The sequence below is a fragment of the Candidatus Pantoea symbiotica genome, from assembly GCF_056491525.1.
In genome coordinates, this window is the sequence record NZ_JBSZHR010000002.1 from 2,237,951 (window position 1) to 2,295,621 (window position 57,671).

Here is a 57,671-nt window from a genome sequence, read left to right on the forward strand (position 1 = left end):
CGAGGCGGAAACCGCATCAACACTGAATATCTCGTCTGGCAGCGCAAATCTACGGAGCCGCAGCAGCGCCAGCGGGCCATCGCTCATCTGCGTGCGCAGCACCCATTGCAGGTTGCGTTTATCCGGTGTGGCAAAGTTCAGCATCCACTGGCTGCGATCCAGCCGCTGACGCTTACCTTGCTCTAACCAGCGGATAAAGCCCCAGGTTCCGCTGTAATCACCGTAAATCTGCCCTCCATTACTCACACCTGTCCAGGTGAGCAGCGTGCCGGGTTTTAAGTTCTCGCCTGGCCAGCGCATCGCCTGCCATTCCGCCATCTGGTTAAAATAGCTCAGCATCTGCCCGTCGATTTTCAACTCGGTTTTCACCACATCAGGTGTCGGACGCCCCTGAAGTTCAAAGCTAATCCCCTGCGTGCCGTCGGTGAACAGGATATCCGCCAGTTCACGTAGCTGATTCACCGCTTTAAGGAAGGCCGGGTTAAAGGTTAATCCCTGACTGTGCGCACTGTCCGGCACCCAGCGACTGCCCTCTTTCTGCAGCACACCACCGAGGCGACCGCTAAGGAAGCTGTCGATGCGTCCAGCATCTTTTCGAATGAACTCGGCCAACATGGGTAGTGATGCATCACTATTGCTGGCTGCAAACGGATAGCGTCCGTCAAATGCGGTGCGCCAGTTTTCGACGATCGAACGTTTCCATTGTGCATTGAGGCTGACAGCAGAAGGCTCCAGGATGGTTTCCCACGCCTGGTTCAGCGGCTGGACAAAAAATGTCTGACCAAATCCACTCCACTCTTCGCCCAGACTCGCCGCCATCAGGCTGCCGTACTGCTGCGTATCGGTGAGATCGACGCTTTTGCCCTGGAATACCGTTTGCGCCAGCGTTTGAAGCATCTCCTGAGGGTCTGGCGCAGCCGCAACCTGCTGTAAACGCAGGCGCACGCGAGTTATTCGAGTAAGGAAGGTTTGCAGGCTTAGCGTGCTGTCGGCAGCCATCAACTGTGCACCGCTGCTTTTACCCATCAGTGCCAGCAGTGGGCCAAAAGTGGCATCCAGCGGGCCTTCAGGTCCTGTGACCTGCTGTTCAATTGCCGGTTTCTCTTTCTGGCTAATGAGATCTTTGGCCGAGTTAATCAGCGTATCCGACAGCGCTGCGCGCTTCTGTCCGGTTTGTCCCTGCCAAGCCACCGTGTTCATCAGAGCAATCAGCGGCGACTGACGCACATCGCTGAGCAGCGTCAGTTGATCGGTAACGTCTGCGATATTGTTCGCCGGATTGAGGCGCAGGCTATTGAGGAAATTCAGCCAGCTGGCAGCGAAATCGGTGAAGTAGCGTTGCGTCAGACGCGCCTGAAGTGCTTCCGGGGAAACATCCTGAGAAACCGCACTGCGGCTGTCACTCAGCACCCAGTCAATCTGATCACGCCGCGCACTCGCCGCCTTCTCAATTTCCTGACGTACGCCGCCTTCCCACGCCTGGCGGGTGAACATGCCCGGCACCGTTTCATCGCTGGTAAACAGGCGACGCGGATCGGTGCCGGGTGCCATATCTTCCAGTGAAACATCCGCATAGTTGCGGCGCACGGCCTGCAGAACGTTCTGATATAGCGTGCTTTCGGCGTTGCGTTGACCAATCTGTTGCAGCAGCACCTGACGCACCTGAGCCAGTAAAGCCGCATCGGCCTTGATGCCCCACGTTGGTTGCTGAGAAAGATTCGCGGCGTAAAAGAACCACAAATCCGGTGACAGACTCTGCCACAACGCCGTAGAAATGCCGTTACGCTCCGGCTGCACTGCCTTCATGGTTTGAACAAAGAAATCGGGCTCGGAACGGTTTGGGCGCGACATCATCAGCCAGGCTTTGAGCTGGTCATAACCCGGTTGTGCCAGCGTGGCGCGCAGCGGGCTGGCGGGCGGTAGATCAGCCAGCCGCGTCAGTTTCGCTTCAAGTGCTGCTCGCGCGGGATCGCGAATTAAGCGGTTGCCCGCCACGGCATACCACGGTAACAACGCGGCATGCAGTTCCTGCGTGTGGCTCAGCCCAAATCGCTGATACCACGGCGAGCGGTGCGCCAGCCAATATTGCTGCAGGCCAAGATCGTTGCGCAGGCCGTGCAGGGAAATCAGCTGCTGATCATTAACGGCGGGATTCGACACTAGCGTCTGTGCTTTTTCCGCAGCACTGACAATCTGATAACGGTTGATGCCAAACGACACCATCATTCCTGAGCCCCACAGCAGCATTACCCCCATCAGCGCCCACGCTAGCGTCTGTTCCCAGGGCAAACCGGTGCGCCTGCCGCGCATTTTGTCCTGGCTGATGCCCTGCCACAATGCGCTATCGCTTAGCGCATGTGGATGCACGCTCGCTGAAGCATGCGCTCTCTCCGGCAGACTGAATACCAGCCCGCGCAACGGCATTTTGCGCTGAGATGCAAACCACGGCGCCAGACGCTGCTGCCATTGCTGGTTTTGATCGGCGAGTTGCTGAGACAGGCGCAGCAACCAGTCATGGCTGCGCTGTTGCGAAATCTGCGTCATGCCCTGCTCGCGCAGCAGCGGGATGAGGTTTTCAATCTGTGTGCTTACGTCTTCGGGAATTGAGCGGGCGCTGAAAGTCAGCCCCGGCGCGTTTTGTTCACGTTCGTCCTGCGACCACGCACTTTGGCTGAGTTGCCACAGCCAGATGGGCGCCTGCCAGCGCAATGCAGCACTGATTTTTTCCAGCGAACGGCGATAAACATCACTCTGCTTAGGCGATAGCGTTTCATCCGGCTCTAGCAGATGAACAATGCCATCAAGTGGGCGGCTGCGGCGCAATTTGCGTGTTGCTGCAAGTATTTCGAGATCTGGCTCGCTGCTCAGGCTACCACCGTAAATCAGTACGGTGCGATTACCTTCCAGCCATTGCCGGTTCGATAAGCCGGGAACCAGCGCCTCAACGGCTGCCTCTTCACCGGTCACCAGTAGCACACGAACCTTGCCGCGCCAGAAAAACTGATAGCGGCTACGCAGATGCTGTTTAAGCTCCTTCAGCATGGCTTGCGCAGGAGACGTCGAGGTCGCGTCATTCTTCGGTACGAGAACATCATCACCATTGACGCCTTTCAACTGCGCATCAAAGGCTGATTTTCCGGCCTGACGCATCAGCAGGATACCAATGACAGCAATCAGGAAACAAATCACGGCGAGAGTCAGCGAAGCCGCCATCCAGCGCTGCTGAATTGTACTTTCGTTAACCAGGCTGACGCTTTCTGGATGTTGCCAGCACACAAACCACGCCAGCAAAGCCAGTGCAGAGAGCAACAGCATGATCAGCCCGAACCAGAACTCGGCTGATTTGGGCATTAATTTTGATAAGAAGCGTTTCAAGTATCCCTCTCGTGCGGCGGCGTAACGGGCGAAACCGCCACGCTCCACATGTCATCCGTTGAAGTGTCCCCGGTAATAATCATCTGGGGACGATGGGTCAGTGTTGCGGCCTGGAATGCAGCCGCTATTGCCAGCCAGGGCGCAGCGGCTCCAGCATGGCCGATTGATATATCCGGGGTAATCACGTTTTCCGTTTCCACGGCTTCAACCGGAAACGCCTTCAAAACGCTGAAAGTGGACAGGTATTGCTCTTCCGTCACGCCAGCGATCCACAGATGCTGCACCAGACCACTTTCAAGCGGGACATTGTCCGCCGCCTGTTTCAAACATGTGGCGAGATCGTTATCCGTATTGAGGTCTGGGCGGTGCAGCAGAGCCGCCGGGCTGATCGTGTGTTGCGTCATTCGGTTGCCGAGCAGCAGTGCCACGCCAGCTTCCGCGCTGTCTTTTACCATTGGAGGATCAATCTGTAGGGCGATAACCAGGAGTAGCGCGTCGTCGGTGAATTGTTCATTCAGCCACTGGTTAATTACTGCAACACCCTCTCCGGCAATAAATTCAATTGGGTGAGTTAATTCGGCTTCGTGAAAGACATGAGTGATTTCGTTTTTTACTTCTCGGATGCTGACAGAAGAGGAAATATTCAGCGCTATTTTTATTGTCTTCTTGGTATCCAGCTTTTCAAGTTGCGGAATAATGGAAGACAGCAGGTGATTAATGGTGTGGCACATAACTTCATTCGGCTTATCAGATGCCTGTGAAGCAATCTGACTGTGATTCACACCGCCATTTCCCTTTCTGTCACTTTGCGCTCGCTTTGCACCGCTATTTTCCATAAGCGCTTCCAGTGGCGTGGGATGATAAATATCCGGTGGATGACAGGTCAGATACTCCGCTGCCAGAATTTGCAGCGCTCGACGACTCTTTTGGGTCTCATAAAGCAGCCACCGCTCGCGCTGATTATCCTTCCCATTGGCAATAATATTCCCTGCCAGCCAGACAAGTAGATAGCTGCCAAATATTATTATCCAAAGCGCTATGCCACCGCCGATAGCCAGCCACCACAATATGTGACTCTCGATGGATTGCCCTAATAATCGGGTAGTTACTGTGCTCAAGACCATTAGAATAGCCAGCAGGACCAGCCAGCGCGCGAATTTTATGGATTGAGGCCGAGGTGATATGGGGGGCATTTTTTTTAATGAGTATTTTTTATTTTGCATATGAACGCTCGGCCAGCTGCTTCTCTGTAATCGCTAGTAACGTCGAACAGAAAACGATGGCCATTTATTAAGCATGTAATTCAGGAGTGGTTTGTTATTTCTGAGGTTATAGTCAGGTTTTGGAGGATCTTCACCTCCGTAAGTATTCTCATCTGGTGTAATTATTTTTTCCTCACCTCGTAATGCGTACTTCTTTCCATCCTGATAAGCCAAATATTTAATCTCGCCGGGATCTACTCCACCTACACAAAGTAATCGATATGCAAACAATAAATAATTCCCTCCATGATCTTGTAAATCAATAAACTCAAAGGTCTCGGGATAAATGGTGATATCGTAGTCAACTGGACAGGCTTCTACTGCATCGCGTACTTTCCAGCTTTGCACATCATTTATGATCCCTTCACCAGAAAGATAAATGGAACCAACATCCTCTCCTTTTAGACCATTTCTGACATTAAGATTTACCACGTTGTTGCCATTGCTGTCAGTCCAGGCGGCTTTGAAAGTGCTTTCCTCTGCAGCAGAGTTAAACGCAGGTAATATTAACAAGATTACAGCTGAAATTTTTTTCATTAACACCTCATAAACTTACTTAATAAAAGCACTTCGTTAATAATCCTCTATGTATCATCCATTAATTGACTTATAAAAAGATATTATTCAGGGTTCAGATGGAAGGATTTTACCTTCGATAGACTTACAAATGGCATTCCCCATATCATCGGATGAAATTATTCTTTCTTTTTTTATAATAGTTTTACGAATTTCATTTGGTGATGAAAGATCGAAAGTATAAATTATGACACTCTCATCTTTCAAATCGTATATCATTGCACCATTGAAACCTGACACTCGGTCATCTTGAAAATTGCTGAGTTTCTTAGCCAACTCTTTTCTGGACAAATCAGAATCAATTGCACTATCTATTAGGTTACTATCAATATCTTTTGGAATCGTATTCAAATATACAGTACTAATGTAAGGTACATAGTCATCCGGTGTACATGATGGAGTTTTAGGATTATCAACACCATAATAATTTCTAAAATATCCATCAAATACATACTTTATATTTTTAGCATTTGTTGTAGGCTGTACGAAAAGTGTTATGCCGCCCACCGATCCTGAATAGCTATAACTCGATAAAACAAAAAAACCAAAAAAAAATAATAATATCTTTCATCGTCCACCACCCTCATCATTGTTTGATTTAACTTTGCCACCGAATCCGAATAACTTGTTATTTACTTTATCCATATTTATTTAATATATATAAGATACAGATCTTGAATAATTGAAGGAAACATCCAATTCTTTCATCTTGGCATTTGCCGGCCTAAATTTAACCCCAATCAATAGCCATAGTATTGAAGAGATTATTGACAGCTTTCAAAAAAATAATTTTATTTTTTTCTTTAAACTTCGTGGGTTGAGAACCATATACAGCGGCATAGTTATCCTTCGAGTAAAAGAAAGCATCTTTGATTATACTGACATCATTGTCTTTTTTGTCTTGAAAAATAACATCTGAAATAACCAGCGCTCCGTTAGGCCGAGGATAATAATATATATTTACACTGGGAATCAGATTAGATAGATATTTATACTTTTGTTCTTTATCAGTAATGTTTTGAATGGTCTTTTTAAGTTCATCTTCATCATATCGATAGTTTTTACTCACTTTATCCCAAATCAGGTAACTAGCGCCGCCTGTAGCATAAGCTTTTGGTGTCAGATTAAAATAGTCCTTAAGCCCTTTGAAGTAAATTGGCACTGGATTATCGCGACAATCTGTTTTAAGAGATGCTTTTTTAATTTTTGAATAATCAAATTCAACACTATTGAATTTTATAGTCCAACAATAGTAAATGTCTTTTGCATGCGACAGCGGCGCAGCCATAAAAAGGATAAATGAAAGAGCAAAATACATTCAACAACTTCTTTAAACAATTAGTTGCAGAGATCATTTGTGAACATATTGATTCTATTTTCGAGCTAACTATCATTTTATGAAATCACTCAAACTGCTAACCATTAGCAAGATAAATTTCATTACCGTTTTTTTTAAAAATTCATTTAAGCAACACTTACTCATCCGAAATCAATAAAAAAGGGAGTTACATTTCCTTTGATTATCAATGTCATTTTTGAATATGACTTTAACCTTCTTTTTTATATCCCAAACGCCAGGAAATGAATTCGTTGTACAATCCACATCATATGGTGCCACATACTTCCCATCAAGTGATATTTTCCCAATGTAAATTGATTTACCTGTAGAAAAAGAGTCATCAACATCATGTTCTCCTGACGATAAATCCTGCCAAAAGCCTTTACCTGATAAAATATTTTCTCCCCCATTAAAAGTCGAGATTATTGCTTGATAAGTCCTGAAATGCGCATCAATAACCACTAATGCTAATATTAACTCCTCTTTAAAATTCACATCCACTACAGAAGCGATTTTTGAATCAATAAAAGGGATATCGTAAAATTGTAACGATTTTCCATGGCAGAATTTAATATCATTAACTTTTAAGTATTTATTGCCAGGCGCAATTAGCACTCCAACCTTATCACTTGTCAAAGATATAATACCCGCACCCGAACTCATAGTCTTTTGCCAGTTTTTAATCGCACACGAATACTTTGAATCGTTGATAGTATTTAATACATTCATTACCCCATATTCTTTTCTACTTAACTGTATTTCTAATCCATCGATATTTATTTTATTATAAGACTCTCCCCATGAAGAGAATGAAATAACCAAAAAAAATATAAACATCAACTTAGGATTATTAAAAGTCATCACCAATCAACTCCTTTGCTCTTTTCGTTGCAGTTTTTCGTTGTGCCAACCCCAAATCTGCACCATTTATTAAAGACGTCACACTCAATGCGATAATATCATCATCTGAGTTATTCAACTTATCCGCATCCATTACTTTAATTACACCCTTTTTAAAACAGCAAATAAAAAAACCACCTGTATCAATACAATTGTAAGCATTTTCTGTAATTTTATGGGGTGAATCAATATTTGGTGGTCTTTTTTTCATTTTAGCTTTATTTTTCTTCTTATATTCTGAATCAGTCCACCATGAGCTATCATAATCATCTTTGTTAAGCCAGCCCCGATATACCCAATAGCTTGAGTATGTATCTAAACCAGTTAACATTTTAAAACCCCTGCCACGAAATTTTTGAGCATCAAGATCACCACAGTTACCATTTTTCCAACTATAGGATCCAGCTATATATCCTCCACGAGAGTTATATTTTTTTCCTGAATAATAATTATCTATTTCTGCATCTTCAGAACCATACCAATGACCCAATTCAGAAGTTTCATTTAAGGTAGAATTATCCACTATTCGCCCTCCCTTTTGCACTCCATTATCTAAAATTTGTATTTGACTGACTTCTTGCATAGACAGCAGATATCCGGATTCCACAGCTCCTTGCCCTAGGAAATGGCTAATCCTATTAAGATTAAATAAGTTATACTTCCTCATAATTATATTAATGTCCAAATAATATTCTTCCGTAATCATCTCAATGTCATTTATTGTCACCTTTGATTTTTTGTTAGTATTTGCAGTCATTACTTCTTTAATTAACCTACAATCCATCCACCCACATCGTCTAAAGTGTTCAATAAATGCTTTTGGTTCAAAGCTCCAAACTTTTTCAGATGGATGGCCATTTCCATCAAAGCATAGCGCCTCAACATGATTTTTAAACTCGTCATAATCGCTACTGTTCATTCCAACTCTTTCCTCATTAGCTTTCTTAAGCCATGAAAAACGAGATTCAAAAGTCCCGAACCCCCATTCAAAAGGAAACTTACAAATCACCCCCCCTTTAATTTCGGTATAAAAATCTCCTTCTTGCATTTTTTTTAAAACTTCTGAATTGCACTGACTATTTGTATCACAGTCATCATCAATTAGATTCCATCCCATCCAATGAGGAAAATCAGCATCACTGAATTTTTTGATTGTATCAACAGCAAAATTGACGACACCTTTCCCCCCTGGATAGTTTATCGTCATCCATAAAGGTGCATCTGCCGGAACCAACTTTTCATGATCTACATTTATAACCCTTCCAAATCTTAGTAATTCATAACCTGCACTTGGGCAATTTTTATAACGAGACTTAGCGGTTTTATAAAGATTATATTCATATTCTTTTTCATCAACATCAATAAGCGCTTCACCGACCGTAAAAAAGCGCCCTTCAACATTTTCATCCTCCTGCCTCGTTACCACGGTGCAACTTCCTTTAGCCAGAGTCATGCTGGCATACAAAGGTACCGTACTGGTATGTAATTCACTAAGACCTTCAGTGGCAGTGCTATTGTTCTCGGGTGTTTTATTATAAAATTTTGTCCCGACAGGCAAAACAAAATGAATATCGCCATAAACAGCATCGGTTCGACCATCACGGGTGATATCCAGTTTCTGCGTCTTTCTTCCGGTTAATTTTTCAATGTTGTCATCGTCACAAAATATCTGAAAGTGGAAGGCATTTTCTCCATCCACCATGCCAGATGTTCCTAATGCATCCTTACGATATATCAGAGCATCACTTTTAATGGCTGCGTTAAGTGATTTCAAATGCATATATAACGAGTAAAAAACCACCTTGCCGTTTTCACCACTGCCAATTTCCGTTTCATGTTTCAGCAACACATAACCATTGTCAGTTGCACCATTCAGATTCAATGGCTCAGCACATTTTGCTTCGTCATTGGCAGGAGTGCGAAAAGATACGACCTTGCCATCTGCAATTGCCCTAACTTTTTCTGGGCTACTGCTGTTATCCGTATGTTTAATATGAATTCCGCCATGCCATGAACCGGCTGCACTCACAGGATAACCGCGGTGCGTGTCAGAAGCCATCACGCGACTAATCCATGCGGCATCAGTTTCTGTTGAAGTTCTGGTTTTCAAAATGGGTGGACTGATGATCATTTGGTGACTCCCTGTCAGGAAAAAGTGAATTTGCTCGAAGGCTCTTTTTTTATGACGGCCAGGCTTGGAAAATCTTCCGGTTTGTTCGACTGCTCCAGTCGAACATATTGACCCGCTTGCGTTCGGTAATCTCCTGCAGTAGCTGACTCGATTGCATTAGCATCCAGCGTGATATAACTCCCGCCGCCGTTCAGCGTGATCTTCTTCTTCGCAATGATTTTGATTTCATCCTCAGTGCTTACAATGCTGATTTCCCTGCGCGCCAGCAGCTCCAGCAGATCGTTCTGCGCCTGCAGCTGCACCGGCCCCTGATTCGCAATCAGCCTGATGCCCAGCTTTCGTACGAACACGCTCAGCGCGTTGCCCACACCGATGAACAGGTTTTTCACCACGCTGACGTCGGCATTTTTGCCCGCCGTCGTCATCAGATTCTGCGTTGCGGAGAGCTGCAGATGCCCGCCGCTGGTCAGCGCCATGCCGTCCGGTGCGCTCAGCAGCAGCACCGACTTTTTCAGCGCCTGCACCTGCTGCTCCAGCAACGCTATCTGCGCACGCAGGTCTGCCGGGTTTGCCGTGGCCTTTTGCGCATCGCCGGATATCTCCGCCATCTGCTCGCGCGCCTGGTTCAGGTTGCCCAGCGCCGCCTGCATGTCCTTCTGCTGCCCCTGTGCCGCCGCCTGCCCGTCGGCGCTGATAAACAGCCCTTTGCCAGCCCGGATGGCGCCCCAGCTGTCGGTGCGCAGCTCGAAGCCTTCGCCGCGCGGCTGGCGTTCACCGTCGACCAGATGACCGAGATTCAGCTGGCTCTTGCCGCCATATTCGGTGCTGAGCTTGATGTGTTCCTGGCCGCGCGTGTCGTCGAGGCGCAGCTTGTTGTTAGCAGGCGTGCGTAGCACGTTACGCCTGTAGTTGCGGATGGTGACGTGGTCGGCGCGGGATGAATCGTGCAGCACGCCGGCAATGTAAGGACGGTCCGGATTGCCATGCTCAAAGCCAATCGCCACTTCGGTGCCCGCCAGCAGCGGCAGGTGCAGGCCGTAGGTGTCGCCGGCGAACGGGCGCGACTGGCGCACCCACAGGCTTTCATGCCCGCTTTCCCAGCCCGCACGGTCAAACAGCATGCTGACGCGATAGCGGCCGTCGCGGTCAATGTGCCCATAAGTGTCGTTGGTGGTGGTGCTGGTGATGCGCGCCGGTAAGGTGCCTGCCATCACCGGACGCGGTGCCGGTTCCGGGCGATAGCCGTAGCGGCCTTCCGCCGGGATGCCGTGAAACGCGGTTTCCATGCTGCTGTCGCGCGCCGCGCGGCAGACCAGCGAGGTGATAACCACGCCGATGCGAAACACCTCCGCCGCGTTGCTGCCGCTGGCGCGCACCACCACGCCGGGCATCAGCGAAGCACAGCTGGATTTGGCGCTGAGCCGCGTCTGGCCGTTGAGGTAGCGCTCGTGGCGCAGCCGGGCGTAGAACGCACCGCTTTCTGTGGCGGGAGTCGCGCTGTACGCCTCGCCCGCCTGCAGGTAGTTATCCGCCCAGTGATAGGCTTCGCCACAGGTGGTGTCGTCGCCGCCGGTGACGTCGGCCTGCGCGTTCATGTCGGCAGTGGCGTCGCGGTAGTTGTAGTCGCGGGTGCTGACGGTTTTCTCCACCACCCGGAAGCGGCTTTCCATCTCCCACACCGACTCCACGCCGTTATCGTGCAGGCCGGACGGCGGCACGGCGGGCAGCGTCAGGCCGGTTTCATAGCCCTGCGGGCCGTCGTAAAACTCCACCACGTCGATGTTAAGGCGCGTGTCGGTAGTGAAGCGGAACCAGATGCCCACTTCCGCCAGCAGGCGCGAGACGAAGCGCAGGTCGTCTTCGTCAAACTGCATTACCTGCTCGCGCTTCGGGTAGTCGCGGCTGAGGGCAAACACGAAGTCCTGACCGCGCATGCCGTGGCGGTCGCGCAGGATGGATTCGACAATCTGCGGCACCGACGCATCCTGCCAGATGGCGTTCTGCCGGGTGCGCGCCAGCAGCGCGAGGCGCGGCTGCAGCGTGATGGCGTAGCGCGCCTCATCGGCCGACATGCCGAGCATATCAAAGCCGGTGACCACGCCCTGCACCACGCGCAGCGGATTAGCCTTGCGCAGCAGGTCGGCGAGGCTCTGCGGTGATGGCTGCAGGGTCAGCGAGGCGGTTTTCATCAGCATGGCTTCGCGGCTGATATTTTTATCAACGCTGGTGAAGATGATTTTCCAGCTGAACGGCACACTCAGCGCTTCTGCGCCTTCAAAGCTGAGTACGTCCAGCGGGGAGGCGCTGTCGGTGACCTTCAGTCGGTGATGGCTGTGACTGAAGAAGGGGATGGCCGTTTTGCTCATGGTTAAATCCTTTTAAAATGCCACGTAAGCGGGGCGTCCATTCGCTCAGAATGGTAAAGGTTATGACGCCTTTTACTAAAGCAACTAACCTAAATTTAATGTTTAAAAAAAGTATAATTTCGATTAACAATTACTCCCTTGACCTATCAGCATTTATTAAGAGGGAGTCGAAACCTGATCTTAATTAAACTAATTCGCCACCTTAATTTTATATATTTTTTCAAAACCTTGGCCTGCACCACCTACCAATCCACCTTTCATTTTTATGCAAAATTCCCCTGGGAATTGAGGTTTCCCTTCAATAACAAACTTATTATATAAGTATTTTGTGTAAAATTTCTCAGTATCAAACTTCAATTTCAACCCTGAATTATAAGGGTGAACCTCATAATGGAAGTCGACAATAGGACCAGAGCCACCAGATACATTCACGGGAACATAATACATTTCCCCAACTCGCCCATCTGGCAGTTCATTTGGTTGAAATGAAACTTTCTTTACACAACCTGAAATAAAAAACACATAAATAAAAAAGAAAATTAGCTTATTCATGTTTTTCAAAGCTCGTTGAAGGTATATCAATCCTATTATTGAGAAAAATATAAAGCACATATATCTATTTAATGATTAATTTATACTTCTTATAAAAACCCCTTTCTGACTTCATTGCCCTAGGGTATAACCAGACACAACAATATTATAACTCCCGGACTTACAAGGGGCGCCAACTATTGTTAGCTTATGATAATAAAAATTCACGCAACCTTCACCTCCAATTTTATATTTTATTGTTTCAGGCTCCCACATTTAATAAATTAGTTTGATTCTCAAATGAACTCCATTCAAACCATACACTTATAACTCTTTTCCGATACCACCTTTTGTTTAATTCATAACGAACACTACAAAAAAGATAAATTAAAAAAATTACTTTTTAATTAATCATTAATTACCAGGCGATACTTACGATAAAATCCAATACCTGAATACATTGTTCCAAGAGTATGCCCTGACACAATAACATCAAAATCACCTACTTTACTCGGGGTGCCGTAAATAATTATCTTATGATAATCTTCATTCATTTTCTCTTCTCCTGCAAAAACATACATTGTTGTTTTCGGCTTCCACATCAGGCCAGAATTAGAAGGAGTTATGATTACCGATACACTAGTTTTATTAACTGGACCTCCCTTTATCTCAATTTCATTATGATATTTTACTTTCAGTGTTGCATTCGAAAGTTTCATTACCTCAGGCAACACTTCGGGACTGGCACTACTACATCCAGAAATTATAACAACAACAAGGATAATTAAAAATTTCATTTATTTTAATGGCTTAAAAGCCACCCCTCCAAATATATGTTTACGTACATAGTCCAAGTCTTTATTTATCTTGATTTGCTGACCAACAATCCCCCATGAAAATAAATTCAATTCAACATTATCGCTGGGATTTGAAAACTCAGTAACGTCTTCTCCTTTGTCATTTTTTAAAGTGCCATCCCATACTATCCAATGATTTTTAGATAGAGTTTCTTTTGGCCCAAAACCAGACAACATTCCGGCTGATATAAGACAGACCACTTTACAACCGTTTCTAGCATGTTCGTTTAAATGAGCAAGATCTTTAACATTACTTCTCAATAAACCTACGTTGCTAAACACCTTTACATATCCAGCTTTTTCAAACCACTTAGTGAGCTTATCCCATACAGTTATACCTGCCACTTGGTCATCTACTTCATCATAACTCATAATTAAATTTTCAGAATCTCTAAGGCTAGCTAAAGTTATCCAATCCAGCCCAGAGATCCTTTCTCCACCATAGGAATAAAAACTTCCCTTAGGGTGTCTGCATCCATCACTAGGACTTATTACTAAATCATTTATTTTGGTTTTACCATATAGCCAAAGTTCGTTAGCAGCTTGCTTATAAACATCAGGTCGATCAATCTGTAGACAATAAAAAAATGCAGCAGGTCCACAAAGACTAGTTTCGCCTTGATTAGGATAACTTCTACGATTCAATCTTGATATTATTTCAGTCTCAATTTTCCTTTTTTCAAAAGGATCATCAGGGCCGTTAATAGGGTATTCTTTTGCTATAAATGATCTCTCCATACACGTTATACTTACATTTTTTATATTATTATCATCACTATCATTGGCCGGTCTAGTTTGTGTTTTAGCCTCAAAGTAACAAATATTTTCGCGCTTATCATTCGAAAAGCTCTGCCCTGAAACCATTTCTCCCAATGTGTACATTTTTCTTGAAGGAGATTGAGATACCAAAACCAGTTTGCCGCCATGCTTACGATATAAATTCATTTCTAGCATGTAAATTACCGACATAGCGTCTTCGGTATCATTGATTTCATGTTTTTCCGTTTGATGTGAGGATGAGAAAACCTTCTGGAAAACAGAGACTAGAACATGCTTTTCACCTTTGCCATCAATGCGATATATTAGCAAGTCATACAAAAGCTCATGACCAGGAATATTGGATTCTATTTTTGTGTAAACAATATAACTAGGCATTAATTACATCCATAATTAAATTTACCGAAATATCTTGAGCCTGAGCTGAAGTAAATAACTTAGTGTAACCTTTATCATCAGTGAAACCTTCAACTATCGAACCATCAGCTAAATATGCCTTGTAAGGGCTGTTTAAAATTGGAGTTCCATTATCATTTGTAAACAAATATCTAACATTATGGCTTTCATCATCTATAGCATTCGCTAAAGAGTGAAGTTCAGGCTTACTCTGCGATTCTGGTAGCCTATTGTAATGACCGGCTTTAGTTCTGAAGTCTCCCATCGTTGCTAGCTCAATCGCATTAGCATCCAGCGTGATATAACTCCCGCCGCCGTTCAGCGTGATCTTCTTTTTCGCGATGATTTTTATTTCATCTTCGGTGCTGACGATGCTGATTTCTTTCCTGGCCAGCAGCTCCATCAAATCGTTTTGCGCCTGCAGCTGCACCGGTCCCTGATTCGCAATCAGCCTGATGCCCAGCTTTCGCACGAACACGCTCAGCGCGTTGCCCACCCCGATAAACAGGTTCTTCATTACGCTGACGTCGGCATTTTTGCCCGCCGTCGCCACCAGATTCTGCGTCGCTGAAAGTTGCAGATGCCCGCCGCTGGTCAGCGCCATGCCATCCGGCGCGCTCAGCAGCAGCACCGACTTTTTCAGCTCCTGGACCTGCTGCTCAAGCAGCGCTATCTGCGCGCGCAGGTCTGCCGGGTTTGCAGTGGCCTTCTGCGCGTCGCCGGATATCTCCGCCATCTGCTCGCGCGCCTGGTTGAGGTTGCCCAGCGCCGCCTGCATGTCTTTCTGCTGCCCCTGTGCCGCCGCCTGCCCGTCCGCGCTGATAAACAGCCCTTTGTTTGCGCGGATGGCGCCCCAGCTGTCGGTGCGCAGCTCGAAACCTTCGCCGCGCGGCTGGCGTTCGCCGTCCACCAGATGACCGAGGTTGAGTTGGCTTTTGCCGCCGTATTCGGTGCTGAGCTTGATGTGCTCCTGGCCGCGCGTGTCGTCGAGGCGCAGCTTGTTGTTGGCAGGCGTGCGCAGCACGTTGCGCCTGTAGTTGCGAATGGTGACGTGGTCGGCGCGTGACGAGTCGTGCAGCACGCCGGCGATGTACGGACGGTCCGGGTTGCCGTGCTCAAAGCCAATCGCCACCTCGGTTCCTGCGAGCAGAGGTAAATGCAGGCCGTAGGTGTCGCCGGCAAACGGGCGCGACTGGCGCACCCACAGGCTTTCGTGCCCGCTTTCCCAGCCCGCGCGGTCAAACAGCATGCTGACGCGATAGCGGCCGTCGCGGTCAATGTGGCCGTAGATGTCGTTGGTGGTGGTGCTGGTGACGCGCGCCGGTAAGGTGCCCGCCATCACCGGACGCGGTGCCGGTTCCGGGCGGTAGCCGTAGCGGCCTTCCGCCGGGATGCCCTGAAACAGGGTTTCCATGCTGCTGTCGCGCGCCGCGCGGCAGACAATCGAGGTGATGACCACGCCACTGCGGAACACCTCCGCCGCGTTGCTGCCGCTGGCGCGCACCACCACGCCGGGCATCAGCGAGGCACAGCTGGACTTGGCGCTGAGCCGCGTCTGGCCGTTGAGGTAGCGCTCGTGGCGCAGCCGGGCGTAGAACGCGCCGCTTTCTGTGGCAGGATTCGCGCTGTACGCCTCGCCCGCCTGCAGGTAGTTATCCGCCCAGTGATAGGCTTCGCCACAGGTGGTGTCGTCGCCGCCGGTGACGTCGGCCTGTGCGTTCATGTCGGCGGTGGCGTCGCGGTAGTTGTAGTCGCGGGTGCTGACGGTTTTCTCCACCACGCGGAAGCGGCTTTCCATCGCCCACACCGACTCCACGCCGCTGTCGTGCAGGCCGGACGGCGGCACGGCGGGCAGCGTCAGGCCGGTCTGGTAGCCCTGCGGGCCGTCGTAAAATTCCACCACGTCGATGTTGAGGCGCGTGTCGGTGGTGAAGCGGAACCAGATGCCCACCTCCGCCAGCAGGCGCGAGACGAAGCGCAGGTCGTCTTCGTCAAACTGCATTACCTGCTCGCGCTTCGGGTAGTCGCGGCTGAGGTTAAACACGAAGTCCTGGCCGCGCATGCCGTGACGGTCGCGCAGGATGGATTCGACAATCTGCGGCACCGACGCATCCTGCCAGATGGCGTTCTGCCGCGTACGCGCCAGCAGCGCCAGGCGCGGCTGCAGCGTGATGGCGTAGCGCGCTTCGTCGGCCGACACGCCGAGCATATCGAAGCCGGTCACCACGCCCTGCACCACGCGCAGCGGTTTGGCTTTGCGCAGTAAATCGCTGAGGCTCTGCGGTGACGGTTGAAGGGTCAGCGACGCGGTTTTCATCAGCATGGCTTCGCGGCTGATATTTTTATCAACGCTGGTGAAGATGATTTTCCAGCTGAAGGGCGCGCTCAGCGCCTCCGCGCCTTCAAAGCTGAGCACGTCGAGCGGTGAGGCGCTGTCGGTGACCTTCATCTGATGATGGCTGTGACTGAAGAAGGGGATGGCCGTTTTGCTCATGGTTAAATCCTTTTAATTCGCTGTTCTGACATTACTTTTCTCCCGAGCCTAAGGCGGCCGCGAGAATATTAGGTTAATGTCAGCCCTAAGGTTCCTGGCTTTCCTCAGTAGAGTTTTCAGTCACGCTGTGCATACCGTCACGAGTGTTTTTCTGTACGGCTACGGCACCAAACAACGCCATAAAGAACGACACACCATAAAAGCCTTTTTCACTCGGCATCAGAGTGGCATTCCACAGCCCAGCAACCAGCAACACCACGGCAATAGTGAAGGCCAGCAGGCAAACCATGTGATAAAGGTGTGTAGTCGGAATACCTTCCAGCCGGTCGCGTACGGTTTTTTGCAGCGAAACCGCCGCGAACAGTCCGAGGATCAGCACCGCGAAGTAGTAGCCTTTTTCATTCAGCTGCATCTCCGCGCGCCACAGGCCTGCCAGATAAACCAACGTGCCTCCCAGCATGGCGATCCAGGATATCGCGATAAAAGCGGGTGAAACTGGGATATTTTGGGTTTTCATACACACTCCTTGCTATTAAAAAACGTCACGTGTTCAGAAGATGAAGCTCACTTCACCCTCTTCATTGGTATCCAGCGTCAGGCTGTCGCTTAAGGTGCCGCTTGCGCGGTGCTGCAAAATCATCTGGCTCAGCACCGGCAGGATCTGCTGATTGAGCAGGCTGTCGACGTTGCGTGCGCCGGTGTCTGGCAGCAGACAGGCGTCGGTGAGTATGTCGTACAGGCCTTCGCCGATAGTGGTGCGGATACCGTAATGGCGTTGCAGACGCTGGCTGACCTGGCTGAGCTTCATCTTCACGATGATGCGCATGGCATCGCGCGCCAGCGGGCGGTAAATCACCGTCTGAAAACGGGCCAGCAGCGCGGGCTGGAAGTGGTCGCGCAGGATCGGGCGCAGACATTCCTGAAGGTCGGATTCGCTCGCGTCCGGGGTTTCGTCCAGCAGCTGCATCAGCGCATCGCTGCCGAGATTCGAGGTCATCAGAATCACGGTGTTGCGGAAGTCGATTTCGCGCCCTTCGCCGTCGCGCATGAATCCACGGTCGAACACCTGATAGAACAGGTTAATCACGTCGCGGTGCGCTTTTTCCACCTCATCGAGCAGCACCACACTGTACGGACGCTTGCGCACCGCTTCGGTGAGGATGCCGCCCTGGCCGTAGCCGACGTAGCCTGGCGGCGAGCCTTTGAGCTGGGAAACGGTGTGCGCTTCCTGATATTCGCTGAGGTTGATGGTAATCAGCGACTTCTCGCCACCGTACAACAAATCCACCAGCGCCAGCGCGGTTTCGGTTTTGCCGGTGCCGCTGGTGCCGACCAGCAGGAATACGCCCTGCGGGCCGTTTTCGGAGGTGAGTCCGGTTTTCGAGGCGCGCAGGCGCTGCGCGATGGCGCTGAGCGCGGCGTCCTGACCCACCACGCGGGTGGCGAGCTGGTTTTCCAGCGTCAGCAGTTCGGCCTGCTCATCCTTCATCAGCGACGACAGCGGCACGCCGGTCCAGTCGGCAATCACGCCCGCCACGATGCGCGTGTCGACGTCGGCGGTGAGCAGCGGCTCGCCGGGTTGCAGCGCGTCTAGGTCGGTCTGGAGCTGTGCGATTGCACTGCGCTGGCTGGCGTCTTTGCGGCCTTCCAGCAACTCTTGCATCAGCGACTGCACGATGCCGTAGCGCTGCTCCAGCGCCTCAAGCTCTTCATCGGTTACCGTAATCAGACCGGCGATTTCGGCCAGCCGATCCTGCGGGATGGCGCCGCCTAGCGCTTCGTCATCGAGAATGGCGCGCTGCTCAATGTTCAGCGCGTCTAGCTTTGCGCGCAGGCGGGTAATCGCTTCCGGCACCGTGTCCTGGCTCATGCGCACGCGCGCGGCGGCGGTGTCGAGCAGGTCAACCGCCTTGTCCGGCAGCTGGCGGCCGGTGAGATAGCGGCGCGACAGCGTGACAGCAGCGCGCACCGCTGCGTCGGTGATGTGCACGCCGTGATGCTCGGCGTAGCGCGATTTTAGTCCGCGCAGCATCAGGCAGGCGGTGTCGTCGTCCGGCTCGTCGACCTTCACCATCTGGAAGCGGCGCTCCAGCGCGGCGTCCTTCTCAAAATACTGCTTGTACTCGCTCCAGGTGGTGGCCGCGATGGTGCGCAGCTCGCCGCGCGCCAGCGCCGGTTTCAGCAGATTAGCCGCGTCGGCGCCGCCCGCTGCGTTGCCCGCGCCGATAATGGTGTGCGCCTCGTCGATAAACAGCAGTACAGGATGCGGTGCGCTCTGCACCTCGGTGATGATGTTCTTCAGGCGCTGCTCAAACTCGCCTTTCACGCCCGCGCCCGCCTGCAGCATGCCGAGGTCCAGCGTATGCACGCTCACCGGCTTGAGGCTGTCCGGCACGTTGCCCTCACTGATGCGCAGCGCCAGCCCTTCCACCAGCGCGGTTTTGCCGACGCCCGGCTCGCCGACCAGAATCGGGTTGTTCTTGCGGCGGCGCGACAGGATATCCACCATCTGGCGGATTTCGTTGTCGCGGCCAAATACCGGGTCGATTTTGCCATTGCGCGCGTCGGCGGTGACGTCGCGGGTGAAACGGGCAAGCGCTTCGGTGGAGGAAGTTCTGGTTTCGCCAGGGGCGGTCTGTTCGATAGTGCTGACCGGCATCTCCGGTTGCTCCGCTTCCGCACGCTCGTCGGACTGTGCGTCCAGCATCGGCTGTAAGCGCTCCAGCTGGCTCATACGCAGGCTGAGCAGCGGCCACAATCCTTCACAGCCCACCAGCGACGGCTGTTCGGCCAGCGCCATCATCAAGTGGATGCTGCGTATTTGCAGGGCGCTATCGGAAGCCGAGGCCATCAGCCACGCCTGCTTGAGCAGCGCTTCTAATGAAGACGAAAGCTGCGGACGCCCGCGCACCGCGCGCGGCTGACGGTCGAGAAATGCCAGCAAATCCTGCCAGATGGCGTCCATATCCCACTCGTAGCGGCGCGCAATGACGGTGATGTCGCCCTCGCCCTGCTCCAGCAGCTTGAGCAGCCAGTGCTACGGCTGAATTTCGGCGTGCGCGCGGGTCTGGCACAGCGACGCGGCGGCTTCAAGCGCCTGCGCGCAGAACGGATTGAGGCGGCGCAGAAGCGCGGCTGACTGACTGTCCATGGCAAAATCTCCTGATTGGGGGCACGCTACCGCCCGTCGCCGTGAACCAAAGCGCATAAGGCAGCAGGAAAGATGGGAAATGACTTGTGGTTTCACCCGTCGAAGATGAAATCACCAGGCATCTGGCGTGGTGGGTATTAAGGTCGCCATGAATGGCGACCCTACGATCCTCCGGGTGTAAAAATCCCGGCCCGGCGGAGGGATTACGCTAAATAGTTCGTGTCGCAGGAAGGCGGCAAGCGAGTGCAGCCCCGGGAGCTTACATAAGTAAGTGACCGGGGTGCGCGAGCGCAGCCAACGCACCTGCGGCGCGAAATATGACGCGTAATCAGGCGGTGGCGCGTTCGTTCCACGAATCGGAATGAATGATGTTGCCGTCTTTATAGGTCCAGGTGATTTTTTCGTAGCGCAGCTCAATCTGCTCCAGATGGTTGTGCTTCTCTTTCGACGGGTCCTTAACGTCGTGCATCACCGGATTGACCTTCACCACCTTCACGTTCTCCAGTTTGGTGTTGAAATATTCCACTTCCTGGCCGGCGTCGCTGATGCGGTACCATTTGAACTCGGCAGATTTCAGCGTCTGGCCGGTGGTGACCGCTTTGTAGAGGTACGGGCTGGACGAGTCGATTTCCTTGGTGAACAGGAACGGCGTGTGAATGCGCGTGCCGGTTAGCTTGCCGGTGTTGTTGTCGGTCGGGATGTACAGGTTATGTTCCTGCGCTACGATTTCGATGCTGCCTTCACGGTCCTGCACGTCCACCGATCCCTTGATGTCCGCACCGCCGTCGTCCTTCAGCCACAGATAAACCGGAATTGCCATGTTGTTACTCCTTTTCTTCATGATTACCGTCACCATCCTGTGATGACGGGGGGATTGCGTCCGCTGCCTGGCAGGCGTCGGCCTGCGGCACCAGACTGATTTCAACGCGCCGGTTGGCCGCGCGGCCTTCGGCAGTGTCGTTGGTCGCCATCGGACGGCTCTGACCAAAGCCCTGCACCGCAAAGCAGCTCTCATCCACGTCGCCGGTGTCGCGCATCCAGTCGCGCACCGCTTCGGCGCGCTTCAGCGACAGACGCTGGTTCAGCGCCGGATAGCCGGTATCGTCGGTATAACCCGCGACTACAATCAGCCAGCCCGCGCGCGCTTTGATGTTGACCAGCGCGTTAACCATCACTTTGGTCGAGCCCGTTTTCAGATCGGATTTGCCGGAATCGAACAGCGACATCGCGTCCAGCCGTACCAGCGTGGGTTGCGGTTTCGGCTTCGGCGCAGGTTTGGGCTTCGGCTCCGGCACCCACGTACTGATGGCGTTCAGCACTGGCAGATGCAGATGCCCGCCCTGATACAGCCCCAGACTCAGGCGCAGCGGCGCGCCCTGACGCGCATAGTTGTCGAGCTGACTCGCGTCCTCGCGCAGCACCTGCACAGCAGCGAGCTTCGGCGCGTAGTCGGTCATGGCAATACGGTTGTAGTGTTCGAGGTCGAATACGATGCGATGGATTAGCGACTGGTTGTTCCAGGCCACCGCACAGAGTGCGATGACTGCGGCAACGGCGAAGGCCGTGATCGCCGTGCGCAACGCGCGGATGCCCGGCGTCAGGCCACGGCCTTCTGGAAGCAGCGGAAGGATAAAGTCGGGCAGTATGACGGGCGTATTCGCAGCGGTACCGGCGCTGCGGATAGTGGTGTGCTGCCACAGCCAGGCGCACCACAGAGAGTCATTGCCGGCGCCCGGCATAGCGGGTTGCAGCTGCAACACATATGCGGCGGGTATCACGGCGGCGACATCACTGTGCGCCTCTGTCAGCACGCGCAGCACATGCTGACGCGTCCACGCATCCAGCGAGTTGAGCAGGACCTGCTGCTGCATCGCCACGCTTCCGCCCGACTGCAGCCATTCACTGGAGCCACGCGGTGAGGTGTCGTCCTGCCAGATTTGTGGGCTATTTCCCGCCAGCTGTACCTGCCAAAGCGGTGCAGCGCACTGCGTCATCTCGCCGGCAACGCCGATGTTAAGCAGCAGCGGCAGCGACTGACGGGTTTCACGGCGCAGTAACGCAATTTGCCAGCGCAGAGCGAACAGAACATTTTCCAGCACTGTGCTGTCCTGCTGTTGCTGTGGACTGATATTGAGGCAGATTGAAATCTGACGGCCCCAGTCGGGACGTTGCAGCAACAACTCACGCACGTTGTGCTGCAGTTCGCTGCTATCGGCAACGTGAATAAAGCAGCCTTGCGGCAGCACGCGTACCGCTTCCTCGTCCGACAGGCCGCTTGCATCGCAGCAAAGCACCACCGGCTGCCGATAAGGTGCATCGGGCAAATCAGTCCATTCCTGACTCGTCACATGCTTGCGGCGGCGCAGCACTCTGAACGTTACCGTGCCAGCCAGCAGCAGTATCGCCAGCAACACGAGGAAATCGCTGCTGCGCGTAAAGCTCAGAAACTGCGTGCACAACACCGCCGCAAGCAGCCAAATCCAGAGCACCAGCAGGCGTGGAAGCAGCGTCGTCATCCTTTGACTCCGGGCAGCAGCGCCGTGATGAGGTGATCGAGCCAGTGATTCAGCCCCCACCAAAGCGCGGCCAGCAGCAGCGCGGTCAGGCCAAGACGTGCAGGCCAGCTGCTTAACCAACCCGCTCGCAGCCCACCACTTGCCAGCGATAACAACGGCGCATCCGCCGCACGCGTGAAAGGTGGTACGCGCTTAGTCAGCGCGCTCACCAGCTGCTGGCGCGTGGGTGCATCAATGGAGGTATAGCCACCGAGAAAGCCGAGCATCATCACGCGGTGAAAACAGGTCAGCACCATTTCATCGGCTTCCGGCTGCGCCAGCACCCGCTGCATGCGGTCGCACAGCGTTTCGCCCGCATCCATGGTCTGTAAAAAATGGCCCTGTAGCGGCATGTGATACCACTGCACGCAGGCATCATCCTGCACGCCGCGCCCTTTCACCGCCTCATCCAGCAGCGCGCACTGCGCCAGCAGAACATCATTACGGCTCTCGCGGCTGACGCCCGCGTCACGCAGCGTGTGCTGCACCCGCTCCGCATCACTGACGCAGCGCTGCCACAGCGCCAGCCCTTCGCCTTCAGTAAATTGTGGGCCGTGGCGCAGGCTGATCACCTGCAGCCAGGTGTTTTGCAGCAGCGCATCAATATCGATATTTTTTGCTTCAGTACTCATGATCTCAGCACCGCGAAGAGTTCCAGTTCCGGGTCACCCAGCGTGCCGGGTACGTAAAACATGCAGCTGCCGCTTTCGAGCATCGCGCGGGACGCCGGATGGGACAGATCCAGCGAGAAATACTGGTTCTCCAGGCGCAGCGGAATTGCGGCCGGGACGTGGCTCAGCGGCTTAAGCGGAATGCCGAGCTGCGAGCTGTTGACCAGCGCAGTCACGTCATCCGGACTGCCGACTTTGCACTGGCGCGGGAACTGCTCCTGCAGTTGCGCCACCGGCAGCGGCGAGCGCACCGACAGGTAGAAATCGGCTTCCTCGCGCAGGCGTGGATCGTTGAGGCGCGCCTGCCACTGACGCAGACGGCTGTCGTGCGTCATGTCGATTGCCACCATGCGCGACGGCAGGCTGGCTTCCAGCAGCGTGCCGAGCAGGCTGAACAGCGGAGGGAACACTTCATTCAAATTTTCATGGCGGTAAGCCGGAATGGCGCTCACCTGATGCTCCAGCGAGAACGTCAGCAGACTGCCCGCCAGGCGCGCCAGTTCGGGATAAAGCCGTTCCGGCGGGCTTTGCGGATGACGCTGAAAATCGGCCAGCAGTGGTTCGGCGCTGTTTAGCGCGTTGAGCAGCCAGAACAGCGACACGTCGGCAACGGCAAAATCCGCCATGCGCTGATTACTTTCGCGACGCATGGACATTAATCGCACCAGACGTGCACGCAATTGCGTGACCAGCAGTTCTAGCGCGGTCATCAGCCACGGGCTGGATTGCAGGGTCAGCAGCGGCGGCAGGAACTGGCTGTCCAGCGCCCAGCCGCCCTGCGCATCCTGCTGCAGACGCGCCACTGGACAGGTCAGCCAGTCGCTGTTGTCCTGATGTGCATAACGCAGCGTCAGTTCAGGCTGCAATACCGCAACCTGCCGGGTGTCGTCCCCGAACAGGTTGCGGATATCGCGCCAGCGCTGACGGAATCGTACCGGACGCTCCGCCACGTCGCTCTCCTGCAGGCAGTTGCCGCCGTTGGCGTAGAGCTGCGGCAGCGCCAGAACAACCGTCACTTCCTTCTGCTCCGCCTCAAGCGTCAACGTCGGTGGCAGCGGATCGGCGTTGTGGGTATCGATCAGCGTGCCATCACGAAAACGCAGGTGCAGATGACGCGGCTTGAGCCGGCCAAGCTTCAGCGCATCCGGCTCAAACTCAACCTTAAATACGCCCCACGGCTGATTAAGCCCCATGCGCGCAATGCACTCGCTGTGCCACGCCTGCCAGGCGGACTGCTGCTGAAAGTGCTGGGGCGAGATCATGGTGCCCCGGCCCCAGAGTGGTTGTTCTGTTTTCATCCCTGAGTTCCGCCTTACGCTTTAGCCTTCGGCATCTGAGATACCAGCGACAGGTTCACGTCCATGCCTTCCACCTGGAAGTGCGGGATGGCGAACAGCTTGACGCGGAAGAAGCCCGGGTTGTCCTCGATATCTTCAACCAGCACCTTCGCATCGCGCAGCGGATGTGAAGACTGCAGCTCGTCGCCCGGATCGGTCATCTCGGTCACCAGCGTGCGCACCCAGGTGTTGAGTTCCAGCTCCAGCAGGCGGCGGTCTTTGGTGGTGCCGATGTTTTCACGCTGGATCAGCTTCAGGTAGTGCGCGATGCGCGACAGCAGGAAGATGTACGGCAGGCGCGCGTTGATGCGGCTGTTAGCGGTGGCATCAGCGGTGTCATACAGCGCCGGTTTCTGCGTCGAGTTGGCCGAGAAGAAGCAGGCGTAATCGCGATTCTTATAGTAGGAAAGTGGGATAAAGCCGAGGTTAGCGAACTCGAACTCGCGTGTTTCCGGGATCATCACTTCAGACGGGATTTTCACCTGGTTGCCGGTGCCCAAATCGTACAGATGGATCGGCAGATCCTGCACCGCGCCGCCGGCCTGAGGGCCACGGATTTGCACGCACCAGCCGTTGCTGATGAAGCTCTGCACCATGTTGGCAGCAAAGGCGAACGAGGCGTTGGTCCACAGGTATTTGTCGTGGTCCGGGCCTTTCACTTCTTCGATGTAGTTGAAGCTACGCACCGGCACGGTGTCCGGGCCATAAGGCAGACGACCCAGCACGCGCGGCATGGTCAGGCCGATATAACGCGAGTCGTCGGTGTCGCGGAACGACTTCCACTTGATGTATTCGGCGCGGTCAAAGTAGTTGCCGATGTCTTTAATCGCCGCCACTTCTTCCATCGATTCTTTGAGGAAAAACTGCGGACCGACAGAACCGATAAACGGCATGTGTGCCGACGCCGCTACTTTCGACAGGTTGCGCAGCAGCGCGATGTCCTGTGCAGAAGCATCGAACTCGTAAGCTGAAATCACCGCACCAATTGGCTCGCCGCCCGGCGTGTCGTATTCAGCCACGTAAGTTTGCAGATAGAGGCCGCTCTGGATGATTTCCGGCGCGTCTTCAAAGTCCTGACGCAGATCGTCTTTCGACACGTCCAGCACTTCGATTTTCACGTTCTGGCGGAAGTCGGTTTTATCCACCAGCGACTTCAGGCCGCGCCACGCCGATTCCACTTTCTGGAACTCGTCGTGATGCATCACCGCGTCGAGCTGGCGGCTGATCTGGCGGTCCAGCTCAGCGATATGGTGATCCAGCAGGTTTTTATCCAGCTTCTCGACCTTCGCGCCGCTGATTTTCAGGCGCGTCAAAAACACCTGCATCGCGGCGGTGACGCGCTCGTCGGCGGTGGCATCAGACATCGCCTGATTGTCCTGCCAGACGTTGAGGTCGCTCAGCTCTGACACCGGATTGAGGTTGATTTTTTCAAACAGCGACGCGTAGACGCCGCCCGCAGCCGGGCGATCCAGCACGGTGGTTGCGCCGTTAGCATGGGTTTCATTCTGAACTGACATCAGCATTCTCTCTCTATAGTCCGTTACGGGGATGATCAGGCTTGATCGGTGGCTAACGCAGACAGCTCGCTGCGCAGTTCATCGCTGAGTGCCGGGTCTTTCAGGATGGCTTCCAGCTCTTTGCGGAAAGTGACGTTATCCAGCAGGTTAGATTTGAGGTCGCGCAGCAGATTGCGCATCGCCAGCATGGCGCGCAGCTGAGGGATTTGGCGGGCAACCTGCTCCGGTTCGAAGTCCTTCATGTCGCGGAAGTTCAGCGCCACGTTCTCTTCGCTGCCGTCACCGGCGAGGGTGTTTGGCACGGAGAATTTCACTTCAGGCGCGATATCGGCCAGCACGCTGTTGAAGTTGTTTTTGTTAACGTTGATTTTTTCACGTTCAGACAGCGGGCGGTCTTCCGCGCCGTTGCTGAAATCGCCGGTGACCAGCAATTTGAGAGGGAGCTCGGTCTTCTTCGCCGCTCCACCTGTGTGCAGGTCAAGCTTGAGGTTGATACGGGCTTTGGGGATTTCATTCTGATAAGAGTTGCTCATGTTTACTCCTTGTAAAAATGGCGCGGAAAGCACGCGTAGGCACACTTTCCCTGTGTGTTACCGCGCGAATATATAGCTGATATTTTAGGATGGCAATAAAGCGAGGTGAACTTTGCGATATGATTTATATAGGAAATTTCTTATGATTTGAGTTAAGCCACTGATGAACCCTAGCAAAGTGACTAGGATTTTTCTCAAAATTATTTTTGACCTGAAGTGCCATTTCTCACCAGAGATACTTTTACAGGAATCAATAATACAATGGCGCTAATTGTTACCGAAGGGTGATTTTGTCAGGCCGAAAGGGGCGTAACCAATAAAAAACCCGGCTCACGCCGGGTTTTGCTTAGGCTACATTCTCAATCAAACGGTTAACTGTAAGCGTGCAGCGTGCGTTGGCACAGCGCTGAACGGACGCAATCCTCTTTGCCGAAGCGCACCACACCAATCATCTCATCCTCTTCGAAGCGCGCTAACGCATCGGCGAGACCAGATTTAGCATGGGACGGCAGGTCGCACTGGGTGATATCGCCGTTGACGATAACCGTCACGTTTTCCCCCAGGCGAGTCAGGAACATCTTCATCTGTGCGGCGGTGACGTTTTGTGCCTCATCAAGGATCACCACAGCATTTTCAAAGGTACGTCCACGCATGTAGGCGAAGGGCGCGATCTCTACCTTGGCAATTTCGGGCCGCAGGCAGTATTGCATAAAGGAAGCGCCGAGACGTTTAACCAGAACGTCATATACCGGTCGGAAATAAGGCGCGAATTTCTCGGAAATGTCTCCGGGGAGGAAACCGAGATCTTCATCCGCCTGCAGAACCGGGCGCGTCACGATAATCCTTTCGATATCCTTATTGATCAGGGCCTCAGCCGCTTTGGCTGCGCTAATCCAGGTTTTTCCGCAGCCGGCTTCACCGGTGGCGAAAATAAGCTGTTTCGTTTCTATGGCATGGAGATAGTGTGCCTGAGCTTCATTTCTGGCTTCAATCGGCCCGCGGTCACGTGCATCACGCGCCATACCAATCGAATCCAACCCACCCATTTGCACCAGCGAAGTGACCGATTCTTCTTCACGCTGACGGTGACTGCGAGAGTCGCTACGAATAACGCGTCTTGCTTCACGACGTGCTTTGATCACTGCTTTCTGTCTTCCCATAGTGGCACCTTACAGTTGGTTTCATTTATCGCGGCGGATCACCCGCGGCGATGACTTGAACGCTTTAGAGGTTTAGTTGGCTTCCTTGTAAGCCGTGTCGAGCCAGTGAGAATGGTACGCATCAGCGCCGAGACGCAGGCGCGCACCGGTAAAGAAAATGAGATTGAACGAGAACGATGTTTGAAAAGTGGAGAGGTTGTTTAGCAGGGAAGAAATCCCCCGCAGTGTACTGCGTGTGTTGAAACTATTTAACTGTCCCAGAGAGAGACGAATCATGCGCGAACTCCAGTGGCTTAGCCACACAACTGACAACGCTTATGAATAAAGTGCATCATATTTGCGGTGGTTTGCAACATTAATTTTACGTCCCGATAAAGAAAAAAAGATAAGCGAAGCCTGAGGTCTTTTACCTTAAATTAAATTTATTAGCTTTATCAGATGGATGCTTTATTGGCGGGTGGTAGAACTTTTTAGGAACATTCGGAAACGACTACGTCCAGCGTAAAGTTTAAGGAATGCTTAACAAACGCGCCTGCGTATCGCTAGCCTACGCAGGCGCTGCACATTTATTAATCAGGCCTGCAGTAACGATTGCCCGAGATAATGGTTTTTATCCGCCACGCCCGGCAGTGCGAAAAAGTATCCGCCGCCAACCGGGCGAATATATTCTTCCAGCGCTTCGCCATTCAGGCGCTGCTGCACGGTAATAAAGCCTTTGGCTAAATCATGTTGGTAACAGACAAACAATAAACCCATATCCAGCTGACCCGATCCGGTAATACCGCTGGAATAGCTGTAACCGCGCCGCAGCATCAAGCTGCTATCGGTTTCCGGCGTACGTGGGTTGGCGAGACGAATATGCGCATCCAGCGCAATTAAATCACCATCGGGATCTTTGCTGTAATCCGGTACGTCATGCTCGTTTTTCATGCCGAGCGGCGCACCCGATAACTTCTCACGGCCAAAGATGGTTTGCTGCTCGCCGAGCGGCGTGCGGTCCCACATTTCGACATGAAAACGGATGATGCGCACCGCCTGATAGCTGCCGCCACGCGTCCATGCCGGTTCCTGCTGCTCGCCAGTGACCCACAACAGCTGGTTCATCAACGCCGGATTGTGGGTATCAGGATTGGCGGTGCCATCTTTGAATCCCAGCAGGTTGATCGGCGTTTCTTTGCCGTTGCTGCGCGCCGCATGGTCGGCAATAAAGCCGTCGCGACGCCAGCGTACCGTCAGCAAATCCGGTGTGCGTTTGATGATGTCTCGCAGCGCGTGAATCACCGTATCCTGCGTATTGGCGCAAATCTGTAGCAGCAGGTCGCCGTGGCACTGTTCAGCATCCAGCGAATCATTGGGAAAACGCGTCATGGTTTGCAGCTGCGCCGGCTTGTGTTTGTTCAAACCGAAGCGCTCATCAAACAGCGAGGTGCCCACCGACAAGGTCATGGTGAGATTATCAGGCGCGATATCGGCACCGAGAATCCCTGAATCCATTGGCGGCAGCTGCGGATTGGTGACAGCGGGCGCTGGTCCACCTTGCGTGAGAAATGCGAAGCGCTCGGTCAGCAAGCGGAACAGACGTTCAAGCTCGGCTTTATCGCTGGCCAGCACATCGAACGCCACCAGCATCATCGAGGCCTGCTGCGGCGTAACGATACCGGCTTGATGATCGCCGTAAAAAGGTTGCGCCTGCTGGCGCGAGTTGGGTGCAACCGTGCCGGGAGAGAAGCTATCGGCGGCGGCCGTGTGGAACGGACAACCGGCGCCGAGGGCGGCCGCGCCGCCCAACATGCCTAATCCCTGCAATAATCGACGACGCGACGGCTGCGCCGCGTCATTTTTATCACTCATGATCAGTCGAGACCCAAGGTTCCACGCAGCAGGGAGAGATCTTCTGCCAGCGTGGTAATCGGGCCTTTCAGCGCGTTACGGTCAGCGGTGGTCAGTTTTTCGTACGACTCAAAGCCGTCTTTGGTGCGATATTTGCTGAGAATGCCGTCCACTTTCTTGAAGTTAGCATCCACTTTCGCCAGCAGCTGCGGATTGTTTTTCTGCAGCAGCGGACGCAACAGATCAACGATTTTCTGCGCGCCATCAATGTTGGCCTGGAAGTCAGAAAGATCGGTACGGCTGTAACGGTCTTCTTCACCGGAGATTTTGCTGGAGGCCACTTCTTCAATCAGACCCGCCGCGCCGCCGACCACTTTCGCCGGTGGGAACGCCAGTTCGCTGATGCGGGTTTGCAGATCCAGCACATCCTGATTCAGCTTAGTGGCGAAATCTTCGGCACCTTTGGTGGTGTTATCGGCGAACAGGATTTTTTCCAGGCGGTGGAAACCGGTGAATTTCGGATCTTCGTTTTTCTTCTCGAAGTCATCTTCACGCGCATCAATGCTGCCATCGAGGTCGGAGAACAGCTCGGCGATCGGTTCGATACGCTCGTAATGCACACGCGTTGGTGCATACAAGGCTTTGGCTTTCTCGACATCACCGGCTTTCACTGCATCGGTAAACGCCTTGGTACCCGCCACCAGCTCTTTCACTTCGTTCATCACGTAGACTTTGTAGTCGGCGATAGGGCCAACCAGCTCCAGCACATCCGGTTTGCCAGATGCCACTTTCTTCGCATCACCGCTGACGACCAGCTTGCCCTTCGGGTTGCTCAGCAGGCCGCAGGTCATGTCATATTCTCCCGCTTCCAGATTGGCGGTCAGTTTCTGGCTGAAGCCTGGCGCGATGTTTTCACGCTCTTCCACCACCATCACCCCTTTCAAAATCTCCCACTCCAGCGCTTTCTGACTGTTGTTTTTGATGATGAACTGGGTTTTACCGGCCTGCACGTTGAGCGACATCGGCTCACATTGTTTGTCGGTCACGGTAACCGTGACTTGCGGGACGGCAGCAGCAGAAGCGGCACCGGAAAGCGCCAGCATAGCAACCAACAGCGCCTTACGGCGGAAGCGAATCGTCATAGTGATATCCCTGTTACATGGAAGAACAGGCGCGCAATCGCGCCTGATTTAATTTCAGCGAGTGGTGCGCGCCGCGTTGATCGAAGGTCGCGCCGGGAAGAAGAACAGCAGTAGCGCCGGAATAAGGTAGATGAGCCACATCGCCACTTCGCTGACGCTTGGCGCTTCCTGATAGCCCAAAATCCCTTCCAGCAGCGTGCCGAATACCGAATGTGTTGAGAGCGTGTTGCTCATATCGAACGCGACATCCTGGAAGTGATTCCACAATCCGGCTTCATGGAAGGCGCGAATGGCACCGGCGGCCAATCCGGCGGCAACAAACAGAATGAACAAGCTGGTCCAGCGGAAAAAGTGCGCCAAATTCAGGCGAATGCCGCCGTAATAGAGCAAAAAGCCCAGCGCTACAGCGGTAGCAAGGCCGAGCACCGCGCCGAGCGGCGGCGCATACCCGACATCCTGAGTGAAAGCGGCCAGCAGGAAGAACACTGATTCCAGCCCTTCACGCGCCACCGCCAGAAACACCATCAGCACCAGCGGAAAGCCGCTGCCGCCCTGCTTCTGCAGCGCCTGATCGACCGATTTTTCCAGCGTGGCTTTGATATTGCGCGAGACTTTGCGCATCCAGAACACCATCGACGTCAGGATCACCACGGCAATCACCGCGACAATGCCTTCGAACAGCTCCTGCTGTTTTTGCGGGAACTCACCGGTGGTTTCATTGATGAAGATGCCCAACGCTAAGCAGAGCGCGGCAGCGATAAATACACCAGCCCACATCGCGGGAAACCATTGAGTGCGCTGGGTGCGTTTGAGATAGCTAGCAATCAGGCTGACGATGAGCGCTGCTTCCAGACCTTCGCGCAGCATGATGAGAAAGGGAACGAACATCACCAACCTCTTGAATTTTAAGAAGAGTAAAGCTTGGGTAAAAAAACGTAAAGTGCGAACGATATCGATTATCATTATCGCAGGGAGAAATACAAGTCACAGCGGGAAATTAATTTTGATTTTGCGGGTTGGAGAGCGGGAAGATGGGGATGGTCGCCATAAATGGCGACCCTACGGATGTGGGAATGAGGTCGCCATGAATGGCGACCCTAGGTTATTTGCTTTGGTATTCGGCTTCGGCTGCGGCAAAGCGCTGCTGCGCGGCTTCAGATGGGCCACGCCCCAGCAGGCTGAACACCACAATCGCGATGCTGGCGAAGGCGAAGCCTGGAATGATTTCGTACAAATCGGTGTAGCCGTATGATTTCCACAGCAACACAGTCAGCGCACCCACCACCATACCGGCCAGCGCGCCGTTGCGCGTCATACGCTTCCAGCACACGCCGAACAACACTACCGGACCAAACGCGGCACCAAATCCTGCCCACGCATAGCTGACTAAACCAAGTACGCGGTTTTCCGGATTCGCCGCCAGCGCGATAGCGATCAACGCAATCACCAGCACCATTAAGCGCCCTACCCACACCAGCTCTTTCTGGCTGGCATTTTTGCGCAGGAAGCCTTTATACAAGTCTTCGGTCAGGGCGCTGGAGCACACCAGCAGCTGACAGCTCAGCGTAGACATCACCGCTGCCAGAATCGCAGAGAGTAAGATCCCGGCAATCCACGGGTTAAACAGAATACGCGCCAACTCAATAAACACGCGCTCACCGTTCTGGCTCACGTTAGCCGCGTGTTCTGGATGGTTCTGGAAGTAAGCGATACCAAAGAAGCCGACGGCCACCGCACCCGCCAGGCACAGGATCATCCAAATCATGCCGATGCGTCGTGCAGTGCGAATGGTGTGATGCGAATCGGCCGCCATAAAGCGCGCCAGAATATGCGGCTGACCAAAGTAGCCGAGACCCCAACCGAGCAGCGAAATCACCGCGACAAAGTTCAGTCCTTTCAGCATGTCGAGATTCTCAAGGCTTTTCGCCTTAATCACCGCCATGGATTCATCCAGGCCACCTACCGCGACGATGACAATCACCGGCGTCAGAATCAGCGCGAAAATCATCAGGCTGGCTTGTACGGTATCGGTCCAGCTCACCGCGAGGAAACCGCCCACCAGCGTATACAGAATGGTGGCGGCGGCACCGGCCCACAGCGCCGTCTGGTAATCCATACCAAAGGTGCTTTCAAACAGACGCGCACCGGCGACCACGCCAGAAGCACAATAGATAGTGAAGAAGATCAGGATCACCACCGCCGAGATAACGCGCAGCAGTTTGCTGTTGTCCTCGAAACGGCTGGAGAAGAAGTCTGGCAGGGTTAACGCATTATCATGATGTTCGGTCTGCACACGCAGACGTCCTGCAACAATGCGCCAGTTCAACCATGCGCCAATAATCAGGCCGATGGCGATCCAGCTTTCTGAAATACCAGAAAGGAATATGGCGCCCGGCAGGCCCATCAATAACCAGCCGCTCATATCGGAAGCACCGGCAGACAGCGCGGTGACCACGCTACCTAAACTGCGTCCACCGAGAATATAGTCGTCAAAACTTTTGGTTGAACGGTAAGCAATGAAACCGATTAACACCATCCCAAGGATATAAACGATAAAGGTCACCAACATCGGTGTACTTATACTCATCTGACTCTCCACTTATTATTTGATCCACTAAGAGAAATCTTCTAATCATCGCTGCCGGAACGGGGCAACGGCATGATTTGACCGCATCCAGAGAAAGCGATTTCTCTTAAGGCGCGGTATCCTGCCGCAAAGGTGCGGCGCGCACAATGCATTTAACACAGCTGTCACATTGGTGACACTAATGCTGCTTTTTTTCTGTTCAGAGGTTGCACTCGATCACATTAAGGTTGCACCTCGGTCGCCATGAATGGCGCCCCTACAGAAAACGCCTGGCTTCGTAGGGTCGCCATTCATGGCGACCGCCCAGCAACATCGGTTGCACAAAGTTGCAACATAGGTGATATTGCTGCCACGCAAGCGATGAATCACTATTTTCGAGGATGAGGACATCATGGGAACCACTACCATGGGGGTGAAGCTGGATGAAGCCACCCGCGATCGCATTAAACTGGCAGCACAGAAACTTGACCGCACATCACACTGGCTGATCAAACAGGCCATTTTTAACTATCTGGAGCAGCTGGAAGCCGGTGAATCCGTGCCGGAAATCCCGCAACAGTTAATCGATGCGCTGGCTGATGAAGGCGTGCCAGAAGAATCACTGCAGCCTTTCCTCGACTTCGCAGAACACATTTTGCCGCAGTCGGTAACGCGTTCAGCAATCACTGCCGCGTGGCGTCGTCCAGAGACCGATGCCGTACCGATGCTGCTGGAGCAAGCGCGTCTCCCTGCCCCGCTGGCAGAGAAAACTCATCAGCTGGCTTACAGCCTCGCCGACAAGTTGCGGCACCAGAAAGGTGCAACCGGCCGCGCTGGCATGGTGCAAAGTTTGCTGCAAGAGTTCTCGCTCTCCTCACAGGAAGGTGTGGCGCTGATGTGCCTGGCGGAAGCGCTGCTGCGTATTCCGGATAAACCGACGCGTGATGCGCTGATCCGCGACAAGATTAGCAACGGCAACTGGCAATCGCACCTGGGTCGCAGCCCGTCGATGTTCGTCAACGCCGCGACATGGGGCTTGCTGTTCACCGGCCGTTTGGTCTCCACCCACAACGAAGCTAACCTGTCGCGCTCGCTCAATCGCATTATCGGTAAGAGCGGCGAACCGCTGATCCGCAAAGGCGTCGACATGGCGATGCGCCTGATGGGCGAGCAGTTTGTTACCGGTGAAACCATCGCCGAAGCGCTGGCCAATGCGCGCAAGCTGGAAGAGAAAGGTTTCCGTTACTCTTACGACATGCTGGGCGAAGCGGCGCTGACCGCCAGCGATGCCAAAGCCTATTTGGTGTCCTATCAGCAGGCGATTCACGCCATCGGAAAAGCGTCGAATGGTCGCGGTATTTATGAAGGTCCGGGCATCTCGATTAAACTGTCGGCGCTGCATCCGCGCTACAGCCGCGCGCAGTATGAGCGCGTGATGGACGAGCTTTATCCGATCCTCAAATCCCTGACGCTACTGGCGCGCTCGTATGACATCGGTATCAACATCGATGCGGAAGAAGCTGACCGTCTTGAGCTGTCGCTCGACCTGCTGGAAAAACTCTGTTTCGAGCCGGAGCTGGAAGGCTGGAACGGCATCGGCTTTGTGATTCAGGCGTATCAAAAGCGCTGTCCGTTTGTGATTGATTCGCTGATCGACCTGGCGCAGCGCAGCCGTCGTCGTCTGATGATCCGCCTGGTAAAAGGCGCGTACTGGGACAGCGAAATCAAGCGCGCGCAGATTGATGGTCTGGAAGGCTATCCGGTTTACACCCGCAAGGTGTACACCGACATCTCTTATCTGGCCTGCGCACGCAAACTGCTGGCGGTGCCGAACCTGATATATCCGCAGTTTGCTACCCACAACGCGCACACGCTGGCAGCGATCTACCAGCTGGCAGGTAATAACTATTATCCGGGCCAGTACGAATTCCAATGCCTGCACGGCATGGGTGAACCGCTGTACGAGCAGGTGGTTGGCAAAGTCGCCGATGGCAAACTGAATCGTCCGTGCCGTATTTATGCACCGGTCGGCACCCACGAAACGCTGCTGGCGTATCTGGTTCGTCGTCTGCTGGAGAACGGTGCCAATACCTCGTTTGTTAACCGCATCGCCGATAACACCTTGCCGCTGGATGAGTTGGTCGCCGATCCGGTGGCTGCCGTGGAGAAGATGGGCGTCGCGGAAGGCGCGGTGGGTTTACCGCATCCGAAAATCCCGCTGCCGCGCGATCTGTATGGCGCCAAGCGTGCCAACTCCGCTGGTCTGGATATGGCCAACGAACATCGTCTGGCGTCGCTCTCCAGCGCCCTGCTCAACAGCGCCAGCCAGCCGTGGATCGCCCAGCCGCTGGTAGAAGGTGAATTAGGCGAAGGCGTGAGCCGTCCGGTGCTGAATCCTTCCGCGCCTGCGGATGTCGTGGGCAGCGTGCGTGAAGCCACCGAAGCCGAAGTGTCGGATGCGCTGGATGCGGCGGTGAATGCCGGTCCGATCTGGTTCGCCACACCGCCGCAGGAGCGCGCCGCAATTCTGGAACGTGCTGCCGAAGCGATGGAAGGCCAGATGCAGCAACTGATCGGCTTGCTGGTGCGTGAAGCCGGTAAAACCTACAACAACGCCATCGCCGAAGTGCGTGAAGCGGTCGATTTCCTCTACTATTACGCGGGCATGGTGCGCGACGATTTCGATAACGAAACCCATCGTCCGCTGGGTCCGGTAGTGTGCATCAGTCCTTGGAACTTCCCGCTGGCAATCTTTGCCGGACAAGTTGCCGCAGCATTGGCAGCCGGTAACAGCGTGCTGGCGAAACCGGCAGAGCAAACTCCGCTAATCGCCGCGCAGGCGGTGCAAATTCTGCTGGATGCCGGCGTACCCGCTGGCGTGCTGCAACTGCTGCCGGGCCAGGGCGAAACCGTGGGTGCGCAACTGACTGGCGACGAACGCGTGCGCGGTGTGATGTTTACCGGTTCAACGGCGGTGGCGACGCTGCTGCAGCGCAATCTGGCCGGTCGTCTTGATCCTCAGGGTCGTCCAACGCCGCTGATCGCCGAAACCGGCGGCATGAACGCGATGATTGTGGATTCCTCAGCGCTCACCGAACAGGTGGTTGTCGATATCGTTGCCTCGGCGTTTGATAGCGCCGGTCAACGCTGCTCGGCGCTGCGTCTGCTGTGCGTGCAGGATGATGTGGCCGATCACACGTTGAAAATGCTGCGTGGTGCGATGGCGGAGTGCCGCATGGGCAACCCGGAACGTCTCTCAACCGACATTGGCCCAGTGATTGATGCCGAAGCCAAAGCCAATATCGAGCGTCACATTCAGGCGCTGCGCAACAAAGGCTTCACCGTTTATCAGGCGGCGCAGGAGAATCCACAGGATACTAAAGAGTGGAACAGCGGCACCTTTATCAAGCCGACGCTGATCGAGCTGGATCAGGTCAGCGATCTGGATAAAGAGGTGTTTGGTCCGGTGCTGCACGTGGTGCGTTTCTCGCGCAACAACTTGCCGCAGCTGGTTGAGCAGATTAATGCGTCGGGTTACGGCCTGACGCTCGGCGTGCACACGCGTATCGATGAAACCATCGCGCAGGTAACGGCGACGGCTAAAGTCGGCAACCTGTACGTGAACCGCAATATGGTGGGTGCGGTGGTTGGCGTGCAGCCTTTCGGCGGCGAAGGCTTGTCGGGCACCGGTCCGAAAGCCGGTGGTCCGCTCTATCTGTATCGCCTGCTGGCCAATCGTCCAGACGGTGCGCTGCGCATCACCTTTGATCGTCAGGATGCCGAGCGTCCGGTTGACAGCACGGTGCGTGCCGAGTTGATGCGTGCGCATCAAGCCTTGCAGCAATGGGCGCAGGATAAGCCTGAGCTGCTGGCGCTGTGTCAGCGTTACGACGAGCTGGCGCAGGCCGGTACGGTGCGTCTGCTGCCGGGCCCAACTGGCGAGCGCAACACCTTTACCCTGCTGCCGCGCGAACATGTGCTGTGCATCGCCGATAACGCGGAAGATGCGCTGACGCAGTTGGCGGCGGTGACCAGCGTCGGCAGCCAAGCTATCTGGCAGGATGATGAGCTGCATAGTGCGCTGCGTAAGTCTTTACCAGCGGAAGTGCAAGCGCACATCAAGCTGGTGAAGGATGCGCTGGCGGCGGAGTTTGATGCGGTGATTTATCACGGTGATGCCGATCAGCTACGCAGTCTGTGTGAGCAGGTCGCGGCACGCGATGGCGCGATTGTTTCGGTGCAGGGCTTTGCCCGTGGCGAAACCAATCTGTTGCTGGAGCGTTTGCTGATTGAGCGTTCACTGAGCGTCAATACCGCCGCAGCAGGCGGTAATGCGAGTTTGATGACCATCGGTTAACAGTAACAACGTAGGGTTGCCATTCATGGCGTAATGCGCGTCAGTTAAGCGTCTTTCGGTCACCATAAATGGCGACCCTACAAAGGATTGGCGCGTTTTTCGTAGGGTGCGCATTCATGCGCACCTGCATACATATGCAAATTAATGCTTAACTGAGCGGCATTACGCCATTCATGGCGACCTTTTTTCACGCCGCAGACTTATTCCGCTTCAACCCAATCAGCGTTGGAAACACAAACAGCGACTGCCCCAATCCACGATTGGTCACTTGCCACACCGCAACCGAACACAGCGAACAAATCCCGACGATCGCCAGCGGATAGAAGCAGGCCCACAGTATCGAGAACCACGCTTGCTCAAACAAGTGATGACGCTGGGCGAACAGAATCGCTGACATACCAAAGAACTCAATGAAGATGCGGTGAATTACGTAGATTTGCAGCGTATTGCGCCCAACCCAATTCAGATAGCTCATCTTGAAATGCGCATTCAACCAGCGACACGCCGCCACGCTGAACAGCACCGCAAGGATGCACATGAACAAACTCTTATCCAACCCAAAGATGACGTGCAGACCAGACAACGCGGCCAGGATCGCCCACGGCACAATGTTATCGCGTCGCCATTCACTGAGACGCAGCATCATCGGGCTCCAGAAAGCACCCAGCAGGAAGAACAGGAAATACTGCGCCACGCTTTGTGGTCCCCAATACGGAATGATCTTCTCCACCGCCAGATAGTTCAGCGCAATTGCCACCACCAGCAACGCCACTTTCTGCTGTTTAAAGATCTTGGCGCACAGGAAATAGAGCGCTAAGCCGTAGAGATACCACGAGGTGCTCATGGCGAGGAACGTGAGCTTTAAGAACTCCAGTAGCGAACCGGCATACGCCGCATTGAGGTTCTGCGAAATACGCTGCCCGGTGATCTCCGTTGAGATGCCAACAATCGACCACCACTGAATAAAGCCCCACAGAATATAGAGATAAAACAGGTTGGTGATGCGGCTGGTAAACACCTGTTTCCATGGCCGATTTAAAATACCGTTGGTGGCTAATAAACCCGATACAAAGAAAAATGCTGGCATACGCAGCGGCGATAATACGGTATTAAATTGCACCCATATTTCTGCCGGGATCCAACCCGCCGTCAATAATTTCACCGTGCCTTCGAATCCAGGTAATACGGTGTGATACAACACCACCAGTAATATGCAGGCTCCCTTGAGGGTATTTATCCATGCGATATCTTCTTTCCTGGCGTTATTCATATGATGACTCCCGCTGCTGTTGCTGTGTAGGTCTTAAGGAGAAGGTTGAGGAAATAAGCGTTGATGCATTTATGATTATTCAACGATTATTAAACAGCGGGCGAAGGCATGATGTAGCGAAAGTCCTAAATGTTTTTTTGTGGTCCTGATATAACAATACTTTACAGATCCAGACAAAAATAGAACCCTGAGCAGGCTAAGGAAATTTGCCTTAATTAGAGTCACTAAAAGGTTATTAAGTAAAATAAGTGTGAGCGGTGTCGCGCAGGGAAATTAAGAACAATCCACCCTTTCTTATGCCAGATTAAATTCAAATCCAAAATAAAGAATTATTTAATGTGGCAAATGGATAAGCGTGAATATTTGCATTGTGGTAGCGAGGAATTTGTAGGGTCGCCATTAATGGCGACCAACCAACAAACATAATCAGGGCCAGCAAACTGGCCCGATTAAATTATTGCTGCGGCGCGCTTTTGCTTTCGAGCGCAGATTTACGCAGCAGACGCGGATAGAGAAATAGCATGCGGCCCGGACCACGGTTGAGCAGCGTCCATACCAGCAGCGAAATACTGGTACACAACGCAACGCCGGTAATTGGCATCAGCAGCGCCCATGCCCAGCTAAAGGCGGTATTGTCAAACCAGCCATAATGCACCGCCAGCACGATCGCACTCAGCCCCAGCAGCTCAATAAAGATGCGGTGCAGCACGTAAATTTGTAGCGTGTTGCGGCCAATCCAGTTGAGCCACGCCATATTGAATCGTTCATTGAGGAAGCGGCACAGCACAATGCCAAACACGATAGTCAGCAGGCTGTAGAACGGATTTTTGTAGATGCCGCCAACATGATGCAGCAGGCCAATCAACGCAATGCCGCCCAGCATCAACCAGTGCTGACGCTTCAGCTCGCTCAACTCAATCAACGCCTGGCTGAAGAACACGCCGAGCAGGAAGTAGAGATAGTTCTGCGCCACGCTGGCAGGTCCCCAGCCGGGAATCAGGCTGAACTGCGCCGCGTAGGTGGCGACAATCGCCAGCGCCATCAAGGCCAGCTTCTGTTTGTGGAACAGCTTGGTGAACAGGAAGAATCCGGCCAGCGCGTAGAGATACCACAGGCTGGTCATTGAGGTCATCAGCAGCTTTACGAACTCAAACGGCGTGTCGGCATAGGCAGCGTTTTTGGTGCTGGAGAGCCGTTCACCCAGATGCGTGGAGATGTAGTGAATGCTTAACCACTGAATCACGCCCCACAGCAGGTAGAGATAGACGATGTTGCTGAACTTCTTGGTGAACACCTCTTTCCAGCTCTTTTTGGTGATTGAGCTGGCGGCCAGCAAACCGGAGACAAAGAAGAAAGCCGGCATGCGCAGCGGAGATAGATAGGTGTTAAACGCCACCCACCAGTGCGCTGGCAGCAGTCCAGCGGTGAGATGATGCAGCGAAGGCGCGAACGTGGTGATGATGGAGTGATGTAACACCACCATCAAAATGCAGCCCCCTTTGAGCGTGTTGATCCAGAGGACCTCTTTCCTGGCAGTCGTCATTGCTATGTCCTAATTGCGCCATGAATTTGTAAAGAATTATTTATATTTACAAAGATGTCTCAATCAGGACTTTCCTAATAAGGCAAATCTCGAAATCACTAAGGCGAGAGAAGGTTAATTTATCATTAGATTCATTGCGTTATATTTAATTCTAAAATTAACTTTAGGATAAAACCGAGAGATAAAGACCAGCTGATAATGAGTAAAAACCGGTTATTTCTTTGTTGGACGTCTTGCAATTGAGTAGAAATATCGATGAGCGGTTAAGCGGTGCGCATGAATGCGCACCCTACGATGTAACGTGCAGGATGCGCATGGTCTTGTAGGGTCGCCATTTATGGTGACCTGCCGTTTAAATCACTGGTTCAAAAACTTGTCGAGAAATTGCCGGGTACGCGCCTGCTGCGGATTACTGAACAGCTCTTTTGCCGCGCCCTGCTCCACGATGCGTCCCTGATCCATAAAGATGGCGCGATCCGCGACGTCACGCGCAAAGCTCATCTCATGGGTGACGATCACCATGGTGCGTTTCTCCTGCGCCAGTGCGCGAATGGTGTTGAGCACCTCGCCCACCAGTTCAGGATCAAGCGCCGACGTCGGCTCATCGAACAGAATCACTTCCGGACGCATCGCCAGCGCGCGCGCAATCGCCACACGCTGCTGCTGTCCGCCGGAAAGACGACGCGGGAAACTCTCTTCCTTGCCGTGCAATCCCACTTTCTCCAGCAAACTGCGCGCCCGCGCGATGGCTTCTGCCTTCGGTTCGCCCTTGACGATCACCGGCCCTTCAATGATGTTCTCCAGCACCGAGCGGTGCGGGAACAGATTGAAGTTCTGGAACACAAAGCCAACCTGCTGACGCAACTGGCGCACCAGCTGCTTCTGCTTGTTGAGGCCGAGCGCCGCATCAATGGCGATATCCCCGACTTTGATACGTCCGCTTTCCGGCACTTCCAGCAGATTGATACTGCGCAGCAGCGTGGTTTTACCGGAACCGCTCGGCCCGATAATTGCCACCACTTCGCCTGGCGCCACGTCGAGATCGATGCCGTGCAGCACCGTCTGGCCGTGAAACTGTTTCACCAGCTGACGGACTTCAATTGCACTCATTTGCCCTCCCGATCCTGTCGATTCACATGCGCTTCAAGGCGGTTTTGCAACGCCGACAGCACGGTCGCCATCACCCAGTAAATCAGCGAGGCCGCCAGATACATGGTGAACACTTCCAGCGTCCGTGAGGTGATCAGCTGCGCCTGACGGAACAGCTCCGGCACCTGAATGGTGGCGGCCAGCGAGGTATCTTTCACCAGGCTGATAAAGCTGTTGCCCAGCGGCGGCAGCGCGGTGCGCGCGGCCTGCGGCAGGATCACGCGACGCAGCGTTTGCCACGGCGTCATGCCGATGCTGGCAGCAGCTTCCCACTGCCCGCGTTCAATCGAGGCAATCGCGCCACGCAATGATTCAGAAGCGTAAGCGGCGGTATTCAGCGACAGACCAATCATCGCCGACGGAATCGGATCCAGCTCGATACCAAACTGCGGCAGACCGTAATAGATCATAAACAGTTGGGCGATGAGCGGCGTGCCACGGAAAATCGACACGTAGATGCGCGCCAGCCAGTTGATCGGCCAGAAGTGCGACAGACGCATCAGCGCCAGCACGAAGCCGAGTATCAGGCCGAAGAACATCCCGCCGATACTCAGCTGCAGCGTGAACAGCGCGCCTTTCAGTAAAAATGGTGCTGAATCCAGCACCAGTTGTAAGCTTTCCTGCATTATTTAGTGACGTCCGCGCCGAACCATTTCTCAGACAGTTTGCTCAGCGAACCATCTTTCTGCATGTCCGCGATGGCAGAGTCGATCGCTTTCAGCAGATCGTCGTTGCCTTTACGCAGCGCCACTCCCGATTCCAGACGCGAGAAGGCCGGGCCCGCTACTGCCATGGTGTCGCCGGTTTTCTTCACCAGATCCAGTGCCGCTAAGCGGTCCACCAGAATGGCATCTAAACGGCCTGAACGCAGATCCTGATATTTGGTTGGGTCATCATCATAGGTACGCACATCGGCTTTCGGCACGTTATCTTTCAGCCACTGCTCGTAGTTAGAGCCGAGGCCGACGCCGACTTTCTTGCCTGCCAGATCGTCCGGCTTGGTGACGGTGGCCGCGTTTTTCTTCAGCGTCAGCGCCTGCACGCCAGAGATGGTGTAAGGCGTGGAGAAGTCATACTTCTTCTTACGCTCAGGCGAGATGGTGACCTGGTTGATCACCACGTCGATGCGTTTGGAATCCAGCGAGGCCAGCATGCCATCCCATTTGGTAGGACGCAGATCGGCTTTCACACCGAGATGTTTCGCCAGCTCCTGCGCGAATTCCACTTCAAAACCGGTCAGCTGGCCTTTTTCGTCCTGGAAACTGAACGGCGGATAAGTGCCTTCCAGACCGACGCGCAGCTCGCCTTTACTCTTCACTTTTGCCAGCAAATCTTCGGCGGCGAAGGATTTAACGTTAACGCCCGCAACCAGCGCGACCGCCATCATGCCCATCACCATTTGGCGACGAATAGGAGAGAAAATCATGTTTACCCCATTTATTGTGATGTGTTGTTGTGTGCTTTGTAGGGTCGCCATTCATGGCGACCTCTTCTAAATAACCGCCGGATTATAAACCGTTTTTACGTTCTGTCTCAGATCGAAGGGTGATAAGCAAATAACGCCGGCGATCCACCGGTATGCACGAACAGCAGCGGACCTTCACGACGGAAGCGATTTTGCGCAATGCCATCGATTAATCCCGCCATCGCTTTGCCGGTGTACACCGGATCGAGCATGATACCTTCGAGCCGCGCCAGCAGTTTCACCGCCGCCATGCCCTCTTCGTTCGGCTCGCCGTAACGCGGCGCGAAGTAATCATCCCACAAGGTGATCGGCGCTTTGGCCTGCACTTCCAAGTGCTCGGCTAACGCGCTACGAATGCGCTCCACCACCGGCAACTGCGCCTCGACTTTGCGCGATACGGTGACGCCCACCAGCTCGGTTTCTGGCAGCAGCTGCTCCAGACCAATCGCCAAACCAGCGTGCGTGCCGGCGCTGCCGGAAGCCACCACCACCGCAGCGAAATCCACCACGCCTTCGCTTTGATGGGCAATCTCCTGCGCACACTCAACGTAGCCGAGCGCACCGAGCGCATTGGAGCCGCCAACCGGCACAATGTACGGACGGAATCCCTGCGCTTCGAGGTGTTCGGCCTGCGCGGCCAACTGTTCAGTGGGATTTTGCAGCGCGTCAACCATGACGATTTCCACATCCATCAAGTCGAGCAGCAAGCGGTTGCCGTTGCTGAGATAGTTTTCTGCTGTGGTACCAATCGGGTTTTCCAGCAGCGCCACGCACTTCAGGCCGAGCTTGGCGGCCACGGCTGCGGTTTGACGTACGTGGTTAGATTGAATCGCGCCCGCCGTCAGCAGCACATCCGCGCCTTCGCGCAGTGCGTCAGCAGCCAGAAATTCGAGTTTACGCAGTTTGTTGCCGCCGAGAGCGACCGGCGTGAAGTCATCGCGCTTAATAAAGATATCGCGACCAAGATAGTCAGAAAGCCGTGGCAAATGCTCAAGCGGCGTAGGCGCACCGAGTAATTCAAGACGTGGGAACTGGTGCAGAAGATGTAAGGACAATGCAGCCTCCATTCGGGCAATGTGCAGTTATCCATACAGTGTTGCAGAAGATGAGAAAAGTCGCACCCGGAATTCACCGCGTGCTGCCCTTGTTGCTGTCATGCTCGACAACAACAAGGGTGGATTCACCATCAGCCCTGCTGCCAGCCTAAAAACTGGTCATATTTGCGCAGTGCGATGCGGTAATTGTTATTACCTGCATCAGGCAGATCGTTCTCCAGACACTCATGCCAGCTATTGCCCCGTAAACGATCGGCCGGGAAATTTTTCGCCTTCAGCATGTCATCAAGCCGACGCAAACGTACTACATACTCACGTATGGTACTGTGGCTCATCTCCGTCTGCTCAAACAGATATTGCTTAAACGCCATAATGTCGAAGTAATTCGGATGGGTATTACAAAAAATATCGCTGCAGAAACGACACAAGGCGGTCAATTCTGGCTGGAGTTTCATCCACACCTGATCGTCAATCATTTGGTCCATGCGTGCGATGGCCTCTTTATTGATGATCTGGCCGCGAAAGACTAACGCCATACGATCTAAAACTTTGCCACAGTGTGAACAATTGCTTTGGCTGTGCTTATAGTCTTTAAGATAGCGACTTAAAGGTCTGGCTTTAACTTTGGCTCCCATTGCTGAGTCCCCGGTTTTATTGTTTTTTTCGATCGCCAGGAACTGAGTCTGTTAGCGCGCCCCCGATAATCGGGCACGCAGGCGTTTGATCGCCTGACTGTGCAGTTGGCTGACGCGGGATTCCCCCACTTCCAGCACCGCGCCAATCTCCTTCAGGTTCAGTTCTTCCTGGTAGTACAGTGTGAGCACGAGTTTTTCACGTTCAGGCAACGCCTCAATCGCTTCAATTACGCGGTCACGTAGGTTTCCTTCCAACAACTGATGAAGCGGGTTGGCTTCCTCATGCCCCTCCGTCACCAGCTCCGCACTGTCGCCGTGTTCTTCCCGATACTCGTCGTAGGAGAAGAGTTGGCTGTTGTTGGTATCGAGCAGAATCTGCCGATACTCCTCCAGCGAAACATTCAGTCGCTCAGCCACTTCCTGCTCAGTAGCCGAGCGCCCCAACGCTTGTTCTACCTGATGCATGGCACCTGCTACTTCGCGCGCATTTCTGCGAACGCTGCGTGGTGCCCAGTCGCGACTGCGCAGTTCATCCAGCATTGCTCCCCGGATACGCTGCACGGCGTAGGTGGTAAAGGCGGTGCCCTGTAGCGCATCGTAGCGCTCCACGGCATTCAATAAGCCAATGCCACCGGCCTGCAGCAGATCGTCAAGCTCAACGCTGGCTGGCAAACGTACCTGCAGGCGCAGCGCTTCATGCCGCACCAGAGGAACGTAGCGCTGCCAGAGCGAATGTTTATCCATCACGCCATCGGCGGTATAGAGATCGTTCACGTTGACTACCCTGCGTTAGTAAAGTTATCGGCATGATTATCCAATTCTGTAGGGGTTTTGATTGGCAGAATAGGCGGGCAAAAGCGAGGTTATTTCAAATTTGTTATGGATGGCGGTGGATCGCACCGCCATCCGCGCGGGCGTTAGCGCAAATTACGCAGTCTTTCCCGCGTGCCAGGCGGCACCGCGTCCCATAATGCGCAAACTTTGCCCTCAAGTGCCTGATAAAAAGGGGTAATCAACGCTTCAGTTTCCAGCGCTGGATTAAACAGCACCTGACCGGTTTCCGCGTTGATGCTTATCATTTTGTTGATAAACAGCCGTTGCAGGTCGCTGCGCAGGAATAAGCCATTATCTGCGCTGTTATCCGCCAGAAAACCCTCTTCATTCTCTTGCGTGTCGATGTAGCAGGCTTCCACCCACGGCCAGCTGTGACGTTCGGTCAACTGCGTGCCGGTGATGATGCAGGCGCCGTAACGTGCTTTCACCGCCGAAGTGAACTCCGCCTGGCTGGTGCGTTGCAACACTTTGGCTTTCACGCGGCGTCCCACTTCGGTGCCGGGCATCACGCCGCTCGGCACTTTGTATTGCGGCGTGCTCAGCACCACCAGAAACTGGATTTTGCGCGACAGCGGGAAGCACGGATGTGCCTGCGCATCGAACAGCTGCCAATACTCCTCCTCTTCGGTCTGGCGCATCAGCACCAGCTTAAAGCCGCGACTGTTCAGCAGATTCTGCGCCGCCGCCGAATTGGGATCGAGCATGGCAAACACCTGTGTTTCGCCCACCACTTTCCAGCGCCCTTCTTTGCGCGCTTCGTCATTGCGACGGAAGTAGAGAAACGCCTGCTGGCTTTTCAGGTAGTGCTCAAAGCGGCGCAGATAGTTTTTGCGCTCGTTGTCGTCCGAGACAAACAGCAGATCCTCGATCGGGCTGTTAATCTCCTCCTGCGCGAACAGCGCGCGGATCACCAAATTGCGAAAGCTGGTCGACGGGCTCAGCAACCCGCGTGCGGTGAGCTCTTTCTCGTCGGGATGCTGCTGCGTGTAACGCAGGGCAATCTCTTCAAAGGTCAGTAGCTCACCCGGTAACAAGTCATAATTGAAGCGCATAGACACCCCAGAAACGGAAAAATGTGGTTCAAAAATTGGAATGATTCTGAGGGGAGTTATCGGCAAATTTGATGTGGACTGTAACAAGACGGTTACTTTTCTGAGGAAGTGTGGTGGTCGGTAAAATCCTTGTTTTTGTTGGGATGTGATTTGGATTAGTGCAGAAGGAATCACTGGGTTGGTTTTGCTCCAGGTCGCCATGAATGGCGACCCTACAAAGGCGTTCGTCGTAGGGTCGCCATTCATGGCGACCAATTTACTTCTCTTGCGCCTAAGCCGCTTTAAGCCGTTGCAGGCGTTTCTCACGGCGGATCTTACGCTCTTCAAACACCGCCACCAGCGCCATCAGGGCGATACAGGCGATGGCTGCGGCATCGAGCGCGGCAAAGGTCCCGGCCCAACCGGTTAAGCCAAAGATTGGCGTGCCATCCGCAATCATGCCTAAGCCTAACTTAGCAAAGCTGTCGCCAATCAGGTAAGCAAAGGTACCTTTGATGCCATCGGCGGCACCAATGGCTTTTTTCGGCACAAAGCCGACGGCGGCAACACCAATTAACAGTTGCGGACCAAACACCAGGAAGCCCAGAGCAAACAGCGACGCCAGATAGACATACTGATTGCTGGCATGTTGATAAATGCCGAGCGTGGCGATAATCAACGCCAGCGCCACACATGCCACCAGCGCACGACGACCATTCGCCAGATCCGACAACCATCCCCACAGCAGCGTGCCGACTAACGCACCGACTTCAAACAGCGTGAAGCCCTGAATCGCCACCTCTTTTGAGAGTTTTAACTCCTGATAGGCATACACCGTCGACCACTGATCGATACCAATACGCACCACATACAGGAAGATATTGGCGAAGCACAGCAGCCAAATCACTTTGTTTTTCAGCACGTACTCAACAAAGATCTGCCATTTGGTCATCGCCTGATCTTCAGTTTCCTTATCCTCTTCGCTGATCTCTTCACCAAACAGCTCTTCGGCTTTGCCCAGACCGTAGGATTCGGGTGAATCACTGCCGTAGCGCAGACCGATAAAGCCGACCACCAGGGCGATCAGTGACGGGAACACAAACATGCCGACCACATGACCATCGAAAAGGTAGTTGGCACCAAACAGCGCCACACCCGCTGCACCCGCGCCGCCGAGGTTATGCGAAATATTCCACATGCCGAGATAGCTGCCGCGTTTACGACGCGGCGTCCACTTGGTGATGGTGGAGTAACTACATGAGCCGCCGGTACTTTGGAAGAAGCCACTCAGCGCATAAAACGCGATCATCAGGAACAAACTCACTGAACCGGCGCCCATGCTGGCGCTGAAGCCCAGCATGCAGATGGCCGAGAGGATCAGCATAAACGGCAGGAACTGCTTGGTGTTTTTACCATCGGCGTAATAGGAAACCAGCGTTTTACCGACGCCGTAAGTGATGGAAAAGCCGAGGCCAATCATCCCCAACTGCGTCATGCTGAGTCCGTAGGTGGTGATCATGTCGTTCTGCGCAATGTTGAAGTTTTTGCGGATCAGATACATGGTCAGGTAGCCGATAAAGACCACCAGATAGGACTGCATAAAGGGTTTAAACCACATCTTGCGCCGCTCTTCGAGCGACAGATTCAGGGTCGGCTTGCGCACCTGATTTAAGAAAGCCAGCATGGAGTGCTCCTGATTAATGACCTGCGTGATGGCAGGCATTGTAAAAATCAGCAGCGGTTTCGGCCTGAGACAACTGCCCGGCGCAACCGGGAAAATTTCTTAGTTTTGTCGATGTAAGCGCAAAAAGCAGGGATACATCACACTTCCTCGCGCTGGCGCGGCGTTTGAGCATGCAGGAACGGCAACAGCAGCAGGGCCGAAATGCCCGCCGCGCAGGCGATGACCGCGAAAAAGCCGCTCCAGTGCCAGACATCGATCACTCGCGCCAGCGGCCAGCCGGAGAGCGACGCGCCCAGATAGGCAAACAGGCCAACAAAGCCGGTCGCCGCGCCCGCCGCATCTTTGTGCGAACACTCCGCCGCCGCCATGCCGATCAACATCTGCGGGCCGAAGACAAAAAAGCCGATGGTAAAGAAACACGCAGCCTGCATCACGTAGCTGGCAAACGGCATCAGCCACAGCGATCCCACTGACAGCAAAATTCCGGCGGCAAAGATCAGGTTCATCGGCCCGCGATTGCCGTTGAACAATTTATCCGATCCCCATCCCGCCACTAACGCGCCACCGAAGCCACCGAGTTCAAACATGGTGACTGCCGAGTTGGCCGTCACCAGATTGACGCCCAGCGTCTCAGACATGTAGAGATTGCCCCAATCGTTGATAGCGGCACGCACCACGTAAACCAGCACGTAACACAGCGACAGCAGCCAGATGTAAGGGTTGAGCAGCACATATTTGGCGAGGATCTCTTTGTGACTCAGCCCCGCGCCCTCTTGCTGCTGGGCGATCTCCAGCGCATCGTGGCGCCAGTCACCCACCGGTGGTAAACCCACGGTTTGCGGGCGATCGCGCAGGCGCCAGCAGAGGAAAATGCCGGCGACAATTGCCAGCCCGCCGGCAATCATCATGCCGGCGCGCCAGCCATAATGCAGCGCGGCGGCCCCGACGATCATCGGGATCAGCGCACCGCCAACGTTCTGTGCCGTATTCCATAGCGCCCACCAGCCGCCGCGTTCGGTGCGGGAAAACCAGCTGGTAAGCAGACGCGCACAGACCGGCGATCCCCATCCCTGGAAAAAGGCATTCAACACCCACAACATTGCGAATGCCCACAGCGACGTGGAGAAGCCAAACAGAATATTCACCACGCCTGTCGCTATCAGCCCAATGCCCATGAAATAGCGCGCATTGGAACGATCGCTAACGATGCCAGAGAAAAACTTCGACAGACCATAAGTGATGTAAAACAGCGTCGCCAGCAGGCCGATGTCCGTGCGCGTCATTACGCCCGCCGCCAGAATTTCCGGCGACGCGGCGTTAAAGCTTTTACGGGTGAAATAGAACAGCGCGTAGCCGAGCCAGATGGTGATCATGATATGGCGACGCCAGTAACGATAGCGCGCATCGATGGTCGCTTTATCCCCGATTGGCTGCGCGCTGGCTGGCGCTTTGAGAAATCTGAACAGCATATTTTGCTTATCCATTGCGCAGCGGTAACGTGACGCTGACGCGCGTGCCGTGGGTGCAGGAGATTCCCAGCGAGCCGCCGAGTGCCGTCACGCGTTCGCGCATGCCGGCAAGGCCAAAACCTTGCTGCGGAGAACCCACCGGTAAGCCGCAGCCATCGTCTTCAATCACCAGCAGCAACCGCTGCTCCTGCAATGTGCCTTGCAGCGTCACCGCGCGGGCGCTGGCGTGTTTCACCACGTTATTGAGTCCTTCCTGGCAAACGCGAAACAGCGTGACGCGCTGCGCTTCACTGAGTCGCGTTTCATCAATCTGCCAGTCAAGATGGCTGATGATGCCGTGCCCTTCCAGCTCCATTTCCCGCATCAGCGAGCGAATAGCCTGCTCGAGCGAAAGATCGTCCAACTGGCGCGGACGCAAGCGACCCAGCAAACGGCGCACGGAGTCGTAAATGCCCAGCGACAGCTGCTCAATCAACATGCCGCTTTGCTTCACACCACTCTCCGGGCTGATGCGCTGCATGATCCCGGCTTGGGTGCGAATGGCGGTGATGGTTTGGCCGATATCATCGTGCAGTTCACGCGCCACTTCGCGCCTTACGCTCTCTTCAGTCTCCAGCAAGCGTTCCGTCAGGCGACGATTGCGCACCAACTCGGTTTGCAGCGACTGATTGAGTTCACGTAAGCGCTGAATCCCCGCGCCCAGCAGCAGCCCGGTCAGACTTTGCGCCAGCAGGGAGAGCAGCAAATCGACCGCATGATCGTGCCAGGTCTGGCTGGCGATCAACGCAATGGCATTCATCAGTGTGGCGATCAGCGCGCCCTGCCAGCCGTAATGCCACGCCAGCGCAATAATCGGCAGCGCCAGACAAAACGGCGTAAAGCGCGACAGCTCTGCCGGCAAGCCAAGCTGCAACCACAAGCTGACCATAAACAGCAGCACATAACCAAACAGATGACGCACGCGCCAGTTAACCGGCTGCCCGACCAGCGAAGGGCCAAGCGGCTGCCAGCGCGTGCTGGTGAGGTAGTGCCAGATCACCAGACAGGTTGGTGCTACGGTCAGTGCGCCGGTCAGCGTGAGTAGCACCGCATTTAGCACTGCGGGTTCAGTGATCCACGGCAATGCCTGCAGCAGCGCCGCGCACACCATCGCACCACCCTGCCACAGCAAGGTGTGCCAATCGCGCTGATGACGATAACGGGAAATCAGCATCACCGGCAGCAGCGTCAGCACGCTACCCAGCATCAGCAGCGGCAAGTGCGCCAGTTCCACTTCGCGCGACAGCCAATATAGCAGCAACCATTCGGCACCGAGCAGCACCGGCCAGTAGGCGCGTGGGCACTGCAACATCAAGCCAAGGCGCAGACCAAAGGGAAACAGCAATACCGCCAGCTCAGGACGATCCGCCAGATGCAGGCTGATGCTCCACAGGCAAAACCACGCGGCGGAGAAGATACAAAAACTGGCGATAACGGCAATCAGCCGCGAAAAGAGTGGCTGCATTACCAGCCATCAAACATGCGGCGCGCCAGTTCAACGTCGTTACTGACGTTGAGCTTTTCCAGCAAATTGGCGCGATGAACGTGAACGGTTTTCGGCGACAGGCCTAACTCGGCAGCGATCTCTTTCACCGCTAAACCTTGCGCCAGTTTTTCCGCCACCTGGCGCTCGCGTTTGGTGAGCCGATCCTGACGTCCAGAGGCGAGCTTCAGGGCGATATCGGGCGTCAGATAGCAGCCGCCTTTGGCCACGGTATGCACCGCCGCGATCAGTTCATCGGGGCTGCATCGTTTAGAGAGGAATCCACGCGCCCCAGCATTGAGCGCCTGCTCCACCAGCGCCGGGCTGTCGTGCACCGACAGCATGATGGTCGCCATGCCTTTCGGCAGCTGGCTTAACAGCTCCAACCCGGAGATATCCGGCATCGAAATATCGCAGATGCACACCTGCACGCCGCGCCCCGGCAGCTTATTGAGCGCTTCCCGCCCGGAACCGCATTCGGCAACAACCTGAAAATCCGGCTCCAGTCCGAGTAGCTGGGCAAAACCCGAACGGACGATCATATGATCGTCAATGAGCGCGATGGTGGTCATGAGGTTTCCTGGCGGCGAAAAAACGCGCTTACCTTAGCGATAAGCCGGGGAAGCTTCAAGCGGATTGGGTTGAGGTGGCGGGTTTGGGTTTGTGCAATGACGTATCGGTCGCCATAAATGGCGCCCCTACGCGGTTTTGTTGGGTCGCTATTTATGGTGACCGACTTGTATCACTTGCAGTATTTACCGGCGAATTATGAGCAATTACCTGCATATTCATAATATGCAGGTATAAAAAAACCCCGCCGAAGCGGGGTTTGATAAGCAAGGAGCTTAGAGCGATTAGCCCTGCAGCAGAGACAGAACCTGCTGTGGAACCTGGTTAGCTTTAGCCAACACTGAGTTACCCGCCTGCTGGATGATCTGTGCTTTAGACATGTTTGAAACTTCAGTGGCGTAGTCAGCATCCTGAATACGAGACTGTGCTTCAGACAGGTTAGTGGTGGTGTTGTTCAGGTTAGTTACCGCTGAATCCAGACGGTTCTGAATCGCACCCAGGCTTGAACGGAACTTATCGATGCTGCTGATAGCTGAGTCCAGAGCGGCCAGTGGATCTGCAGTTACTGTGCCAGCGCTGGTTGCGTCAGTAGTCAATTTGCCCGCTGAACTTAAGTTAACTGTTGCACCGATAGTTGGCTTGTACTTGGTGTCATCTACTGCTGTACCTGTGCTGTTTTCAGCAGCATAATCGGCCACAGTTACTGCGCCAGTATCTTTATTTACAGCATAAGAAATGGTGTAGTCTTTAGTCTTTGTAATAGCACCATCTGCATCTTGATAAGTATCACCAGAAGTACCGTTAGCAAAGGTCACGTCTGATTTTAAAACACCAGAGTTATAAGTAATGGTAGTATTGGTGCCTGTTGCTTTGGTGTCTGCCAGAACCACATCTTTACTTACTGATTTTGAATAAGAAATCGTGCCAAGTACGTCATCGGCGTTACCTGCTGTACTATCTGCACCAGCATTACCTGCGCCAATAGTATAAGTAGTGTCGCCAAATTTCAGGCTTCCACCCACTCCAGCCGCTGAGGCAGCAGTATTAACCAGAACATCGGTAGTTGCTGCTGTTGCATTTGCTGCGTTAGTTGTAAGGTTACCGGCAGAATCAACAAAAGCAGCTGCCCCACCGATAGTGATTTTACCATCAGAGTCAGTGTCAAAGTTTACAGTGCCATTGTTAGTGGTCCATGATCCGCTAACAGATTTTCCTTGATCAGCTTTCAGGCTGCTAATCAATGCGTTACGAGCTGCTGTATTCGCTGTTGCATTCGTATCTGTTGGGTCACCAGAGATTGAAACGTTGGTCTTGAAACCACCTGTCGCTGAGCTGTAGGTATAGTTGGTGGTGGTTGTGCCATCGTTAGTTGATACAACGTCACCATCATTCAGCTTATCAAAAGCTGCGGCTGTAGTCAGCGCCGTGTTAGAGGTCTTAACATCGTAATAACCATCACCCTGCAGCGTACCACCTGCACGAGTAACATCACTTACAGTTGCGGCTTTGTTGGTTACAGTACCTGAACCATTTACGTTGAAGCCGTTCAGACCCAGAGTAGAAGAGTCAATCTTCTTCAGGTCGATAGAGATGGTCTGGCCATCGTTCGCGCCAACCTGAATTTTCAGGGAGCCGTCTTTAGACAGTACGTTCACGCCGTTGAACTGAGTCTGACCAGATACGCGGTCAATTTCGTCCAGACGTGATTTGATTTCGTCCTGAATTGAGTCCAGGTCAGACTGGCTGTTGGTGCCGTTCTGAGACTGTACGGTCAGTTCACGAACACGTTGTAAGTTGTTGTTGATTTCTGACAGCGCGCCTTCAGTAGTCTGCGCAGCAGAGATACCGTCGTTGGCGTTACGCGCAGCCTGTGTCAGGCCGGTGATGTTAGACTGGAAGCGGTTAGCAATTGCCTGGCCCGCTGCGTCATCTTTAGCGCTGTTAATACGAAGACCAGAAGACAGACGCTCGATAGAAGTAGACAGAGCAGACTGGTTCTTGTTGATGTTGTTCTGAGTGATCAGCGAGAGGCTGTTGGTATTAATGACTTGGGCCATGATAATTATTCCTGTTAATCAAGTCTTTCGGTTAAGGTGTGGGCTTCAACCCGCCGGCTTCAGCGCCGTCAATGTTGTTATCGTCTGCCCTTAAACAACCTTTAGATTTTTTTTAGGACCAGGTGAAAATTTTTCCCTTCAACCTGTCACGCTTATCTTTATCGCCCTACCCGAAGAGTTCTTTAGACCAACTTGATCATTTTTCTAGCCCCCGAAATACCCTTCTCTATATACGCTATTCGCTTTATTACCTGCTGGTAAATAATTCTAAACTTTGCCCATAAAGAGCCGATAACCCGCGGTATTGATTCTCCGTGTCGACATAGAAAGGAAACAACATGACCACAATTTCTACCCTCGGTATCGGTTCAGGCCTCGATTTAAGTACTATCCTGGATAACTTGAGTACGGCAGAGAAAGCATCATTGACGCCTATCTCTAATCAGCAGACGGCGTACACCGCGAAGCTGAGCGCCTACGGCACCTTGTCGAGCGCGTTAACGACCTTCCAGACAGCCAACACGGCATTAAATAGCGCGGATTTGTTCACCGCCACCAGTGCTGCAAGCAGCACCACCGCATTCAGCGCCACCACGTCTGGCAGCACCATCGCCGGAAAATACAGCATCAGCGTGACCCAGCTGGCGCAGGCGCAGACGCTGACTTCCGGCGTACAGACCAGTAACACCACCGCGCTGGGCAGCTCGGATGCCAGCCGCACGCTATCGATCAAACTGGCTGACGGCACCAGCAAAGACATTACGCTCACCAGCGATCAAACTTCACTGACCGGCATGCGTGACGCGATTAACGGTGCCAACGCTGGTGTCAGCGCCAGTATTATTAAAACCGGTGATGGAGCCTATCGTCTGTCGCTGACCGCGTCGAAAACCGGTGAAGCCAATGCGGTTTCTTCCGTTAGCGTGACTGGCGATGACACGCTGCAGGGCATTGTCGGCTTTGATTCAACCAAAACCGATGCCGACAACCCGCTGGACGTCAGCGTCGCCGCGCAAGATGCCGAGTTGACGGTCAATAACGTCGCCATCACCAGCAGCACCAATACCATCAGTGATGCGCTGGAAGGGATTACGCTGAATCTGAATGATGTCACCAGCGGAAATCAGACGTTAACCATCACGCAGGATACGTCTAAAGCCTCTACCGCAATTTCTAACTTTGTGGATGCTTACAACAATCTGCTGGATCAGTTCACCAGCCTGACCAAATACACCGCGGTGGATGTCGGTTCAGATACACAAGACTCCAGCAACGGTGCGTTGGTGGGCGACAGCACGCTGCGCGGCATTCAAACCCAGATCAAGAGTCTGCTGACCAACACGGCTAGCTCTTCAACCTACAAAACGCTGGCGCAAATCGGTATTACTACCGACCCGACCACCGGTGAGCTGTCGTTAGATTCCGACAAGCTGAAAACCGAGCTGACCAAAGATCCAGCCGGCGTGAAAGAGATGATTGTCGGTGACGGTAAAACCACCGGTATCACCACCAAACTGGCAACGAACCTGACCAGTTGGCTGTCATCAACCGGCAGCATTCAGTCGGCGAAAGATGGTGTCAGCAAGACGCTGAATAATCTGACTGAGCAGTACAACAACATGAACACGCGTATTAACGCCCTGATAGCGCGTTATAAAACGCAGTTCACGCAACTCGACGTCACCATGAGCTCGCTGAACAGCACCAGCGATTACCTGACACAGCAGTTCGACAGCATGACCTCGAGCAGCAGTTCTAAATAGTAAGGAGTGACCATGTACAGCGCTACAGGCACACAAGCCTATGCAAAAATCGGGGTGGAGAGCTCAGTGATGAGCGCCAATCAACAGCAGCTGATTACCTTGCTGTTTGACGGTGCGATCAGCGCACTGGTCCGCGCCCGTTTGTTTATGCAGGACAACAATATCCAGGGAAAAGGTAACTCGATTTCCAAGGCCATTAACATCATCGAGGGCGGACTCAAGCAGGGCCTCGATGAGCAATCAGGCGATGACCTTACCGACAACCTCATAGGGCTTTACGCCTATATGGTTCGCCGTCTGGTTCAGGCTAATCTGCGTAATGATGTCGAAGCCCTCGAAGAAGTTGAAGGTCTTCTGCGCAATATCGCTGATGCCTGGAAAGAAGTCGTACAACCTCAACACCTTCAGGACGCCGTTTAATGAATATTGCACCGTCACTTGTCACCGTTTACCAACAGTTACTCGACCTCAGCCACGGAATGCTGCGTTTGGCAGCAGACGGCGAATGGGATGATTTGATTACCAAGGAAGTGGACTATGTCAGTGCGGTGCAAAGACTGGCGCAATCAACCGAAGCCGCCGCACCGTCGCGCCAGCTGCAAGAGCAGTTGCGTCCGGTGTTACGCCATATTCTCGATAATGAGAGCGAAGTAAAACGTCTGCTGCAGTTGCGTATGGATGAATTAACGCAGCTGGTGGGCCAGTCATCGATGCAAAAATCGGTGATGAGTGCGTATGGTAAGCAAGGTAGTGTGTATTTGCCGCAGGGTTGATTCGTTGCGATGAACTGAATGAAAAACGGGTGGGAAGATATCTTCTCATCCGTTTTTTTCGATTTCAGGTCGCCATAAATGGCGACCCTACGGGCAGAATATGTAGGGTCGCCATTTATGGCGACCTGGGAATTACTGTGCGGATGCAGACGACACCGTAACCGGGCGCATCATCTCTGGCTCGATATCCTGAATAACAGCCTCGTTCGGACGCTTCGCCACTTCTTCCAGCGCCTGCTGGCACTCAACGGTTGGGCGATCCACTTTACGCAGTCTCAACCCATCGTAACGCAGCTCACCGTTCTCCAGCATCAGCGGCATCACCCGCACCTGGCGCGTCACGTTGACCCAGTCATCGCCCAGACGGGTTAATTTGCCCGGTTTGGCAATCACGCGCTGCCACTGGCGGCAATCCAGCGTGTCGCCTTCGGCACCAATAATCAGGCTGCCCATCGCTTGCTTGCTGATCAGCTTGCTCTGCGGGCCCACGGTTTGCCAGTTGCCTTTGAGCTCCAGCGGCGCCGGGGTTTTCACGGCCTGGTCATAATTGCTGATCTGCGCACAGCCACTCAGCGCCAGCGCGGCCACTATCATCCACTTTTTCATTCTCGGTTCCTACACTCGCATCAATGGCGGCTACGTTATAATTTTTCCCATCCGTTGCGCAAGGTATCTGCTGCGCGCCACATGATTTTCCTCAAGCTGTTCACTTCTGCGCCGATAACTCTTCTGGAGTTAAAAGAGCCTGCAAAAACAATAATTACCGACTACACACTCACCTTCGTTACGGAGAACACCGTTATGCGATTGACTCTTCGCGCGCGTCTGACATCGATTGTTGGCCTGCTGTGCATTTTACTGATTGTCGCGGCCATCTGGGGAATCATTGGCCTGCGCGCCGCCGACCAACGGGCGCAAAACGCCTACCAAAATGAGCTGTTACCGCTGCAATATTCGTCCCGCCTGTACCGCATGGTGCAGGAACAATCCTCGACACTTTTCGATGCCCTGCGCTACTGGACCGACAG

At 53.6% G+C, this 57,671-nt stretch carries 46 protein-coding genes (2 of these 46 running past the window's edge); 5 read left to right on the top strand and 41 right to left on the bottom strand.

What is annotated here, in order from left to right; translation table 11 throughout:
* The 26 genes from ACXIZX_RS11050 to putP all read right to left on the bottom strand — a co-directional run.
* On the bottom strand, positions 1 to 3,351 hold the 5' portion of the coding sequence (locus tag ACXIZX_RS11050; protein WP_479404155.1) for an ImcF-related family protein. Its footprint begins 66 nt before the window's first position; only the first 3,351 of its 3,417 coding nucleotides appear in the window; the start codon lies at positions 3,349 to 3,351; its stop codon lies off the left edge, out of view.
* A gap of 20 nt (positions 3,352 to 3,371) precedes the next feature.
* Positions 3,372 to 4,598 carry a hypothetical protein gene (locus ACXIZX_RS11055; RefSeq protein WP_479404156.1) on the bottom strand — a complete coding sequence of 409 codons (1,227 nt, stop codon included), beginning with the start codon at positions 4,596 to 4,598 and terminating at the stop codon, positions 3,372 to 3,374.
* A 33-nt stretch (positions 4,599 to 4,631) separates the two neighbouring features.
* The gene (locus ACXIZX_RS11060) at positions 4,632 to 5,174 is read right to left on the bottom strand and encodes a M949_RS01915 family surface polysaccharide biosynthesis protein (RefSeq protein WP_479404157.1); all 543 of its coding nucleotides are present in this window, start codon (positions 5,172 to 5,174) and stop codon (positions 4,632 to 4,634) included.
* 87 nt (positions 5,175 to 5,261) lie between these two features.
* A complete protein-coding gene (locus ACXIZX_RS11065; RefSeq protein WP_218889016.1) occupies positions 5,262 to 5,720 on the bottom strand; it encodes a hypothetical protein in 459 nt (152 codons plus the stop codon).
* A gap of 223 nt (positions 5,721 to 5,943) precedes the next feature.
* The gene (locus tag ACXIZX_RS11070) at positions 5,944 to 6,531 is read right to left on the bottom strand and encodes a hypothetical protein (protein WP_479404158.1); all 588 of its coding nucleotides are present in this window, start codon (positions 6,529 to 6,531) and stop codon (positions 5,944 to 5,946) included.
* A gap of 171 nt (positions 6,532 to 6,702) precedes the next feature.
* Positions 6,703 to 7,413: a hypothetical protein gene (locus ACXIZX_RS11075; protein WP_479404873.1), complete on the bottom strand. Its 711-nt coding sequence runs from the start codon at positions 7,411 to 7,413 to the stop codon at positions 6,703 to 6,705.
* Complete coding sequence (locus ACXIZX_RS11080; RefSeq protein ID WP_479404159.1) at positions 7,403 to 9,583, bottom strand: M23 family peptidase; 2,181 nt, start codon at positions 9,581 to 9,583, stop codon at positions 7,403 to 7,405. The genes ACXIZX_RS11075 and ACXIZX_RS11080 overlap by 11 nt, the downstream gene beginning before the upstream one ends.
* Before the next feature lie 14 nt (positions 9,584 to 9,597).
* Positions 9,598 to 11,949: a type VI secretion system Vgr family protein gene (locus tag ACXIZX_RS11085; protein WP_479404160.1), complete on the bottom strand. Its 2,352-nt coding sequence runs from the start codon at positions 11,947 to 11,949 to the stop codon at positions 9,598 to 9,600.
* 189 nt (positions 11,950 to 12,138) lie between these two features.
* Complete coding sequence (locus ACXIZX_RS11090) at positions 12,139 to 12,501, bottom strand: hypothetical protein (protein ID WP_479404161.1); 363 nt, start codon at positions 12,499 to 12,501, stop codon at positions 12,139 to 12,141.
* 386 nt (positions 12,502 to 12,887) lie between these two features.
* Positions 12,888 to 13,277 (bottom strand): hypothetical protein, encoded by a 390-nt coding sequence (locus ACXIZX_RS11095; protein WP_179450349.1) that lies wholly within the window; start codon positions 13,275 to 13,277, stop codon positions 12,888 to 12,890.
* Positions 13,278 to 14,492 (bottom strand): hypothetical protein, encoded by a 1,215-nt coding sequence (locus ACXIZX_RS11100; protein ID WP_479404162.1) that lies wholly within the window; start codon positions 14,490 to 14,492, stop codon positions 13,278 to 13,280.
* Entirely contained in the window at positions 14,485 to 17,004 is a 2,520-nt protein-coding gene (locus tag ACXIZX_RS11105) for a type VI secretion system Vgr family protein (protein ID WP_479404163.1), read from the bottom strand. Before ACXIZX_RS11105 ends, ACXIZX_RS11100 begins: the two co-directional genes overlap by 8 nt.
* An 85-nt stretch (positions 17,005 to 17,089) precedes the next feature.
* On the bottom strand, positions 17,090 to 17,521 hold the full coding sequence (gene yiaA, locus ACXIZX_RS11110) for an inner membrane protein YiaA (RefSeq protein WP_479404164.1): 432 nt from the start codon (positions 17,519 to 17,521) through the stop codon (positions 17,090 to 17,092).
* Between the two features lie 33 nt (positions 17,522 to 17,554).
* A complete protein-coding gene (tssH, locus tag ACXIZX_RS11115; RefSeq protein ID WP_479404874.1) occupies positions 17,555 to 20,035 on the bottom strand; it encodes a type VI secretion system ATPase TssH in 2,481 nt (826 codons plus the stop codon).
* A 448-nt stretch (positions 20,036 to 20,483) separates the two neighbouring features.
* On the bottom strand, positions 20,484 to 20,975 hold the full coding sequence (hcp, locus tag ACXIZX_RS11120) for a type VI secretion system effector Hcp (protein ID WP_154157409.1): 492 nt from the start codon (positions 20,973 to 20,975) through the stop codon (positions 20,484 to 20,486).
* A 4-nt stretch (positions 20,976 to 20,979) separates the two neighbouring features.
* Positions 20,980 to 22,671: an OmpA family protein gene (locus ACXIZX_RS11125; protein ID WP_479404165.1), complete on the bottom strand. Its 1,692-nt coding sequence runs from the start codon at positions 22,669 to 22,671 to the stop codon at positions 20,980 to 20,982.
* Positions 22,668 to 23,342, bottom strand: coding sequence for a type VI secretion system protein TssL, short form (tssL, locus tag ACXIZX_RS11130; protein WP_479404166.1), 675 nt, complete (start codon positions 23,340 to 23,342; stop codon positions 22,668 to 22,670). Before tssL ends, ACXIZX_RS11125 begins: the two co-directional genes overlap by 4 nt.
* A complete protein-coding gene (gene tssK / locus ACXIZX_RS11135; protein ID WP_479404167.1) occupies positions 23,339 to 24,679 on the bottom strand; it encodes a type VI secretion system baseplate subunit TssK in 1,341 nt (446 codons plus the stop codon). Before tssK ends, tssL begins: the two co-directional genes overlap by 4 nt.
* A 14-nt stretch (positions 24,680 to 24,693) precedes the next feature.
* The gene (gene tssC, locus ACXIZX_RS11140) at positions 24,694 to 26,241 is read right to left on the bottom strand and encodes a type VI secretion system contractile sheath large subunit (protein ID WP_479404168.1); all 1,548 of its coding nucleotides are present in this window, start codon (positions 26,239 to 26,241) and stop codon (positions 24,694 to 24,696) included.
* Between the two features lie 29 nt (positions 26,242 to 26,270).
* A complete protein-coding gene (gene tssB / locus ACXIZX_RS11145; protein WP_479404169.1) occupies positions 26,271 to 26,768 on the bottom strand; it encodes a type VI secretion system contractile sheath small subunit in 498 nt (165 codons plus the stop codon).
* 371 nt (positions 26,769 to 27,139) lie between these two features.
* Positions 27,140 to 27,928 carry a phosphate starvation-inducible protein PhoH gene (phoH, locus tag ACXIZX_RS11150; protein ID WP_008105319.1) on the bottom strand — a complete coding sequence of 263 codons (789 nt, stop codon included), beginning with the start codon at positions 27,926 to 27,928 and terminating at the stop codon, positions 27,140 to 27,142.
* 72 nt (positions 27,929 to 28,000) lie between these two features.
* Positions 28,001 to 28,204: a hypothetical protein gene (locus ACXIZX_RS11155; RefSeq protein ID WP_061718478.1), complete on the bottom strand. Its 204-nt coding sequence runs from the start codon at positions 28,202 to 28,204 to the stop codon at positions 28,001 to 28,003.
* Positions 28,205 to 28,501: 297 nt separating this feature from the next.
* Positions 28,502 to 29,779: an iron uptake transporter deferrochelatase/peroxidase subunit gene (gene efeB, locus ACXIZX_RS11160; protein ID WP_479404170.1), complete on the bottom strand. Its 1,278-nt coding sequence runs from the start codon at positions 29,777 to 29,779 to the stop codon at positions 28,502 to 28,504.
* A gap of 2 nt (positions 29,780 to 29,781) precedes the next feature.
* The gene (efeO, locus tag ACXIZX_RS11165; protein WP_479404171.1) at positions 29,782 to 30,900 is read right to left on the bottom strand and encodes an iron uptake system protein EfeO; all 1,119 of its coding nucleotides are present in this window, start codon (positions 30,898 to 30,900) and stop codon (positions 29,782 to 29,784) included.
* Between the two features lie 54 nt (positions 30,901 to 30,954).
* Entirely contained in the window at positions 30,955 to 31,788 is an 834-nt protein-coding gene (gene efeU / locus ACXIZX_RS11170; RefSeq protein ID WP_008105324.1) for an iron uptake transporter permease EfeU, read from the bottom strand.
* Between the two features lie 214 nt (positions 31,789 to 32,002).
* Positions 32,003 to 33,487 (bottom strand): sodium/proline symporter PutP, encoded by a 1,485-nt coding sequence (gene putP / locus ACXIZX_RS11175; RefSeq protein WP_179450330.1) that lies wholly within the window; start codon positions 33,485 to 33,487, stop codon positions 32,003 to 32,005.
* Between the two features lie 391 nt (positions 33,488 to 33,878).
* Here putP and putA point away from each other — a divergent pair, with 391 nt between their 5' ends.
* Positions 33,879 to 37,823: a trifunctional transcriptional regulator/proline dehydrogenase/L-glutamate gamma-semialdehyde dehydrogenase gene (gene putA / locus ACXIZX_RS11180; RefSeq protein ID WP_179450328.1), complete on the top strand. Its 3,945-nt coding sequence runs from the start codon at positions 33,879 to 33,881 to the stop codon at positions 37,821 to 37,823.
* 187 nt (positions 37,824 to 38,010) lie between these two features.
* Here putA and ACXIZX_RS11185 read toward each other — a convergent pair whose 3' ends face one another.
* The 14 genes from ACXIZX_RS11185 to ACXIZX_RS11250 all read right to left on the bottom strand — a co-directional run bounded on the left by ACXIZX_RS11185 (position 38,011) and on the right by ACXIZX_RS11250 (position 54,107).
* Positions 38,011 to 39,093: an acyltransferase family protein gene (locus tag ACXIZX_RS11185; RefSeq protein ID WP_061718470.1), complete on the bottom strand. Its 1,083-nt coding sequence runs from the start codon at positions 39,091 to 39,093 to the stop codon at positions 38,011 to 38,013.
* Between the two features lie 454 nt (positions 39,094 to 39,547).
* A complete protein-coding gene (locus ACXIZX_RS11190) occupies positions 39,548 to 40,636 on the bottom strand; it encodes an acyltransferase family protein (RefSeq protein ID WP_154189943.1) in 1,089 nt (362 codons plus the stop codon).
* A 357-nt stretch (positions 40,637 to 40,993) separates the two neighbouring features.
* Positions 40,994 to 41,746, bottom strand: a complete 753-nt coding sequence (tcyN, locus tag ACXIZX_RS11195) for an L-cystine ABC transporter ATP-binding protein TcyN (protein WP_008105333.1) — start codon at positions 41,744 to 41,746, stop codon at positions 40,994 to 40,996.
* Positions 41,743 to 42,411, bottom strand: coding sequence for a cystine ABC transporter permease (tcyL, locus tag ACXIZX_RS11200; protein ID WP_008105335.1), 669 nt, complete (start codon positions 42,409 to 42,411; stop codon positions 41,743 to 41,745). The genes tcyN and tcyL overlap by 4 nt, the downstream gene beginning before the upstream one ends.
* Positions 42,411 to 43,211 carry a cystine ABC transporter substrate-binding protein gene (tcyJ, locus tag ACXIZX_RS11205; protein ID WP_036648575.1) on the bottom strand — a complete coding sequence of 267 codons (801 nt, stop codon included), beginning with the start codon at positions 43,209 to 43,211 and terminating at the stop codon, positions 42,411 to 42,413. The genes tcyL and tcyJ overlap by 1 nt, the downstream gene beginning before the upstream one ends.
* Before the next feature lie 107 nt (positions 43,212 to 43,318).
* Entirely contained in the window at positions 43,319 to 44,305 is a 987-nt protein-coding gene (locus ACXIZX_RS11210; protein ID WP_479404172.1) for a D-cysteine desulfhydrase, read from the bottom strand.
* Between the two features lie 131 nt (positions 44,306 to 44,436).
* Complete coding sequence (gene fliZ, locus ACXIZX_RS11215; RefSeq protein ID WP_007891377.1) at positions 44,437 to 44,940, bottom strand: flagella biosynthesis regulatory protein FliZ; 504 nt, start codon at positions 44,938 to 44,940, stop codon at positions 44,437 to 44,439.
* 51 nt (positions 44,941 to 44,991) lie between these two features.
* Positions 44,992 to 45,714, bottom strand: a complete 723-nt coding sequence (locus tag ACXIZX_RS11220; protein ID WP_007891379.1) for an RNA polymerase sigma factor FliA — start codon at positions 45,712 to 45,714, stop codon at positions 44,992 to 44,994.
* Between the two features lie 143 nt (positions 45,715 to 45,857).
* Complete coding sequence (locus ACXIZX_RS11225; RefSeq protein WP_179450322.1) at positions 45,858 to 46,826, bottom strand: HNH endonuclease signature motif containing protein; 969 nt, start codon at positions 46,824 to 46,826, stop codon at positions 45,858 to 45,860.
* Positions 46,827 to 47,097: 271 nt separating this feature from the next.
* Complete coding sequence (uhpT, locus tag ACXIZX_RS11230; RefSeq protein WP_277967159.1) at positions 47,098 to 48,489, bottom strand: hexose-6-phosphate:phosphate antiporter; 1,392 nt, start codon at positions 48,487 to 48,489, stop codon at positions 47,098 to 47,100.
* A gap of 137 nt (positions 48,490 to 48,626) precedes the next feature.
* Positions 48,627 to 49,955, bottom strand: coding sequence for an MFS transporter family glucose-6-phosphate receptor UhpC (gene uhpC, locus ACXIZX_RS11235; protein WP_479404875.1), 1,329 nt, complete (start codon positions 49,953 to 49,955; stop codon positions 48,627 to 48,629).
* 10 nt (positions 49,956 to 49,965) lie between these two features.
* Entirely contained in the window at positions 49,966 to 51,462 is a 1,497-nt protein-coding gene (gene uhpB / locus ACXIZX_RS11240; protein WP_479404173.1) for a signal transduction histidine-protein kinase/phosphatase UhpB, read from the bottom strand.
* The gene (gene uhpA / locus ACXIZX_RS11245) at positions 51,462 to 52,052 is read right to left on the bottom strand and encodes a response regulator transcription factor UhpA (protein WP_479404174.1); all 591 of its coding nucleotides are present in this window, start codon (positions 52,050 to 52,052) and stop codon (positions 51,462 to 51,464) included. Before uhpA ends, uhpB begins: the two co-directional genes overlap by 1 nt.
* 282 nt (positions 52,053 to 52,334) lie before the next feature.
* The gene (locus tag ACXIZX_RS11250; RefSeq protein ID WP_479404175.1) at positions 52,335 to 54,107 is read right to left on the bottom strand and encodes a FliC/FljB family flagellin; all 1,773 of its coding nucleotides are present in this window, start codon (positions 54,105 to 54,107) and stop codon (positions 52,335 to 52,337) included.
* Between the two features lie 338 nt (positions 54,108 to 54,445).
* Between ACXIZX_RS11250 and fliD the strand changes: the two genes are divergently transcribed.
* From fliD to fliT, 3 genes are read left to right on the top strand one after another with little or no spacing between them, the layout of a single operon-like run.
* Positions 54,446 to 55,870: a flagellar filament capping protein FliD gene (gene fliD, locus ACXIZX_RS11255; protein ID WP_479404176.1), complete on the top strand. Its 1,425-nt coding sequence runs from the start codon at positions 54,446 to 54,448 to the stop codon at positions 55,868 to 55,870.
* Between the two features lie 12 nt (positions 55,871 to 55,882).
* Positions 55,883 to 56,290: a flagellar export chaperone FliS gene (gene fliS, locus ACXIZX_RS11260; protein WP_479404177.1), complete on the top strand. Its 408-nt coding sequence runs from the start codon at positions 55,883 to 55,885 to the stop codon at positions 56,288 to 56,290.
* Positions 56,290 to 56,643 (top strand): flagella biosynthesis regulatory protein FliT, encoded by a 354-nt coding sequence (fliT, locus tag ACXIZX_RS11265; RefSeq protein WP_008105357.1) that lies wholly within the window; start codon positions 56,290 to 56,292, stop codon positions 56,641 to 56,643. The genes fliS and fliT overlap by 1 nt, the downstream gene beginning before the upstream one ends.
* A 132-nt stretch (positions 56,644 to 56,775) precedes the next feature.
* Here fliT and yedD read toward each other — a convergent pair whose 3' ends face one another.
* The gene (gene yedD, locus ACXIZX_RS11270) at positions 56,776 to 57,249 is read right to left on the bottom strand and encodes a lipoprotein YedD (RefSeq protein WP_479404178.1); all 474 of its coding nucleotides are present in this window, start codon (positions 57,247 to 57,249) and stop codon (positions 56,776 to 56,778) included.
* 195 nt (positions 57,250 to 57,444) lie between these two features.
* On the opposite strand from yedD, the gene ACXIZX_RS11275 reads away from it, so the two are divergent.
* Positions 57,445 to 57,671, top strand: partial view of a methyl-accepting chemotaxis protein gene (locus ACXIZX_RS11275; RefSeq protein ID WP_479404179.1) — the 5' end (the start) only. It continues 1,318 nt past the right edge of the window; only the first 227 of its 1,545 coding nucleotides appear in the window; the start codon lies at positions 57,445 to 57,447; its stop codon lies off the right edge, out of view.

Coding starts and splice junctions, on each gene's coding strand:
- ACXIZX_RS11055 (WP_479404156.1), bottom strand. CDS start 4,598: ATGCAAAATAAAAAATACTCATTAAAAAAAATGCCCCCCATATCACCT.
- ACXIZX_RS11060 (WP_479404157.1), bottom strand. CDS start 5,174: ATGAAAAAAATTTCAGCTGTAATCTTGTTAATATTACCTGCGTTTAAC.
- ACXIZX_RS11070 (WP_479404158.1), bottom strand. CDS start 6,531: ATGTATTTTGCTCTTTCATTTATCCTTTTTATGGCTGCGCCGCTGTCG.
- ACXIZX_RS11075 (WP_479404873.1), bottom strand. CDS start 7,413: ATGACTTTTAATAATCCTAAGTTGATGTTTATATTTTTTTTGGTTATT.
- ACXIZX_RS11080 (WP_479404159.1), bottom strand. CDS start 9,583: ATGATCATCAGTCCACCCATTTTGAAAACCAGAACTTCAACAGAAACT.
- ACXIZX_RS11085 (WP_479404160.1), bottom strand. CDS start 11,949: ATGAGCAAAACGGCCATCCCCTTCTTCAGTCACAGCCATCACCGACTG.
- ACXIZX_RS11090 (WP_479404161.1), bottom strand. CDS start 12,501: ATGAATAAGCTAATTTTCTTTTTTATTTATGTGTTTTTTATTTCAGGT.
- ACXIZX_RS11095 (WP_179450349.1), bottom strand. CDS start 13,277: ATGAAATTTTTAATTATCCTTGTTGTTGTTATAATTTCTGGATGTAGT.
- ACXIZX_RS11100 (WP_479404162.1), bottom strand. CDS start 14,492: ATGCCTAGTTATATTGTTTACACAAAAATAGAATCCAATATTCCTGGT.
- ACXIZX_RS11105 (WP_479404163.1), bottom strand. CDS start 17,004: ATGAGCAAAACGGCCATCCCCTTCTTCAGTCACAGCCATCATCAGATG.
- yiaA (WP_479404164.1), bottom strand. CDS start 17,521: ATGAAAACCCAAAATATCCCAGTTTCACCCGCTTTTATCGCGATATCC.
- hcp (WP_154157409.1), bottom strand. CDS start 20,975: ATGGCAATTCCGGTTTATCTGTGGCTGAAGGACGACGGCGGTGCGGAC.
- ACXIZX_RS11125 (WP_479404165.1), bottom strand. CDS start 22,671: ATGACGACGCTGCTTCCACGCCTGCTGGTGCTCTGGATTTGGCTGCTT.
- tssL (WP_479404166.1), bottom strand. CDS start 23,342: ATGAGTACTGAAGCAAAAAATATCGATATTGATGCGCTGCTGCAAAAC.
- tssK (WP_479404167.1), bottom strand. CDS start 24,679: ATGAAAACAGAACAACCACTCTGGGGCCGGGGCACCATGATCTCGCCC.
- tssC (WP_479404168.1), bottom strand. CDS start 26,241: ATGCTGATGTCAGTTCAGAATGAAACCCATGCTAACGGCGCAACCACC.
- tssB (WP_479404169.1), bottom strand. CDS start 26,768: ATGAGCAACTCTTATCAGAATGAAATCCCCAAAGCCCGTATCAACCTC.
- phoH (WP_008105319.1), bottom strand. CDS start 27,928: ATGGGAAGACAGAAAGCAGTGATCAAAGCACGTCGTGAAGCAAGACGC.
- ACXIZX_RS11155 (WP_061718478.1), bottom strand. CDS start 28,204: ATGATTCGTCTCTCTCTGGGACAGTTAAATAGTTTCAACACACGCAGT.
- efeB (WP_479404170.1), bottom strand. CDS start 29,779: ATGAGTGATAAAAATGACGCGGCGCAGCCGTCGCGTCGTCGATTATTG.
- efeO (WP_479404171.1), bottom strand. CDS start 30,900: ATGACGATTCGCTTCCGCCGTAAGGCGCTGTTGGTTGCTATGCTGGCG.
- efeU (WP_008105324.1), bottom strand. CDS start 31,788: ATGTTCGTTCCCTTTCTCATCATGCTGCGCGAAGGTCTGGAAGCAGCG.
- putP (WP_179450330.1), bottom strand. CDS start 33,487: ATGAGTATAAGTACACCGATGTTGGTGACCTTTATCGTTTATATCCTT.
- putA (WP_179450328.1), top strand. CDS start 33,879: ATGGGAACCACTACCATGGGGGTGAAGCTGGATGAAGCCACCCGCGAT.
- ACXIZX_RS11185 (WP_061718470.1), bottom strand. CDS start 39,093: ATGAATAACGCCAGGAAAGAAGATATCGCATGGATAAATACCCTCAAG.
- ACXIZX_RS11190 (WP_154189943.1), bottom strand. CDS start 40,636: ATGACGACTGCCAGGAAAGAGGTCCTCTGGATCAACACGCTCAAAGGG.
- tcyN (WP_008105333.1), bottom strand. CDS start 41,746: ATGAGTGCAATTGAAGTCCGTCAGCTGGTGAAACAGTTTCACGGCCAG.
- tcyL (WP_008105335.1), bottom strand. CDS start 42,411: ATGCAGGAAAGCTTACAACTGGTGCTGGATTCAGCACCATTTTTACTG.
- tcyJ (WP_036648575.1), bottom strand. CDS start 43,211: ATGATTTTCTCTCCTATTCGTCGCCAAATGGTGATGGGCATGATGGCG.
- fliZ (WP_007891377.1), bottom strand. CDS start 44,940: ATGGGAGCCAAAGTTAAAGCCAGACCTTTAAGTCGCTATCTTAAAGAC.
- ACXIZX_RS11225 (WP_179450322.1), bottom strand. CDS start 46,826: ATGCGCTTCAATTATGACTTGTTACCGGGTGAGCTACTGACCTTTGAA.
- uhpT (WP_277967159.1), bottom strand. CDS start 48,489: ATGCTGGCTTTCTTAAATCAGGTGCGCAAGCCGACCCTGAATCTGTCG.
- uhpB (WP_479404173.1), bottom strand. CDS start 51,462: ATGCAGCCACTCTTTTCGCGGCTGATTGCCGTTATCGCCAGTTTTTGT.
- uhpA (WP_479404174.1), bottom strand. CDS start 52,052: ATGACCACCATCGCGCTCATTGACGATCATATGATCGTCCGTTCGGGT.
- ACXIZX_RS11250 (WP_479404175.1), bottom strand. CDS start 54,107: ATGGCCCAAGTCATTAATACCAACAGCCTCTCGCTGATCACTCAGAAC.
- fliD (WP_479404176.1), top strand. CDS start 54,446: ATGACCACAATTTCTACCCTCGGTATCGGTTCAGGCCTCGATTTAAGT.
- fliS (WP_479404177.1), top strand. CDS start 55,883: ATGTACAGCGCTACAGGCACACAAGCCTATGCAAAAATCGGGGTGGAG.
- fliT (WP_008105357.1), top strand. CDS start 56,290: ATGAATATTGCACCGTCACTTGTCACCGTTTACCAACAGTTACTCGAC.
- yedD (WP_479404178.1), bottom strand. CDS start 57,249: ATGAAAAAGTGGATGATAGTGGCCGCGCTGGCGCTGAGTGGCTGTGCG.